The organism is Flavobacteriales bacterium (assembly GCA_016124845.1).
In the GTDB taxonomy this organism is placed as follows: Bacteria; Bacteroidota; Bacteroidia; order UBA10329; family UBA10329; genus UBA10329.
On record WGMW01000004.1, the window covers coordinates 57,059 to 105,249 of the forward strand.

At 48.0% G+C, this 48,191-nt stretch carries 40 protein-coding genes and 2 tRNA genes (1 of these 42 cut by a window edge); 41 read left to right on the forward strand and 1 reads right to left on the reverse strand.

Features of this window, described 5'->3' with window-relative positions; translation table 11 throughout:
• From GC178_01530 to GC178_01585, 12 genes are all read left to right on the forward strand, one after another.
• Positions 1 to 704 carry the 3' portion of a slipin family protein gene (locus tag GC178_01530; protein ID MBI1286235.1) on the forward strand. It extends 388 nt beyond the left edge of the window, so 704 of the gene's 1,092 nt are visible here — the last part of the coding sequence; its start codon lies off the left edge, out of view; it ends in the stop codon at positions 702 to 704.
• A 13-nt stretch (positions 705 to 717) separates the two neighbouring features.
• Positions 718 to 794, forward strand: a tRNA-Asp gene (locus tag GC178_01535).
• A gap of 2 nt (positions 795 to 796) precedes the next feature.
• Positions 797 to 869, forward strand: a tRNA-Lys gene (locus tag GC178_01540).
• Positions 870 to 954: 85 nt separating this feature from the next.
• A complete protein-coding gene (locus GC178_01545; protein ID MBI1286236.1) occupies positions 955 to 1,662 on the forward strand; it encodes a hypothetical protein in 708 nt (235 codons plus the stop codon).
• A 21-nt stretch (positions 1,663 to 1,683) separates the two neighbouring features.
• Positions 1,684 to 2,499 (forward strand): hypothetical protein, encoded by an 816-nt coding sequence (locus tag GC178_01550; GenBank protein ID MBI1286237.1) that lies wholly within the window; start codon positions 1,684 to 1,686, stop codon positions 2,497 to 2,499.
• Entirely contained in the window at positions 2,496 to 3,869 is a 1,374-nt protein-coding gene (locus GC178_01555) for a hypothetical protein (GenBank protein ID MBI1286238.1), read from the forward strand. The genes GC178_01550 and GC178_01555 overlap by 4 nt, the downstream gene beginning before the upstream one ends.
• Positions 3,870 to 3,987: 118 nt before the next feature.
• Positions 3,988 to 5,358 carry a hypothetical protein gene (locus GC178_01560; protein ID MBI1286239.1) on the forward strand — a complete coding sequence of 457 codons (1,371 nt, stop codon included), beginning with the start codon at positions 3,988 to 3,990 and terminating at the stop codon, positions 5,356 to 5,358.
• A gap of 18 nt (positions 5,359 to 5,376) precedes the next feature.
• A complete protein-coding gene (locus tag GC178_01565; GenBank protein ID MBI1286240.1) occupies positions 5,377 to 6,468 on the forward strand; it encodes a hypothetical protein in 1,092 nt (363 codons plus the stop codon).
• Positions 6,468 to 8,429, forward strand: coding sequence for an AAA family ATPase (locus tag GC178_01570; protein ID MBI1286241.1), 1,962 nt, complete (start codon positions 6,468 to 6,470; stop codon positions 8,427 to 8,429). The genes GC178_01565 and GC178_01570 overlap by 1 nt, the downstream gene beginning before the upstream one ends.
• On the forward strand, positions 8,422 to 9,690 hold the full coding sequence (locus GC178_01575; protein ID MBI1286242.1) for a hypothetical protein: 1,269 nt from the start codon (positions 8,422 to 8,424) through the stop codon (positions 9,688 to 9,690). The genes GC178_01570 and GC178_01575 overlap by 8 nt, the downstream gene beginning before the upstream one ends.
• Positions 9,690 to 10,214 carry a hypothetical protein gene (locus tag GC178_01580; GenBank protein ID MBI1286243.1) on the forward strand — a complete coding sequence of 175 codons (525 nt, stop codon included), beginning with the start codon at positions 9,690 to 9,692 and terminating at the stop codon, positions 10,212 to 10,214. The genes GC178_01575 and GC178_01580 overlap by 1 nt, the downstream gene beginning before the upstream one ends.
• On the forward strand, positions 10,207 to 11,802 hold the full coding sequence (locus tag GC178_01585) for a hypothetical protein (protein ID MBI1286244.1): 1,596 nt from the start codon (positions 10,207 to 10,209) through the stop codon (positions 11,800 to 11,802). The genes GC178_01580 and GC178_01585 overlap by 8 nt, the downstream gene beginning before the upstream one ends.
• 18 nt (positions 11,803 to 11,820) lie before the next feature.
• Here the strand turns inward: GC178_01585 and GC178_01590 are convergent, their stop codons facing one another.
• Complete coding sequence (locus GC178_01590) at positions 11,821 to 12,519, reverse strand: NUDIX domain-containing protein (GenBank protein ID MBI1286245.1); 699 nt, start codon at positions 12,517 to 12,519, stop codon at positions 11,821 to 11,823.
• 154 nt (positions 12,520 to 12,673) lie between these two features.
• Here GC178_01590 and prs point away from each other — a divergent pair, with 154 nt between their 5' ends.
• From prs to GC178_01735, 29 genes are all read left to right on the forward strand, one after another.
• Complete coding sequence (gene prs / locus GC178_01595; GenBank protein ID MBI1286246.1) at positions 12,674 to 13,516, forward strand: ribose-phosphate diphosphokinase; 843 nt, start codon at positions 12,674 to 12,676, stop codon at positions 13,514 to 13,516.
• 3 nt (positions 13,517 to 13,519) lie between these two features.
• The gene (locus GC178_01600) at positions 13,520 to 15,013 is read left to right on the forward strand and encodes a nicotinate phosphoribosyltransferase (protein ID MBI1286247.1); all 1,494 of its coding nucleotides are present in this window, start codon (positions 13,520 to 13,522) and stop codon (positions 15,011 to 15,013) included.
• 9 nt (positions 15,014 to 15,022) lie between these two features.
• Positions 15,023 to 15,550: an O-acetyl-ADP-ribose deacetylase gene (locus tag GC178_01605; protein MBI1286248.1), complete on the forward strand. Its 528-nt coding sequence runs from the start codon at positions 15,023 to 15,025 to the stop codon at positions 15,548 to 15,550.
• A 14-nt stretch (positions 15,551 to 15,564) separates the two neighbouring features.
• Entirely contained in the window at positions 15,565 to 16,143 is a 579-nt protein-coding gene (locus GC178_01610; protein ID MBI1286249.1) for a hypothetical protein, read from the forward strand.
• A gap of 70 nt (positions 16,144 to 16,213) precedes the next feature.
• A complete protein-coding gene (locus tag GC178_01615) occupies positions 16,214 to 16,924 on the forward strand; it encodes a hypothetical protein (GenBank protein ID MBI1286250.1) in 711 nt (236 codons plus the stop codon).
• A 9-nt stretch (positions 16,925 to 16,933) separates the two neighbouring features.
• On the forward strand, positions 16,934 to 17,791 hold the full coding sequence (locus tag GC178_01620) for a hypothetical protein (protein ID MBI1286251.1): 858 nt from the start codon (positions 16,934 to 16,936) through the stop codon (positions 17,789 to 17,791).
• Between the two features lie 45 nt (positions 17,792 to 17,836).
• On the forward strand, positions 17,837 to 18,709 hold the full coding sequence (locus GC178_01625; GenBank protein ID MBI1286252.1) for an RNAse Z: 873 nt from the start codon (positions 17,837 to 17,839) through the stop codon (positions 18,707 to 18,709).
• Positions 18,709 to 19,254 (forward strand): RNA 2'-phosphotransferase, encoded by a 546-nt coding sequence (locus tag GC178_01630; protein ID MBI1286253.1) that lies wholly within the window; start codon positions 18,709 to 18,711, stop codon positions 19,252 to 19,254. Before GC178_01625 ends, GC178_01630 begins: the two co-directional genes overlap by 1 nt.
• Positions 19,255 to 19,354: 100 nt before the next feature.
• Positions 19,355 to 19,912 carry an exosortase K gene (gene xrtK, locus GC178_01635; GenBank protein ID MBI1286254.1) on the forward strand — a complete coding sequence of 186 codons (558 nt, stop codon included), beginning with the start codon at positions 19,355 to 19,357 and terminating at the stop codon, positions 19,910 to 19,912.
• Complete coding sequence (locus GC178_01640) at positions 19,900 to 22,674, forward strand: MSEP-CTERM sorting domain-containing protein (protein MBI1286255.1); 2,775 nt, start codon at positions 19,900 to 19,902, stop codon at positions 22,672 to 22,674. Before xrtK ends, GC178_01640 begins: the two co-directional genes overlap by 13 nt.
• A gap of 171 nt (positions 22,675 to 22,845) precedes the next feature.
• Entirely contained in the window at positions 22,846 to 23,448 is a 603-nt protein-coding gene (locus tag GC178_01645) for a hypothetical protein (protein MBI1286256.1), read from the forward strand.
• Entirely contained in the window at positions 23,441 to 24,574 is a 1,134-nt protein-coding gene (locus GC178_01650; GenBank protein MBI1286257.1) for an AAA domain-containing protein, read from the forward strand. The genes GC178_01645 and GC178_01650 overlap by 8 nt, the downstream gene beginning before the upstream one ends.
• Positions 24,547 to 25,290, forward strand: a complete 744-nt coding sequence (locus tag GC178_01655) for a hypothetical protein (protein ID MBI1286258.1) — start codon at positions 24,547 to 24,549, stop codon at positions 25,288 to 25,290. Before GC178_01650 ends, GC178_01655 begins: the two co-directional genes overlap by 28 nt.
• Complete coding sequence (locus GC178_01660) at positions 25,287 to 27,791, forward strand: hypothetical protein (GenBank protein ID MBI1286259.1); 2,505 nt, start codon at positions 25,287 to 25,289, stop codon at positions 27,789 to 27,791. The genes GC178_01655 and GC178_01660 overlap by 4 nt, the downstream gene beginning before the upstream one ends.
• Positions 27,781 to 29,514, forward strand: coding sequence for a hypothetical protein (locus GC178_01665; GenBank protein ID MBI1286260.1), 1,734 nt, complete (start codon positions 27,781 to 27,783; stop codon positions 29,512 to 29,514). Before GC178_01660 ends, GC178_01665 begins: the two co-directional genes overlap by 11 nt.
• 89 nt (positions 29,515 to 29,603) lie before the next feature.
• Positions 29,604 to 30,764: an RtcB family protein gene (locus GC178_01670; protein MBI1286261.1), complete on the forward strand. Its 1,161-nt coding sequence runs from the start codon at positions 29,604 to 29,606 to the stop codon at positions 30,762 to 30,764.
• An 82-nt stretch (positions 30,765 to 30,846) separates the two neighbouring features.
• Positions 30,847 to 31,521, forward strand: coding sequence for a response regulator (locus GC178_01675; GenBank protein MBI1286262.1), 675 nt, complete (start codon positions 30,847 to 30,849; stop codon positions 31,519 to 31,521).
• Positions 31,509 to 32,804 (forward strand): sensor histidine kinase, encoded by a 1,296-nt coding sequence (locus GC178_01680; protein ID MBI1286263.1) that lies wholly within the window; start codon positions 31,509 to 31,511, stop codon positions 32,802 to 32,804. Before GC178_01675 ends, GC178_01680 begins: the two co-directional genes overlap by 13 nt.
• Positions 32,805 to 32,840: 36 nt before the next feature.
• Positions 32,841 to 33,311 (forward strand): hypothetical protein, encoded by a 471-nt coding sequence (locus tag GC178_01685; GenBank protein MBI1286264.1) that lies wholly within the window; start codon positions 32,841 to 32,843, stop codon positions 33,309 to 33,311.
• 90 nt (positions 33,312 to 33,401) lie between these two features.
• Entirely contained in the window at positions 33,402 to 33,893 is a 492-nt protein-coding gene (locus GC178_01690) for a hypothetical protein (GenBank protein ID MBI1286265.1), read from the forward strand.
• 69 nt (positions 33,894 to 33,962) lie between these two features.
• A complete protein-coding gene (locus GC178_01695) occupies positions 33,963 to 34,715 on the forward strand; it encodes a hypothetical protein (GenBank protein ID MBI1286266.1) in 753 nt (250 codons plus the stop codon).
• Between the two features lie 139 nt (positions 34,716 to 34,854).
• Positions 34,855 to 35,334 carry a hypothetical protein gene (locus GC178_01700; GenBank protein MBI1286267.1) on the forward strand — a complete coding sequence of 160 codons (480 nt, stop codon included), beginning with the start codon at positions 34,855 to 34,857 and terminating at the stop codon, positions 35,332 to 35,334.
• A 90-nt stretch (positions 35,335 to 35,424) separates the two neighbouring features.
• Positions 35,425 to 39,777, forward strand: coding sequence for a CusA/CzcA family heavy metal efflux RND transporter (locus GC178_01705; protein MBI1286268.1), 4,353 nt, complete (start codon positions 35,425 to 35,427; stop codon positions 39,775 to 39,777).
• 24 nt (positions 39,778 to 39,801) lie between these two features.
• Entirely contained in the window at positions 39,802 to 41,016 is a 1,215-nt protein-coding gene (locus tag GC178_01710) for an efflux RND transporter periplasmic adaptor subunit (protein ID MBI1286269.1), read from the forward strand.
• 133 nt (positions 41,017 to 41,149) lie between these two features.
• Entirely contained in the window at positions 41,150 to 41,983 is an 834-nt protein-coding gene (locus tag GC178_01715; protein MBI1286270.1) for a T9SS type A sorting domain-containing protein, read from the forward strand.
• Positions 41,984 to 42,108: 125 nt separating this feature from the next.
• Positions 42,109 to 42,777 carry a response regulator gene (locus tag GC178_01720; protein MBI1286271.1) on the forward strand — a complete coding sequence of 223 codons (669 nt, stop codon included), beginning with the start codon at positions 42,109 to 42,111 and terminating at the stop codon, positions 42,775 to 42,777.
• The gene (locus GC178_01725) at positions 42,774 to 44,147 is read left to right on the forward strand and encodes a HAMP domain-containing protein (GenBank protein MBI1286272.1); all 1,374 of its coding nucleotides are present in this window, start codon (positions 42,774 to 42,776) and stop codon (positions 44,145 to 44,147) included. Before GC178_01720 ends, GC178_01725 begins: the two co-directional genes overlap by 4 nt.
• 132 nt (positions 44,148 to 44,279) lie before the next feature.
• Positions 44,280 to 46,724 (forward strand): TonB-dependent receptor, encoded by a 2,445-nt coding sequence (locus tag GC178_01730; GenBank protein ID MBI1286273.1) that lies wholly within the window; start codon positions 44,280 to 44,282, stop codon positions 46,722 to 46,724.
• A gap of 147 nt (positions 46,725 to 46,871) precedes the next feature.
• Complete coding sequence (locus GC178_01735; GenBank protein ID MBI1286274.1) at positions 46,872 to 48,035, forward strand: GHKL domain-containing protein; 1,164 nt, start codon at positions 46,872 to 46,874, stop codon at positions 48,033 to 48,035.
• Positions 48,036 to 48,191: the final 156 nt, after the last annotated feature.

Here is a 48,191-nt window from a genome sequence, read left to right on the forward strand (position 1 = left end):
GTTACGTGAGGGTTTTTGTGGTCGAGTCGTTTGAGAAAGGTCTGATGTTCGTGAATGGTGAGTTCAAGAAAGAAATGAAGGCGGGTGTGTACTACTTCTGGAAGAACACCGATGCCATCAGCTTTCAGAAAGTTGATCTGCGACAGCAGCAAATGGAGATCCCAGGTCAGGAAATTCTGACCAAGGACAAGGCTGCCTTGCGAGTGAACTTCAACGTGAAGTACAAGGTGACCGATGCACAGAAGGCGCTTGTTGAGAACAAGGACTTCGAGAAGCAACTGTACGTAGCCGTGCAAATGGCATTGCGTGAATTTGTTGGAGGCCTGGATCTGGACGAGCTGCTTGAACGCAAGGAATCCGTGAGCGACTTCGTGCTGAAAGAGGTGAAAGCCCGAGCGGTGGTGCTTGGTATCGAGATCGCAGATTGCGGTATCAAGGACATCATCCTGCCTGGCGAAGTGAAGGACATTATGAACCGTGTTCTCATTGCGCAGAAACAGGCACAGGCCAACATCATCACCCGAAGGGAAGAAACAGCCTCTACCAGAAGCTTGCTGAACACCGCCAAGCTGATGGAAGACAACGAGATGCTGTACAAGCTGAAGGAGATGGAATACGTTGAGAAGATCGCGGATAAGATCAATAGTATCACCCTCTCTGGAGGTGGTCAGGTTGTCAACCAACTGAAGGAGATCTTTACCTGATCTCCTTCACCATGGTGCCGTAGCTCAATTGGCCAGAGCACCCGACTGTCTCTCGGGCGGTTGAGGGTTCGAGTCCCTTCGGCACCGCCAATCAATCCATAGGTTCAATCGGTAGACTATCCGACTTTTAATCGGAGGGTGCAGGTTCGAATCCTGCTGGGTTGACAAAAGCCGTAATCCTGCCGTATCGACCAAATTGGTTGAATCCTACATGAATCGCATAAGATTGAGACTATTTACTTTGCGGTCGATGAGCGCAGCGGTTCAACTTGATGCAGAAAAGATCATTGCAACGATCGATCGGCTTGAAAAGCGGATAGCAGACCGATTTCCTGATTCGGGTCTGAGGAAGATCTGTGGGGAATTTCTGGAGATTGCCAGTCACAGCAAACAGAATATCGAATGGATAGGTGCTCCGAATATTCCGCTTCGCCTGTTTTCTGCCATGGCCATTCTCATTGGCCTGAGCGGATTGATCTACAGCATCACTTATATCGACCTGCGAATTGACAACACCACCTTGGGGAACATGGTAACGATCTCTGAGGCCGTATTCAACGACCTTGTTCTTATCGGTGCGGCCGTCTTCTTCGTTGTGAGTATCGAGTCGCGGGTCAAACGCAACCGCGCACTCAAATCGTTGAATGAACTGCGTGTGATCGCCCATGTGATCGACATGCTTCAGCTGACAAAGGACCCGAACCATTCCATGACCGGACGCGAAGACACGGTCAATTCACCGAAACGCACATTGTCGAAAGTGGAGCTGCAACGCTATCTCGATTATTGCTCTGAGGCAACTGCGCTCATTGCCAAGGTGGCCGCTCTGTATTCGCAGAGTTTGCCGGATGAAGTGGTGGTTGGCGCGGTCAATGAGATCGAGGTGCTCAGCACAGGATTGAGCCGTAAGATCTGGCAGAAGATCATCATTCTGAACACACGCCAGACCGAAGTGTGAGAATCATTTTATATTGAGCGCATGAAAGCATACGAGAACAATCTGGATGTTTTCGCTTCCGTTTTCAAGCGATCGCTGAAACATCATTTCAGGTTTGAGGGATTGAAACTGAATAAAATGATGGTGGTGGCAGATGAAAAGCAATTGGATCAATTGGACGCATTTGCCGAAACGTATTGCGATGCGCGACCACAGTTCGTTTATGATGAACAATTCGATTGGAACCGGCTGAAAAACTTCATCGGTCAGGAGAAACCAGATGTCATTCTTATTCAGCGTTTTCTCGGAATCCATGCGGAAGGATTGCGGTTCAGTATCGGCCCGATACTGGAAAGCATTACGCAGGAACTGAACATTCCTGTGCTGATTCTTCCCAAGGACCGTTCGGAGTTCAGGATCCGGACCATCGGCATTGGCTTCGACCACCAGATAGACAACAGCAATTTGGTGAACAGGGCCTTGCTGATGAGCAAATTTGCCACCGCGCTGCAACTCATTCACATCGAAGATGAAAGCATCTTCAACTATTACATGGATGCCATTGCCAAAATACCGGGCATCAACACGGAGTATGCTTCCAAGAATATCAGAGAGACCATTCTTGACCTTTCTGGCGATTTCTTTTCGGATGTGAAGGAAAAGTTGGCAACCGAAAACCTGCAGGTCACCGCCCGCTGCTCTTTCGGAAATGTGGCCGCAACGTATGATCGGTTGGTGTCTGAGAACAACATCGACCTGCTTGTTTTTGAGGCCGAGGACGATTCGAAACTTGCCATGCACAGCTTGGGACAGTCACTTACCATTCAATTTCCAGAAAAAGCCGTACTGCTGGTATGATGCTGAGTGCTGAAATAACCCACGTTTCTACAGGTGTTACCTTGATCTTCCTCGGTCTTCTGGTCCTGATGATCCTTGCGTTGGCCTTGGAAACCAAACTGCATGCACACAAATCGGTGATAACGGGTGTTACCGCTGGCATTGCGTTGCTGTTGGGCCAGTCGCTCGGAATCTTTGACGGGGTTGAAGCGCATAGCGGTCACATGAAATTCTATGTGGAGTTCATCGATTGGGGCGTGATCGCCATCATTCTCGGTTCAAGCATCTTCATCGATATCACTTCAAAAAGCGGCATCTTCTCGTGGTTGGCCATCAAACTCACCAAAATGACCAAGGGCGACCCGTTCCGATTATTGGTCTATTATTCTTTTCTCACGGTGGTGTTTTCAGCTTTGCTGAACAACGTAACGGCCATGCTCATTATCGGTTCGCTTACCGTGGTATCGCTTACCAACCTGAGGCGAAAGGACCTACTTCTCGGTTTTTTGCTTTGCGAAGGACTTCTGACCAACGTTGGAGGACTGCTTACGCTTATCAGTTCGGTTCCCAACATTATTGTGGGGAACACCGCTGGCATTTCGTTCGTCACATTTTTCATGATCTCTGCACCGTATGTGCTGTTGGCAACGGTTGCCACCATTCTTTTGGCCAGTAGACTTTTCGGTATCAACCGCCTAAAAACGGAAAAGGAGAAGAATGAAGCTGAGAAGCTGATCAACGATTTTGACGAGAAGGAAGGCGTTGATTCGGAATCGTTTTTCATTATCGGCTGGATCGCATTCCTGTCGTTCATCCTCGTGCTTGCCACTACCGATATCATTCCCTACATCAACCAGCTTGGAATCGGTTTCGTGGCCATGGCCTTTGGAGTGATGATGTTGCTGAAGGTGAAGAACCGAACGGAGGCCACATATCAGGTTTTGGACTGGGACCTGCTGTTCTTCTTTGCATTTCTGTTCGTGGTCATTGGTGCCATGGAACACGCACAGGTTCTTGGACTTATCGGTGGCTTTGTGGTGAAACTGATGTCGCTGGGAGATGTGGGAGGCCCACTTGCGTTGCTTTGGGCAAGCGCGCTTGCAAGTTCGGTCACCGATAATATTCCGCTTGCGGCCATGCTGGCCAAAACCATGTCATCGCTACCCGAATTTGCGCAGGGTTTCTGGTGGTCGGTGATCTACGGTGCAAATCTTGGCGGAAATATCACACCTATAGGTAGTGCATCAACCGTGGTGGCGGTCACCATCATCCAAAAAAACAACTTGAACCTTTCTTTTGTGGGCTTCATAGTAAAGGCCGTTCCATTTGCGCTGGTGCAACTTTTTCTTGCCAGCGTTTACGTCTATCTTATTGGAATTCAGGTGGGATAGAGGTGTTACAACAAAGCAAACGGAAATAATAACCGTATTGTCACAGACCTATCGTACCACTTTACCTCCAATCCATTAGATTTGGACAACAAACAATCGCAAAATCAAAACATAGGACATGTCCGACTCATTCGATCTTTTAGACCAGCTTGGAGATTCTAAGAAAGTGGAGAACCTCAAGGCCAAAATTCAAAAGCAAAAAACATCAGACGTAGTATCAAAACTCGATCAGATTGAATCTCAGATAGACCGCGCGGTCTCGGAACAGCGCGACCCGGAAGAGATCGTTTCCGGCATCATCGAATCGAATTTCGAAACCCTGAACGGAGATGTGAATCAGACCGAACAGGACTTGCAGGAACTGATGCTTCATTTGCGTGGCATGTTGGATTCATGCGGTGGCGAATTCTCCAAACTTCAGGAATTGAACCCAGAGGAACTCGGATGGATAGAACAGGCCAAAAAGAAGCTGGCCGATGCCGAAAATGAGCTTGCGGGTGCCAAAGGAATGAGCAACGCTTGGAATATCCTTTTCGGCTACAAGAACAGCCAGATCTCTAAAAAGGAGCAGGAACTGACACAGAGCCAGACCAACCTGAAGGATACGGAAGCACGCGCCAACAAAAGCTACCGCGACCGTTTGAAGAATGCAGACATTGGTGAGTCGTTGAACCGGGTGATCAGCCAAGTTCAAGGAATGGTGGGCATTATTGAGGATATGATCCTTGATGTTGAGAAGCAGATCGATGCGCTTAAAAACCGCAAGGAGCTTGCTTTTGAAACAAAGGAGAAAGCTGCGGTGGTGATGCGTGATAAGAAAAAGGAGCTCGAAGACATTGAGGCGCAACTGAAAAATGCCGAAAATGAACTTACAGAACTGCCTAACAACAGCCCTGAATACACCGAGCAGGAGAAAAAGATCGCTGATCTGCGCGAGAAGCGCGCAACGGCCAAAGGCAGTTACAATATCGCTTTGGGCATCTTTCAAAGTAAGGAGCGTTTCGTAGATCAGATCGTGATCCATTTGGAAGCGCAGACCACTACCAAAAACAACCTGAAGCAGTTGATCGGTCAGTTGAAGAGTGATACGGAAGAACGTGTCACCACCTACGAATCCGGTCTTCAGCTGATTCAAACAGCCACCGCGCAAGAGGCCGCCTCGCTCTACGAAGAAGCAGGTGTGAAGACGGATCAGAAAATAACCGAGATAGCAGCGAAGGTGCTGGTAGGTTCAGAAAAAGACCGCGTGGAACGCGTGAAGAAACACCCGGAGCGTATGACCGAGCTGCATAAAGTGCTTGTGGCCATGGCTGAAGCAACTGCCAAGTACAAGCAGGAAGATGCCAAGATCATGGAGCAGCACAGCAAGAAATTCGGTATCGATGTAAAGGAAACGTTCTCGCACCGTTACGAAAAGTCGGCCGATGCGCCTGCAGCGGCTCCCTCAGAGCCAAGCAAGGACAAATCTGTGAACGACCTCATGGAGTGATCGGCCTGACCGTATTTCATGAAAACCTCTGAAGTAGCCGAACATTTTACACCCCTCGATAGAAGCGTGCTCGAAGGTGAGCACCCTTACTACGAGTACTTCAAGTACCTGAAATTTGCGTTGGAGCAGTTCATCAACTCGGTTGACAACTACCAAGGAGATGAACCCTACGAGGCCGCGATCATCAAAGATTTCTCACAGAAGTTCCTGAATTCCATCGAGGTGCTTTCGCTGAAGTACGCATTCAATGAAACACACCCGATGTTGATCGACCTGACGGAATCAGGGTTTCCGAATCACATGGAGTTCAAGCGGCTGGAGGACGACCTGCAGCGCAAAGCGGATGAGCTGAAAGAAGGACCATCGGTGGAAACACTCAAAACGTTGATCCTGGATCAGATGATCCGAAGCAAGACCGAGCCCGTACGGTTGTTGAAACAGATCAGCAAGCGTTCGTATTTTGAGATGATCGATGGACGGAAACTTTTCAAGGAATTCGTTTCGGGGCCGTTGAAGCTCATCTCGAAGGGAAATGACTTCAACTGGCGCTATCTGTACAGTTGGGGTTCGTTCGATAGTGTCACCAATCGGCCGTACATCTACATTCTCGTGTTCGACCATCATCGCGAAGATGCAGAAGCGGAAAAAGCCCTCCACAGCTTCGGTTTTGTGGACAGCATCCGGAAGACCACGCACAACACCGCACCGCTAAAGGTGATGATCTCGGATATTGACGCATTGAGCGAACTCATTATGCCCAAGGTGCTGAAGCGCATTGCCATTGGCCCGATCTACGGAGCCTATGCACAGGATGAGCATCCGTTCACAACCATGCTCAAAAAGCGGTTCGATTACAAGGATTTCATCTTCCGCTACGATGCGGAGGTCATTTTCTCCATCGGTCAATCTCGCAAAGAGAGTTTTCTCTCCAAAGGGGAACTGCGGCAGATATTCTATATCGATGAATCGAACAAGGAGTGCATGGAAAAGATGATCTCTCGCCTCAACAAATACAGCATTACCAGCCATGCGGTGTGGCAACATCTGAGCGAATATCATCCCGAAGCACTGAATGAACTGGTAGTGCAGCCATACATATATCATCATTGATGGAGAAAACAGACTCATCCTTACTGATCATTAAAGAAGAATACCTTGAAGAGTTCAAGGAGGAAGTAACCGGTTATTTGAAAACCGTTGGTTGGGTGGCCGATGTCAATAAGACCAAAAGCGATATCGATCTTTCCTTTCTCATTCAGGCTGGTAAAGCTCTGAACCTGAACGAGACGGATGAACTTTCCATCATCCGCAACGCGGTTCGCATCAGCAACGACCGCGTCATTCTTTCCACTACGTCAAGCGTCATCCTCAATGCCCTGAAAAAGGGCTATTGTCTTGGAAAATATGTGGGCGATCAGTACAGCCGTGCCTGTGGTTTGGAACTTCTCATCCAAAAGAACAAGGACGGAAGTTTGCATCAGTCCGAACTGCCCGAATTTCACGATAAGTCGCAGACACAGGCGGCCGTGGTGTTGATGGTCGCTTCGAGTTACGTGCAATTTGCGCTTCGCGATCATCTGGCCGATGAAACGTCTTCCATCAACATCGATTTCAACGGAATTCCGGAAGTGAACCTGAACCGTCCGTCAAAGGCCATTCAGTGTTCGTTGTATTACTACGCGGCCTACCTCGAACGTTCGGGTGTGGTGAACGGTGATCTGGACTTCCTCAAGATCACCGAACTCTATTTCCAGCGATTGAGCGAAGAGGTGAAACTTCGCAAAGACGGCTTCAAATACGTGGAGCCGTTCATAGAGAACCATTACAAATTGGAAAAGACCGATTTTGTGGTTCAAGGCTTCGAAACCATGTCAACAAGTGTGACGGTCGGCATGAGTTTCAACCCCACGCGGATGGAAGACATTGTGGCCAACAAGCAGGCCAAGCACCTTTTTCAGCGTTATGCCGAACGTCTTCTCTGCTACGATCTGGAAACCAAGCGGAATCCGTTGAACGAGTTGGGCGGACTGCCGAATGTGACCATGGCAGACGGTAAACCCGGAACGGGAAAAAGTATGCTTATTGCAGCCACCGCAACGTTGCTCAAGGAACGCTGCGACCTGCTCGGGTACGACTTCCTTTTCTGGCCGCTGCCAGAGAATATCGTTTCCACTTACCAAGGCGGAACGGCCGAGCGGGCCATGGAGTGGTTCAAACCCATTCAAGACCCAACCAAGATCATTTTTGCGCCCATTGATGATGCGGAGAACAACTTGGAGGAACGTACCCGCCAAGGCGTTTCGGCCGGGGTCCGTGAGTTCATTGGCGTGTTCCTGAGAAATACCGAAGGAGCTTATGCGGTGAACTATGGCAACCGTCTCATCAGCCTGTTCACCAACATTCCCGATCAGATTGATAAAGCGGTGCTTTCCCGCATTCAGATGCGTGTAAAAATGGATGGTGCCGGAACAGACAGAGACTTTATTGATCAGGATTACCTGTGGTGGCGGAAGTACGAGAAACTTGAACAAGGCTTCGTCAACTCGCCTCCGCCAAAAGGCTACGAATACATGGCCGCTCAGAAGCGACCTGAATCGCTGAATGAACTGCTGCATCACAATTATGAGTTTACCAATGAGGATGTAAAGGCCATTTTTGATGAGACGATGGCCAACGCAGGTTCCACTTCGCACGATTTCTTCGGTGATCTCTATGCCGCCATCCAACGGAAATATCCATTCTTCTCATCTCGCGATCTACGAAACATTCAGAAAGCCGTGGATGCGCGTGTGATCGATTTCGATCTTCCCGAAATATGGTGGGAGAAACCGGAGGATTTCTTCCTGAAGGATTACGACACCAAGGTGGAAATGCTAAAGGTGCTGATGAAGGAAAACCTGAAGGGCTCCAATTTCTCGCAACTTCGGTTGTACGAGGCGTTGAATTACATCGAAACATCCATCCGCATCAACGAAACGGGCATCAACCGTGAGATAAAGGAAGCGGCCAAGCGACTGTACATACAGGGCGAGGCGCGCGAAATGGCAAGCAAAGGTCAGATCCATGATTAGACTGATCGAGTCGAAGCTGTTTGGCGACCGCCTTTTTTACATCGACAGTGCGTTGATGCAGAAGCGCTACAACCGATGTTTGGAGGACATTGGAATTGAACCCACCAAGCTCAAGAATTTCCACGTGGACGGTTGGGGCTGGAGCCCCGAAATAGCCAAGGAGAAGGACGATCGATTCTACCTGTCTCACGGACTCGCCAATCCGTTTGCCATTATCGTTTCTCCCGATCAGAAAGACTGCCCCGTGTACATGCCTTACCACACGTTTGATTGGGAGATACACAGACGTGTTTTCGAAAACTATGCGTTGCAGATAGAGGACATCACCTCGCTTAATGCCATTTGGTTCGAATTGGATCAGAACATCAGCTCCTACCGATCGCCACAGGATCTGTTGATGATGGAGGTGGTGAATCTGAAATTTAATGTGGCCGGGGATCTTGCAACTGCTGCAGCCGAACAGAAAAAACTGGTCGGCACATACCTCACCGAACCCCGTAGTTGGATGAACGCTGAACTTCGCGAACAGATCATTGCAAGTAGCAAGAAACACGGAGATCTACGCTACCGCAATCTCGATATGCCAGATTTCCCATTTTCAAATCTGTCTTCTTATTACACCTTGGCGTTCAACGGCATGTTCGTGTTCAAAAAGACCGCGGGCGGCAAACCCATCCTGATCTTCGAAGACAACTCGTCTGAGATGAGCGGGAACGGCAATCACTTGCACATTGAGTTCAATTTGGAGGACAAGAGCTTCATCCCCTACCTCTACAATTTGGATCTTTTGGACAGCGAAACGGATTGTTTTCTGGATCATATTGAGTTGCTTGAGTTGCAGTTGGAACACATGATCGTTTCTGCGGCCATGCAATTGGACGAAACCATTCCGGTGGACAAGATGACGCGCACGCAGCGAAAAGGACTGATCGGAAAATTGGAGAGCGCGTCCTTGCTGGATGAAAACTATTTCGAACTCGAAATGGTGATCAATAAACTGGTAAATGGCCCGGATAAAGTTCGGATATCGGAAAAGCTGAACCAGTACATGCTGCAACCACACGTTACAACCACTCCCGAACAGAAAACCGTACTCTGGCACCTGATCTCCAAGGTGCAGAAAAACAACCCGGTGCTACAATTTGCTTTCGATAAGACCTCGTTCTATCAAGAATACCAAACATGGAAGCCCCCAATGCAGGAATGGGCGATCGGTTGTATATTGAGAAACCGAGGCATTTACGCTAAACTCATCAAATAATGGATACGCTCCTTGCATTTTTCATTGGTCTTGCCGCTGGCATCGCCTACTATTTTCTGGATTATAAAAGTCTGACCAACAGCTATCGAAGTTGGTACAAACTGACGCACAAAGACCCGTTGCCAAATGATGTGGAGCAAGGGTTTGTGTATGCGCAGCCTTTCTCCGGCAAGCTCTATAGTGCCGTTTTCATTGCCATGATCATCACAGTAATCATCATTCTGACAGGAAGCGCAAATATTCTCATCCAGTTGCTTTATGGTGTTTTCATCATGGTCGGACTGATGGTGTCGTTTTACCTCGCTCCGCTCATTTTCCGACATGCGCCTTCCAATGTCTCCAAGCTGAAAAAGCACTTGGATAGAATTGATGAGATGGAAGCGGACCTCAAGACCGATAAATTGGAAGAGAAACCTCAGCCGGTCGAACCTGCAAAACCAGAATTGGAGGAAGGGAAAAAACCGGGTGAAGACAAGAAGGATGACGACTGGCGCAAGGGCATTAAAGATTATTTGAATGGCTGAGCAGACTCAAACGCCCGAAGAGGACAAGAACCGTATCTACTGGTTCTTCCATAACCTCAGAACCCGTATTGGCGGTGCCATTAAAGGTTGGATGAAACGACATCCGATCTGGGTTGTCATCCTTTTTCTCATTGCTCTCTATACGCTTTTTGTCGACCGAGGGAGTGTTCAACCGCTTGTACTCTTGGTACGACAATATTTGGCATTGGTGATCCTGATCTTGTTGGTATTCGGCCTGTTCGCACTTTTCATCCGAAAACGGACCTGGAAACAGGCCATTGTTCCTTCAATTCTCTTTTTGGCATTTTTGGTGTTGAGCTGGTTTGTGGGCCCATACGTTCACAATTACTTCAGTCTTTACATTCATTACGCAAAGTTGAACAAGGTGGAGCTGGCCGAAATGCCCATCTCGGGTCACGAACGGATTCAACCTGTCAATTCCATTCGCACGTTGATCAACCAAGAGGCATTGAGTGAAACAGAGGATGCCACAAACCCGCGCTTCACCAAAGGAGCAGACGGAAACTACTACTTCACAGCAGCTGTTGGGCCCGCCACTCATTATTGGATCCAACGGTTCAGCAAGCACATGTACGAAGTGCTGAATGTTCCGGCAAATCTGCCGTCACCGGTTTTTGACAGTAAGCATCGCTCCAAGGTCAATTTCGAGATCGGGGAGCAACTTCTTTTCAGCCATAAGACCGAAAATGCGGTCATCAAACGTTTCGGTATCGATGCTTTTCTGAACTGCGAACCGGCTGAACCGCTCTACCTTCGCGATGATTCTGGCAATTGGGTACAGGTGGTTCCGATCGTTCGTTGGACGGGTTTCTTTTTTCCGCGACCCGTGTTCGGTGGTGTATACATCATTCAGCAGGAGGGGGGCGATGACAATTACTTTAAACGCGTTCTTTTAGGAAAGGGAGACTTCATTTCGCCAGAGGAAATTGCACAGCACAGCTATCTTTCTGGCCAGAACCTGCAACCGACCAAAGCGTTGTACTACACGGCCAACAGCTTCAAGTTTGCCAACGGATTTTTGGCTCCGATGCCGGGTTATCACGAAGGTGATGTGCGCATTCCGGAGGTGACGAATGACCAGAACCCGATGCCTTTCATCACCTACTTTACCATTGATGGAGAAGGAAAACTCTACAACTACTTCGGTCTGGAACCTTACGAGGAGAACAAGAAAGGACTGAGTCTCAGTCTTTTCGTTCCCGGAGATAACGACCACACTGTTTATTTCATCAACCACCGGAGTGAGAAGTTCATCGGAAGCGGTGCCATCTCTGCCAAGATCGTGGAGAGCAAGAAGAACTACGATTGGTCGGTGAATTATCCGGCAGAATCGAGGCCTTTTGTCCGAAAGATCGATGGCAAGACACGGTTCTTCTGGTTGAGCACTATCGTTTCCAGAGCAGGAAGTCAGCAAGGCGAATATATCGGTGGCAGCATTCCGGAGATATGCCTGACGGATGCTGTTTATGGCAAGGTCACATGGATCCCACAGGATTCGCTGATGGATTCACAGTCTTGGGTTCGCGAAGCTCAAAGGCAAATGAAGGACTACTGGGGTGGGGAGTGACACTCAGTCGTTCTTGGTTTAAAAAGCCCGGATTTCCAAGTGCGCACCTTCCTTTAGCAAACGGTCGTAATGCTGTTTGTTGAATGCGTAGAGATTAGCAGGTCGGCCAGAGCCGGTTTGTTCTGCTTTCTCATTCAGTTCATCTAATATTTGAAGGTTCATGAATTTCTTCTTGAAGTTCCTTCGATCAATGGCACGGTCGAGAACAGAAGCGTAGAGATGTTCGAGGTCCGAGAATGGAAATTTCTTGTCTAGCAATTCGAAACCGATTGGCTGGTAGGTCACTTTAGCTCGTAATCGCTCAACGGCCGTTTCCAAAATTGTTTGATGATCGAAAGCAAGTTCTGGCAGTTCCTTGATGCTGAACCATTGGGCATCAGCGGCATCGGTGGCAGCAGCAAGTTTTCGAAACTCAGATGATTTCACCAAACAGTAATACGCCACCGAAACGATGCGTCTGCGCGGGTCACGCTCGGGTTTGCCAAACGTGTAAAGCTGCTCCAAGTACTGAACACTGATGCCCGTTTCTTCCAGCAATTCGCGCTTTACTGCGTCCTCCAGCGACTCGTCCTCGTTCACAAATCCACCTGGAATGGCCCACATTCCCTGAAAGGGTTCATACTTCCGTTTTATTAGTAGTACCGAAATGCCAGACTCCCGACTGTAGCCGAAAACCACCGCATCAACCGCCAACTCTATATTTTGCGTCTTTATCACGCAATAAAATTAGACAACGGTTCTTTCCCACAACTACTGAAATTAATCATACTGATTATCAACCAGTTAAATATATTTGCGTAAATATTACGCTTATTTGTTTGGGTGGTCACCACATTATACTGTATGTTTGTGTAACAATTACGCATTTATCATGAAAAAGCATCTGAATCTCGACAGCCAATTCGCTCCTCTGGGAAGCTCCATTTCATTCGAGCATTTCACGTTCAGCGGAGGCGAGCCGCACATTCGCATCACCGAAGATCTAGCAGCTACAGAAACAGTAGTAATCACTACTAGAATCCGCAGTTTCAACGATATGGGGCTGTTGCTTTTGGCTACGGATGCGTTGAAAAGAATGGGAATCCGTCAACTGGAACTGGTGTTGCCTTACTTCTCCGGGGCACGTCAAGATCGCGCCATGAATACAGGCGAAGCGCTTTCCGTGAAAGTATATGCCGAACTCATTAATCAACAACATTATCAAAAGGTCACTATCCTCGACCCACATAGCGAGGTAACTCCTGCCCTGTTGGAGAATGTTCAAGTTGTGAGTAATGAGTCATTCGTAAAGCAAGCTTTGGCTGAACTTACTGACTTTGTAATTGTAAGCCCTGATGGTGGAGCGTTGAAGAAGATATACAACATGGCCAAGGCTTTGGGTGGTGTTGAAGTGATCGAATGCAGCAAGAAACGCAACGTGGCAACTGGTCAACTCACGGGTTTCAAAGTTTACGCGGATGATCTGAGAGGTCAGACCTGCGTTATTATCGATGACATCTGCGATGGCGGTGGAACCTTCCTCGGCCTGGCCGAGCAGCTACGCAACCACAATGCAGGGAAATTGATTCTGGTGGTTACTCACGGCATCTTTTCTAATGGAACTGAAAAACTGAAAGAGCACTTCTCTCAGATCATCTGCACCGATTCTTTCCGAACGATAGAAGACGAAAATATCACCCAGATAAAACTTGATACAACAACCTTAAATAACTGAGCCATGAACAGCTTGAATATGACAGACGGCTACAAGGTGGATCACCGAAGCCAATACCCAACAGGTACCGAGCTTGTTTACAGCAACTGGACCCCACGCGGAACACGCATGCCAGGCGTAGAAAAGGTGGCGCTTTTCGGTCTTCAGTACTTCATCAAGAAATACCTGATCGAGGATTTCAATGAGAACTTCTTCGCGAAGCCGAAGGAAGAAGTGGTGGCAAGCTACCGCAGACGCATAACCAGCTACCTCGGACCAGATGCGATAACGTACGAACATGTGGAACAGCTCCATGACCTCGGCTACCTTCCGATTGAAATTAAGGCACTGCCCGAAGGAACAACCGTTCCACTGCGTACGGCCATGTTCACGGTTCAGAATACGATTCCAGAATTCTTTTGGGTGACGAACTTCTTGGAAACGATCATCAGCTGCATTGTCTGGCTGCCTTGCACAAGTGCCACCATCAGCTTGGAATACCGGAAAATGTTGAACCGATTTGCACAGGAAACCGGAGGCGACCTCGAATTCGTCCCATTTCAGGCACACGATTTCAGCTTCCGCGGAATGGCCGGGATGGAAGCGGCATTGATGAGTGGTGCGGCCCATCTACTCAACTTCGCTGGTACAGACACCATTCCTGCCATCGATTTTCTGGAGAAATACTACCGTGCAGATGTGGACAGGGAGCTGGTCGGAGTAAGCGTTCCAGCAACGGAGCACAGCGTTATGTGCATGGGAACGCAGGTGGATGAAATCGGAACTTTCCAGCGACTGATCACGGAAGTCTACCCGAAAGGAATTGTGAGTATTGTAAGCGACACTTGGGATTTCTGGAAGGTGCTGACCGACTACCTGCCAACGCTGAAAACCGAGATTCTGAACCGCGATGGCAAGGTGGTCATCCGACCTGATAGCGGAGATCCGGTGAAAATTGTTTGTGGCGACCCCGATGCGCCTGTAGGCACACCCGAACACAAAGGAGCGGTCGAGGTGCTGTATGAAATTTTCGGTGGAACAATTACCGAGACAGGACACAAACTACTGAATGAGCACATTGGACTGATCTACGGAGACAGCATTACTTTGGAACGTTGCAAAGCCATTTGCGAGCAACTGAAAGCCAAAGGATTTGCAAGCACGAATGTGGTTTTCGGAGTAGGCAGTTTCACCTATCAATACGTAACGAGAGACACCTTCGGGTTTGCCATGAAAGCCACTTACGGAAAGGTAAATGGCGAGGCGCGCGAGATATACAAGGATCCAAAAACCGATGATGGCACCAAGCGTAGCGCACGAGGACTTCTGGCCATTCACAAGAACGAGCTTGGAGAATTGGAAATGAAAGACCGTCTTGATCCACAGGAAGAACTCCTTGGCGAACTGAAACCCGTTTTCCGAAACGGCCAATTGTTGATTGAACTGACCTTGGAAGAAATTCGCCAGAATATGCTTCGAGAGAGCATGGTGAATACTGAAGTCAAGGCAGTACAGTAACTTCGAAAAATGAGAATCCGACTTATAAAAGGTGATATCACGAAAGTCGAAGCTGGCGCCATTGTAAATGCGGCCAACACCTCCCTGCTTGGCGGTGGCGGGGTTGATGGAGCAATTCACAGAGCAGGCGGGCCTAAAATTCTGGAGGCTTGCAGAGAGATCAGAAACCGACAAGGAGGTTGTGCTGTAGGCAAGGCCGTTTACACTCCAGCTGGTGATTTAAACGCACAAGTTGTAATCCACACCGTAGGTCCAAAATGGAACAACGACTCTTCCAACGAAGCCGAAAAGTTAGCCAGTTGCTATAGGAATTCGTTGGAATTGGCCGATTCTCTAGAGTCACGGACCATTGCGTTTCCGAACATCAGCACGGGCATTTATAGATACCCGAAGATCAAAGCTGCGGTAATTGCGGTGGAAACAATATCTGAGTTCGCCCCAATCCATCTTACAGAAGTAGTTTTTGTATGCTTCGATGATGAGAATTATCGCATCTACGAAAGCCTTTTGGCGGATTCACCTAACTTTCTGCGATAAGATTCCGCAATCTCATGACTCCTTGGCTCGAATCCTTTCAAAAACTGACCAAACTCTCTGACGAAGAGTTGATGGCCGTGGTGCAGATGGCACGTTCCGTCAGTGTCAAGCAAGGAGCGTTTTTCAGTTCGCCAGATACCACATGTACGCAGATCGCGGTGCTGCAAACAGGCATCGGAAGGGTCTACCATTTGCATGACGGAAAAGAGATCACCGACTACTTCAATACAACCACCAGAAATCCGCTGGTTTCATCATTTGTCAGTTTTCTGAAACAGAAGCCATCGCGCGAATATGTTCAGTTCCTTACCGATGCGGAGGTGCTTGTGATCAATTACAGCCAACTACAGGAACTTTATAATCGCTTCCCAAGTTTTGAGCGATTAGGTCGTTTAATGGCCGAGCAGAATTACCTGTTGGCACTCGAACGGATTGAATCGCTGCAATACCATAACGCCACACAGCGCTACGAATCATTCCTCAAACTTTACCCAGGGTTGATGAACCAGATCCCGCATCATTATGTGGCATCTTATCTGGGCGTAACGCCAGAATCTTTGAGCAGAATTCGGAAGAATTTCGCCTCCGGCTGATTTCTTACCATACATCAATGCAGGCGGTTTTTAGCCCCGATAGCTTTGAATCAAACAAAAAGCTATTGACATGGACCGCATCGAAAAAACATGGTTTCAGCTTACCAAAAGCTACAATTCCGACCCGAGATCAGCTCAAAAATGGTTCGATAAAATTGTCGGAGATCTCACTGCACCCGACCGCCATTACCACAATCTAAGTCACGTAGAACATCTGCTTTTGCTGATTGAAAAGCATGAAGCGGAGATCAGCAATCAGGAAGCTTTGCAACTGGCAGCTTTCTTTCATGATCTGATCTACATAGCAGGTAGCAGCAGCAACGAGCGCCACAGTGCCGACCAAGCAATCTTGGCCATGGCGGAATTGGGAATTCCAAAGGAAACACGCGCATCGGTTGTGCGAATGATCCTTGCTACAAAATTGCACAAGGTTGAGGCAAAGGACGAAAGTCCCGACCTTCTCCTTTTCCTTGACATGGACCTGGCTGTTCTTGGTTCAGCTGGGAGTCAATATGACGCTTACTGCAAGGCGGTGGAACTCGAATTTCAATCGTGTCCCAAATTCATGTACAAACGAGGCCGAGAGCGGTTTCTGAAAGCCACGCTCAGCCAACCGTTCATCTACCGAACAGCAACATTCCGAACTGAATTGGAAGTGGCCGCCAGAACCAATCTGAGTAGGGAATTAGCGACAATCGGTAGCATTCCATCACTGTTGGACTATCGGTCCATCATGCACAGCTGTGTCAAGCGTCATTCAAAAAATGAACTGACCTATTAAATCTTAGCCATGAAGACGTTGAGAAAGTTGACGATGAAATTGTGGTTGGAATATCAAACCACCAGTTCCGAAACCATTTGGCGATACGTATATGTATTTGGATGCTTTGCGGCCTCAATGGGCTGCATAGTATTGATTCTCTCAGAAGGTTTTTCAGCTGTGGCGTTGATAGGAATTCTGTTTTTCGCATTGGCCGGTTTTATGGGGCTGTTCCAAGAGAGGCTGGAGGAATTAAGCCAAAGGGCCGACACAGAACCGAGAAAGCCTATTGGCAACAATATCAAAAACCCATTCGACTTTATTGGAAACATTGAGTTTGGACAGCGAACCTACATCTTCGGCTTTTCATGGAAATTCGGAATGTTGTTCTATTCCATGATTGCCACGTTCGTTCATCCAATTCTGGTTCTCATTGTGTTTCGGATACTGGACGAACCTTTCGAGGAGCCGTACTCGTTTTTCGGTCTTTATTCCATTGTAATCTTGGCCGTCAGCCTGTTTATTTCTTGCACGGCAATCGGCTATAGAATTGTCGTAGGGCCTAGATCGTTCAAACTTCATTATACGCTCTTCTTCATTCCGATTACTGGGTTTAGCTGCGCCTTGGAAAAAGTGTATATGAAAGAATTCGTGGGTTATAAGGAACTAGAATATGCCGAAGAAAAAGGCCGAGTTATTATTCACAAAGACGATGACCCTTGGGCCGAAATGGGATTTGAATATTGGGTAGCAATCAACCACAAAGGCGAAAGGCACGACATCGGAGACAACGGAAATTACGAGGTGTTATACACTAAGGTCAGGAAGGCCGTTGAAAAGCATAAGCTCCGCAAAGACATAACCAACGCCCGATGGTCTTTGGTTTAACTCGGACTTTGCCGCAACCGGAACAAGCCGTTCTTTTGTGGCGAAATGGAATTCACCATCACAGGATATTCAACCGCACTTTTCTCCACATGGTATTTTGTGGAGGAACTGGGTATCCTGTTTGACGGAGGAGATGGTATTGTGAGTTCCTTATTGCACAAAGCGCGAAAAGTGAAACACGTGTTCATTTCGCATGCCGACCGTGATCATTTAACGGGACTGGGGCAGTTTTTGCAACTCAACGCTCGGGAAGGTTTTCCGATCATCTACTATCCCGCTGACTGCGGTTCTTTCCCTGCCATGGAGGAGTTCTTTTCCAAATTCGACCCACATGTAGCCAATGCTATTTGGAAACCATTGCGCAATGGTGATGAAGTTGTCATCGGGAAGGACAAACTGGTGCGAGCGGTGCGAAACGGACACGTTCCAGTAACCGGAGACATGGACAAAAGCCTCAGTTACAAAGTGATTGCACAGAAGAAAAAACTGAAGCAAGAATTTGCAGAAATGCCGCGCAACGAGTTGAATAAACTGATAGCAACAGAAGGCCGAGATCACATAACCGAGACGATTGAAACCGAAGTTTTCGGCTTTTCTGGCGATACGCCTGTAGAAGACCCGAACCGCTGGACAAACACAGAAGTACTGATCCATGAGGCGACATTTTTGGTTGGTGATGATGGCAATTCGGTGAAACGACACGGCAACAAGCACAGCACGTTGGATGATGTTTTGGAAATGGTGGCTTCGAGCAACATTCAAAAGTTGGTGCTTGGTCATTTTTCCTCGCGCTATTCTGATGAGATGATTCTGCAACAGGTAGCTGAACTCAAGCACAAACTTGGAATTCAAATCCCTATCTATTGCGTTCTGCCGGGCAGAACGTTCAGAAACATCCTTGAACAAGAACCTATCTGATGAACGAGAAACAGGTTGTAAGTGCGAGCAAATTCCTGAGTTTGATACTGAGACACAAGCCAGAAACCGTTGGCATTGAGTTGGATGAAAACGGCTGGGCAAATGTGGATACGCTTCTATCTAAAATGGCGGAACACGGAAAACCGATAACCATGGATGAACTCGGTTTTGTGGTTGAAACAAACGACAAGCAACGGTTTGCGTTTTCGGCCGATCGAACAAGTATAAGAGCCAACCAAGGGCATTCTATCGATGTGAACTTGGAGCTACAAGAACTCACTCCACCAGAATTTCTGTATCACGGAACGGCTACCCGAAACTTGGATTCCATCAAAGAATTTGGGCTGACCAAACAGCAACGCCATCATGTACATCTTTCGGAAGACCAAGCAGTGGCACATTCGGTTGGGCAACGCTATGGAAAACCAATAGTACTCGTTATCCAAGCTCTGGAAATGCAGCAGCAAGGCCACACATTTTACCGCTCAAACAATGGAGTTTGGTTAACGGATCAGGTTCCGGTCCAACACATCACAAACCTTTAAAAGAGGCTTGTTATTCCCAATAAATCCAAAAATTCGCGAGGTTACACAATTAACTCGCCACATTCATGTTTAGCTTGCCATCGAATGAGAGAGGCCGTACATGAGTATCATTGAACGTTCTGAACGTGCGAAACCCACAAACTGGTTTGGCAATACCACACTACTGGTGTTGCTGACCTATCTGGGTGTAGCGGGAGCCATTAATCGTGGACTTTCCAATGACCAACTTCAGTTTCTTCTCTACCCGATACAACTTCTTGTTGGGCATTTCCAAAACAGCCAGTTTCAATACTTCCCAGCCTTTGGTTACGTGCAGACCACCGGTGCAATCAGTATCAATGCTTCATGTTCTGGGTTCTTGTTTTTCAATGTATTGAATGCAATAGGTCTATTCCTTATCTGGAAGATGACAGGGCCACTTTGGCGATTCAGTTCTGCGGTCAAAACTTCAGTTGTGATCCTCATGGCCTATATATCGACCATTCTTGTCAATGCCTCGCGCATACTGCTGAGCCTCGATCTGCTTAAAGTATCGCAAACCCTCAGTTGGTTTCCTGATAGGTTCGCCCATGAGGCATTCGGCATTTTCTCGTTCCTGATCTTTTCAATCCTCTACTACATCACCATTAACCAAATTCTGAAACAATGGACAAACTGAAATCGCCTATTTGGCTTATTCTCAGTACGGCACTTCCGTATGCACTTTTGATTCTTTTCTTCTATGAAACGTATGACGTTATTAATTCTCTTTTAAATGAGGAGCAAAAGCAGATCTGGTTCAACTACGGAGTTTACTTTGGTGCTCTTGCTTTCATCGTTCTGAGCTATTCGGTTGTGCTCATGTTCAGACGCGGTTCTGTTGGCCTTTGGGTCTCATGGCTGCTCCTTTTTCTGAGCATTTTCAATCTCACCCTGTTTTTTGCATTCATAGATGAGGTTCTTCCTTTCAATATTCCGAGTTGGATGTTCACCTCTTCCGATCTGTCGATCTACCCATACACATTCATTATTCCAAGTGCGCTGCATGCGCTCATTCTCTTGGTGTTGCAGTACACTCCTCAACCAAGATCGAACAATGCTTGGGTAAACTTGGGACCGATAGTTCTTATTCCTGCCATTGTTTCGGCAGCCGCATTCCTCATGGGTTCTTTCGGCACCCGATCAACAGACCTGTGGATACTCAAGTATCTGCCCACCTACATCCTGGTGTTCTTTACGTGCCTACTGGTAGCATTCGTTATTCGTTTTCTATACATCCTCTCGGTAAAGAGCAAAAAGCGCGATACTTTGACCCTTATACTGAAGGTTCTTTTCACCATTGTGTTTCCTGTTGCCGGCTTGGTGTTCAACCATGTTGTATTCGGATTTACGGAAGGGCTATTCGGAGATTTCAGTCACCCGCTTTACTACATCCTTGCCGTTCTCAACGGAATTGTGGTCAGCCTACCGAATCCTTCAACCGTTAGACTGAGGTGGTTGCTCTTTATAGCGCGTTCCATACTCTTTTCATTCATTCTCTACTTTGGGGCTGTTTTCTTGCCTTATCTACCGCTTTCCATTCTCGCAATACTTGCAGTCGGACTCGGTTTTCTGATGCTTTCGCCTTTGGTGGTCTTTGTACTACAGGTAACCACCCTTCGCCAAGACATGGAATTCCTGTCCTATACAACACCGAAGATTGTGGTTCGGTCAGTATTTATTATTTGCCTGATGGTTCTGCCCGCAATGCTTACCATCAACTACAAACTCGACAGGCATCAGCTTGATATGGTTTTCAGTTTTCTGTATGAACGAAGTTTCGAAGATGAAAGCCGACCTGAGTTCAATACTGAAAGACTGACGCGACTGTTGGATCACATTGATGACGCCAAGTTGAGAAACAGTAGTCATACCCCGTTTTTGGACTCCTATTACAACTGGATCGTTCTGGATAACCTGATGTTATCGGATAAGAAGTTGGACGATATTTCTTCCGTTTTCATGGGCAAGCCCTACGAGGAGTCAAGACATTGGAGAAACTGGTGGTCTTTGCCCACGCGCAATGCCACTTTGGATACGGTAATCGTTGAATCTTCCTACAACGGAGAGTTCTGGACAAGTTACGCACATTTGAAGGTCAGCACCGGTTCGAATGACCTCACCGAGTTCAGAACATACATTGAGGTTCCGCCAGATTGCCATGTTTCCAACTACTACTTGGATATTGAAGGCAAACGCGAGTATGGCATCCTTGCTGAAAAACGCACGGCCAATTGGGTTTACAACAATATTGTGAATACAAGGCGGGATCCGGGAATTTTGGATGAAATTGCTGAGAATCGGTATCGCTTAAAGGTCTTTCCAGTTACTGGAAGTGAACCACGTACAACGGGAGTGGAATTCATACACAAGCAACCGATCAGAGTAACTATTGGTGGCAGGGTCATTCCTTTGGGTGAAGAACATGGCCAACAGGAGACTGCAACTGCGTTTGAGATCATGGACGGCCAAGCGCTTTTCATTCCTGAAAAAGCAAAAAAAGAGCTGAATCGAACGGTAAGATCACCGGAATACCATATCATCATTGATAGGTCGAACACCTCATCTTGGGACGAAGCCTCGCTTGATGAGGTAATGGATAAGTTGAATCAATCTCTCGGAGACAATGGCACGGTACGATACTGGGCCGGCAATTACAATTTCGAAGAATTGGATGGGGAAACTTGGGAAAAAGACGCCATGTCGGTAGAGAAAGAAGGCGGTTTTTATCCGGAATTTCTGATGAAGAGGGAATTGAGAAAGAACTGGAAAAACCATGGAGGTTCATGTCCGGTCTTCGTCATGCTTGTTTCAAATTTCACCAAAGTATCCATTCTCGAAGGCTTCAGCGATTTCATGTTCACGTCACCTGACATGAACTGCTTTTTCACCGCAGGCCCTGACGGAAACATCCAAAAGTTTGACCTGGAGTCTGCCGAAATCGCAACTGAATTCACATCCTCTTTGATTGCACCGGAACCCACACATCAATTGAATTGGAACGGGTCTAATTGGTTTTTGAATACCGATGATGAAGCTGAGATCCTATTCGATTCTCTCGCCTCAGAGCCACACAACAAATGGGAATTGGCATTGGCCCTGCAATCTGACCTTAGAACCTTGGCTCTTTATCCTCAGCGAGAGAACGGCTGGTTGAACGCGGTAAGATCCAGCATTTCATCCGGAATTCTGACCCCGCTCACTTCCTACATCAGCTTGGAAAATGAGGCTCAGAAAAAGGCACTTCTTCACAAGCAGAAAGAGGTTCTCAATAGCGATGCGAACTTCGATCTGGAAGAGACCGAACCAATGTCTGAACCAAGTATTGTCTGGTATCTGGCAATTGTATTTTTTCTTTGGCTCTGGAGCTATAGAAGAAAGTTGAATCAAATTTCCGGTTAGGTACTGGCACGTTCAAATTCTTCATTTTTTGAATATAAATCGATCTACGCAAAAAGACTGCGCAGTAGTGCAAAACCTTTGCATCAGCAATTATCTTTTAACATTGCATCGAACTTTTACCTCATTGCAGATTGAATGAGTACCTCCTCGGTTATAAAAATGGTGAAGTCATTGAGAGAATCAGAAGAAGTTATCCTATATGATAACATTCTGTTTGTAACTGAGTCTGACCGAACGGAACTGGGAATTTACCTCAAAGAACAGTATGCATTTGAGCAGGTGGAATACCCATCCAACGCACCATCGTTCAATGCCAATGCGGCCATTTGGGCCGCTGAAGTTGTGTATGTATCAGCGCAGCTACTGTTACATAGAAAACATCAAGATGGAGAATTGGAAGATCTACTACCCAATTGGGAGAACGATATTGACGCAAGTGCCATCTTATCGGCCGATCTTTGCTTGCGATTTCTTCCTGCGTTAGGCAAACATTTATCGGTTATTGAGCCAGAGGACAAACTCATTCCAATAATCGAAACAATACTTAACACTTGGCATTACTCAGGAATTCCATCCATAAAGGACGTTTCTGACCTGAATTTTGAGCGCATTTTGGCCGATAGCTGTGTCTTACAGCTTTACGTAGATAGAGTCATTGAGTACCAAAGGCAAGACCTTGCAAGACTATATGTATTACAGCCCTGGGTGAAGGCAAGTTTGGGCATTCACAGCAACCACTATTGGAGCACTTTTACAGAATTAGAAAATGAATGACGAAATAGTAAAACTCAATGCTGTTCTACAGCACATCAAAGACTCCTTTGTAGGAAAAGATGAGATAATTGACCTGCTCGGAATCAGTCTTGTTGCCAATGAGAACGCGTTCCTGCTTGGCCCTCCTGGAACCGCAAAAAGTGCCATTGTAAGAGCATTATCTGACAGTGTAGAGAATGGGAGAAACTTCGAGTATCTACTTACCCGCTTTACAGAGCCCAACGAGATTTTCGGCCCATTCGATATTCGGAGGTTGAAAGAAGGTGATCTGGTTACAAATACAGAAGGCATGTTGCCAGAAGCCTCACTCATTTTTCTAGATGAGATATTCAACGCAAACAGCGCTATACTCAACAGCTTGCTACTGTCTTTGAATGAGAAAATATTCAGGAGAGGACGCGAGACCAGAAAACTACCAGCACTCATGTTTGTGGGGGCCAGCAATGTGCTACCCGAAGACGAGACCCTCAACGCTCTTCTTGACCGCTTTCTGATAAGGATACAATGCGATTACGTTGACCCCGACCTTTTGGATCAGGTACTATTGGCTGGACGAAAGTTGGGACAGACCAACGAAGTGGTAAGGCCTACGGTAACTCCTGAGGATATTAAAACGCTACAGAGTGCCACCAAAGAAGTAGATCTCAGTCCGATATTGGAACCTTACGTCAATCTGGTACATAACCTACGAAATACGGGAATTGCCATTTCTGACCGTAGAGCGGTGAAGATTCAAAATCTGATTGCTGCAAGTGCCATAATCAGCGGCAGAAAACAGGCCATACTTAGCGACCTCTGGGTGCTCAAATACATTTGGGACACCGAGGAACAGGTAGAAATATTGGCCGGTGTAGTAGATAACGTTATCGATCAGGATCAAAATCAACAGGCACATCCGCAAGCCAAATTCAATAAGGTTCCAGACCCAGAGGAATTGATGAAAGACGTAACCATCCTAAAAGACAAATGGGAACATGGCGGATTGAGTTTCGAAGAACAGAACGTGATCAAGGATAAACTTCGGTTTTTACAAACCCGTTGTGCGTGGATAAAAGAAGCCGTTAAGCGTGATCATATAACACAAGAAATTGAATCGTTGTGGGAAGAAATGCTGAAAGCGGTCTGAACTACTACCTAGTAATTGATGGTGGGGATGATGAGGCGCTCCGAGGCCTTATGTCTTATCAGCACCTAAAGGTTGCCCGAGATGGTACCAAAACCTGGGTTACGGGATTCTGCGAGGCGTTGATCAACGCTACCGTTGTACTTGTCATACCAAACAAATCAACCTACTACGAGCGTTGTGGCAACCTGTTTCCTACGGGAAGTTTGCTTCCAGCCATGAAAATGCCAACATCGTTACTATGGACGCCCATCAATCGTGCGGTTGATGTGACACTGGGCTCATTGAATCATAACTTTTTTGGCATTGACCAGCAATGGGATGTGCAATTGGTTGAGTCAAACATTGAGCACGAACCGAACGTACTCAGAGTCAAACTGCAAACACTCGAAACATACACCTCTGCAGCTCCGACTATTCGTTTAAAAGGGCTTTCGTGGGTTCGGTTGAACGAAAACGAGGCGTTGGTGTTCGGACGACCACTTTTACCCCTCAACGGTAAAGCATATTACCAACAAGGTCAGGCCATTGTTCCTATCGGATCTGAATTTGAACTCTACATCCTTGCCGAACAAATGCACCTAAGAATGGATGCCGAAAGAACCAACCTGTTTGTTTGGAGTGAGGATGCCAGATTCTTTACGGTTCCAAAAGAGAATGTTGTACCACTTTCGCGCAGTTCTGTCCGTTTATCCGCTAATCAAACAGAACTTCCGTGAAGTCTCGATTTCTACAGCCATACACCAACTATTTCTGGATGTGGGAGGACGCCTCCGTTATTGCCATACCCAATGGCAACACGATTGCCTATACAGAACTACTCAAGGAATGTCTTGGACCACTACGCAGCAATGGTTTCCCCCCGTTCGGAACATTTTTGCTGGCAATTGTAGCTACCGATTCCAACGGTAAGGCCAACCTAGAAAAGATCGAGGCCATCATTGAGAAAATCGACCTGGAGCCTCATGTTCAAAGCATGTGCAGGGCCGGATTTGCATTCCTACATGATCTGAACAAGCTACATTACTGGTATGCTGATCGGCACAAACGAATTGTTCTATTGGAATCTGTGTTCAGAAATTGCCACAACATCGGTTCGGTAAAACAGGCTCTGGAAGATTTCAAATGGCTGGAAACCTTCGCACTACGAGATTTTGAAGAGATCATGGTTGTTTCCGGCAATGTGGTAAAGCAGGAGTTTGAACCGCTTTCAATACTTCATTTCAAGTTCCAGGATTCAGACTCTTTGGCCAACGCCATGTTCGGAACGCAACCAATCACAGATGTGGTTGATCCTGCCGTATCTGCGCCCGAAAAACCCAAAGACCTTGTTGATGAATTACTGGGCACCAAAAGCACCGAACGGGTTGGTGCTTTGGTTAAAACGCTTTGGGCAGGTCTGAACCTTCCTTTTCACAGCCATGCAACCGCGCAACAGGCCAACGGAGGTGTCGCTGACATTGCGAACAAGGGCAATTTCGACCGGCTACTCATTTCAGAATTTGCAAACGATGACCTTCTGTTCCTTACACGTCTTGCCAATAATGAGTCGCTTTACCTCAATCAGGAATCGCCACCGGACGCAAACAACCTGAAACGAACCATCCTTATTGATGCATCAGTTAAGAATTGGGGAACCCCAAAAACACTGGCGTTCTCTTTGGCAATAGCCATTACCAACCACCCCAAGACCGATATGGTGTGCGAGACCATTGTTGTTGGAGATGACTTTGAGCCGGTAAAGGTCGACTCGGTTGAAGGACTGATTGACGCATTGGAAAAGGTAAAACCATCTTTATCTGCCGCTAAGGGTTTGGACAGATACTTTGAGGAACCGAAACCCACTCAAGGAGAGACCTTTCTTATTACCGAAAAGACTACGGATAGTGATTCTTCGATGCAGCGGGTACGATTGGAAAATGCAGAAGCAATCACTTACCTCATTCGTACAGACGCCTTTGGCGCCATAGATATTTACAAAAGACAAGGAAAAGGGCTGAAGCATAATCAGCGGATTGACCTTCCATTGCAAGATCTTTGGTCAAGGAGTTTGGCCAGAGATAATGCCGAAGAGTCTATTGAAGGGCACATTCCAATACTTTTCCGCAATGCCCAAGGTCATCTTGGAATCCGACCGAACGTTGCAGGCGACCTGTTTAAAATTGATAAAGAATATGCGCTTTTCCGACTTCACGTTAACAATGGAAAAGTGCATGAGATAGGTTGGGAGATGATCATCCAGAAGTTGCCTTTCAAATGCAGCTTCTTTGAGGTGGTTCTTGCTCCAGATGGTGTTAACCATGTTTTCCTGTTCAAACAAGACACCAGAGAGTTCTGCATTGTGAACGTAGAGACCCAGGAACAAGTGTCAGGTAAGTTCGAACACTGGAAAAATGCCAGGGGTCTCCAGTTTGTATATGCTGGTAATGGCTTCCATCATTACAATGGCAAAGGCTCATGGATGATTGACCTATCAGGGAATGTTCATCAATCCGATTTTACCCTAATTGAGCCACATGATCTGCGTACGGTTCGAGATAAGGAGATAGCTGAAGTGAACGGCTATCTCTATCACGGAGATAGCATTCTAAAGAAGCTAGAAAAAGTGGTCATTAATCAAGATGGAAACTTGCAGTTCAATAAGCATCAGTTCCATCTTAACCATAGCCATCACTTTAAACTGAAACTGAATGATCCGGGCATTTACAGGGCCGAAGCAGAGCCTCTTGGAAATGGCGTTTTCGTTTTTCCAGATGGCAGCAAAGTGCATATGGTTCGTTCTGGAATGATTGTGCTTGAAAGTTCCTCGCCATCAATTCCTTCAATCTTTATTCCATCGGCTTTGGAACTATCATTAGGTGTTGCCACAAACACATCATTCTCTGGCAATACCTTTTACCAGCGTAAGCCGCAGTTTCATGTTCATCTCAAATCGATTGATGATACACCTTTGGCCGTCATAAAATCCATTCGTTCCAACACCGAACTTTCTTTGAAAACCGCCAAAGAACTAATAGACAATAGGCCTTGCACCATTCCGTGCTATTTGAATGAGGTTAAGGTTAAAGCCTTCATAGAGCAACTGAAAGAACTCGGGGCTCGCGCAGATTACTTCCCAACAGATGAGGCAATGATGTTGCAAGTAATCGTAACACCTGACTTCTTCTGCCAAGAATATGTTGACCCATTTATTTCCCAGATACTAGCTCATGGAACTTAAGCTCAAGACATCTGACAATAATGGGTTTCCGCTGTTCGGTTTCATCATTCGCTCCGGCAGCGTTAAGCAGTGGGTGTTGGAATTACAGTCATTAGGAATGAATCTGAATACGGTTCAACTCTATCCTATTCCAGGTTTAAAAGCCAACAGCATTTGGGGTTGCTTTGTAGAACGTTCAGAAGAGCTGAACCCAAGGTCAATTGGAAAAAATGAACTCTGTCAGCGCATTCGTCCGAATGTATTCATTGCAGAACGCACCCAACTTACCCCGGTCTTAGACGACAGCCACTACGATCGGATTTTCGGTTCCAATAAGTTTCTTTTCCACCCTGTTGTTGGAACCGTTGAATTCGGAGAACCCCTTTCCCTGGTGGATTATCTATCCATGCCAACGGAAGTTTCCATTTTTGCTGTCAGGCCGAAGAGCGGTGTGGTCATTCCCTCGCAGATCCGAAGCTTTCAGGTAATCCCTCCAGACGAAGAAAGTTCTCTCAAGAATTTGGAGGAAAATGTTTTTCCAAAACGGCAGAAGCTGAAAGACAAACCGTTGAACCTATGGGAAAAACTCCGATTGGCAGCCTACGGTGCTCTCTTCAAATCGAGCCAAAAGGGAGAAAAAAATGTTACGGGCACCGATACTTCCAAAACCGCTACAGGTTCGTTACTGGACAAGGCCTTAGACTTGGTTTTCGGCAGCAAAGGCTCCAAGCTGGCAGAACAAATGATGCAAGACTTTGAAGGTCTGGAGGAGCGGAATCAGAAGGAGCTCAAAAAATTGCTGAACATGTTTGAGAAAGATCCTTTTGAGGCGTTGAAGTATGCCATTCCGCTGGATGAGGCAGGAACCTCGCGTGGACATCAACCTGGGGAATTACGTCTTTCAAAACTGTGGGGAACCTTGTCGCTTTTCGGAGACTCAACAAGCAGTTCTGGTGGTGGTACCATTATAGGAAGCGATGAATACGGCACTTTACGGACCACTTATCTGCAAACTGCTACGCAATTGCGTAATAACGGTGAATACGAAAAAGCCGCTTTCGTGTATCTCAAATTATTGAAGCTTCCATTAATGGCTGCCGAATGTCTTGAAGAAGGAGGGCTGTACCCGGAGGCTGCTGCGCTCTACCTGAAATCGCACCACAAGGATAAGGCCGCAAAGTGCTATGAGACCGGTAAAATGACCCAAGAGGCCATAAAGCTCTACAAAGAGCTAAAAAAGCACGAAAAGGTTGGTGACCTCTACAGGGAAATCGGCAATCGCAATGAAGCCAACAAGAGTTATTTGCGTGCGATTGAATCGAACATTGCTGGCAAGCGATATGTGCTGGCATCAGACATTCACCTACACAAAATCGGAGATTTCAATGCGGCTCAGAAACTGTTAATTGATGGGTGGGTAAACAAAATTGAACAGCAGCAGTGTCTATCGCAATTCTTAAAAAACCAGCCAGACGAAGACAGTCTCAGGTCGAGTATCATTGAGACATATGAAAACCACCTGAATCCCGAGGATTCGGACATGTTCCTACGTGTTTCCCTGAAACATATCCAGCAAGATAAAGCCACCGATTATTTACGGGAAATGGCATATGACATTATTGCCGATCGGATGGAGAAAGCTCCTCAAATAACTGAACATCTGAAAAATTTGAACCCGACCGATCGTGAAATTCATAAAGACCGCACTCGATTCATGCTGAATCAAAAGAAGTCTCGCTACTGAATTTCAATCCGAAATTGAGAAATTTCTCCCTACGCAAAAAGACTGCGCAGTAGTGCAAAACCTTTGGTCTCGAATTAAGAAAATAAGAGATGAAAAAAGTAGTTAGCACAGAACGTTTGCCAATCAAAATGTGGTTGGACGACCTTGAAGAAGGAGCTTTGGAACAAGCCAAAAACTTGGCAAATCTTCCATTTGCCTTCAAACATATTCCGCTGATGCCAGATAGTCATCAAGGCTACGGAATGCCTATCGGTTCCATCCTCGCCACAAAGGGAGTTATTGTTCCAAATGCGGTTGGCGTTGATATCGGTTGCGGTATGTGCGCCATGAAAACCAGCATCGAACATTTGGATCAAGACCAATTGAAAGCAACGTTGGGCGTTGCCCGAAAATTGATTCCGCTTGGATTCAACTGGCATGATGAGCCTCAGGATGAATCGTTGATGCCAAAAGGCCACGAAGACTTGGAGATCGTGAGCCGTCAATATGTGAAAGCAACCAAGCAGATCGGTTCTTTGGGTGGTGGAAATCACTTCATCGAAATTCAGAAAGGAAATGACGGTTTTGTGTGGGTTATGATCCACTCCGGAAGCCGAAACCTTGGCCATAGCGTAGCAAGTTGGTACAATCAGGCTGCTAAAACGTTGAATGAGCGCTACCATTCTTCGGTAACTCCAAACATGGATCTGGCATTCCTGCCAATTGAAACTCCTGAAGCGAAAAACTACTTCGCTGAAATGGAGTACTGCGTGGAGTTTGCGTACGCCAACCGAAAGCTGATGATGACCCGAATGATGGAAGCGTTAACTGAGGTTGCTGGCGAGTTCGGAACAGGTGAGATGATCAACGAGTCGCACAACTTTGCTGCTTGGGAGAACCATTTCGGAAGTAATGTCCTTGTACACCGAAAAGGGGCTACACGTGCCCGAAAAGGCGAATTGGGTATGATTCCAGGTTCGCAGGGAACCAACTCCTACATCGTTCGCGGATTGGGTCATCCAGAAAGTTTCGAATCCTGTTCGCACGGAGCGGGTCGAAAGCTTGGTAGAAAGCAAGCACAGCGCGAGCTAAACTTGGAAGAGGAAATTGCTCACCTTGATAAGATAGGCGTGGTTCATTCCATCCGTAATACGAAAGATCTGGACGAGGCAACCTCAGCTTACAAGGACATCAATATGGTTATGAATAACCAAAGAGACCTTGCCGAAATCTTGGTAGAACTAACTCCGCTTGCGGTTCTGAAGGGTTGAGGTTCATCAAGTTTAACTTTTCTCAAACCGTAGCTACTCCAAATTCCAAATCTCTTCAGAATTTGCCCGTTACATTCGTTGTGTGAAAATCCTGATCATAGAGGACGAACGCGAACTGGCTGCCGACATGGTGAAGTACCTTTCGGGAGAACAGTACCGTTGCGAAGTGGCTCCCGACAAGGACAGCGCCATGGAACGCATCGGCATGTACGATTACGATTGCATTCTCTTGGATCTGATGCTGCCTGATGGAAGTGGCCTCAGTATTTTGGAAGCATTGCGCGAACAGGGAAAACAGGAAGCGGTGATCATCATCTCGGCCAAAAATTCCATTGAAGATAAGGTGGCAGGGCTGAAGATCGGGGCGGACGACTACCTCGCAAAACCGTTCCATCTGGCCGAACTTTCAGCACGCATCTTCTCCGTTATCCGCAGAAAACAGTTCGATACTGCAAATGTGTTGCAACAGAACGAACTGAAAGTGGATGTTCCCGCCCGCGCGGTAACGGTGCATGATGTGCCTGTTATGCTTACGCGGAAGGAGTTCGACCTCTTACTGTTGTTCTTGGGCAACCGCAACAAGGTCATTTCAAAAAGTGCGTTGGCCGAACACCTTTCGGGCGATCTGGCCGATATGATGGACAGCCACGACTTTGTGTATGCACATGTCAAGAACCTGAAAAAGAAACTCACCGAGGCCAATTACGGCAACTACCTGACCACCGTTTACGGAGCGGGCTACAAATGGAAGGCATGAGCAAACTGCTAAACAGACCGCTGCGTTATTTTGCGCTGTATGCCCTGCTGCTGCTGGCCTGTAGCGTTCCTGTGTATTACGTGGTGGTAGACCGGATCTGGCTCAGCGAACTGGATGAACACAACCAGATCATCAAGCAGCGCATTGAGAACAAATTGACGGGCACAGCGCTTGATCCGCAGGAACTGGAACGCATGCTGGCACTTTGGAAAGTGTTGGAACCGGGCACCACGCTGGAACCGATGCCAAAGACCGTTGGCCCGAAGGACAGCCTCTACACCGTTACGCGTACCACCGATTTCGGCAACGAACTGGAGACCGACCGTTTCCGTGGGCTGCAATCGTACATCAATGTGAACGGAAGGACGTATCGGCTGCGAACGGAAACCAACGTGGAAGAGGCCGATGAGACCCTAAGCGCCATTGCTGCGGTCACGGTGCTGTTCTTCGTGCTGCTGCTGCTCGGGTTCATCATCCTCAACAGGCAGATCTCCAAGCACGTGTGGAAACCATTCTACGCTACGCTGGAAAAACTGACCGCATTCGACCTGAACAGAAACCCGAACATCCACTTCGAAAAAAGCGACATTGAGGAATTCGATCAGCTGAACCGCACCGTGGAGCAACTGATCCTGCGCAGCGTTTCCACGTACAATCAGCAGAAGGAGTTCATTGAAAATGCTTCGCATGAACTACAGACACCGTTGGCGGTGCTGCGTTCCAAATTGGAGCTGCTGCTACAGCACGAATCGCTGCAAGAAGAACAGGCCGAGCTGATCGCAGGCATCTCGGTGCCGCTTTCGCGCGTTTCGCGCATCAACAAGAACCTGCTGCTGTTGGCCAAGATCGAGAACCAACAGTTCGGTGATGTGGAAAAGGTCTCCGTTTCAGAAACCATCAACGAAAGCCTCGAACTGCTGGAAGATCACATCACCGAAAAAAAGCTTTCGGTAGAACGTGTAACGCTTGAAGACACCGTTGTGGAGTGCAACCGAACGCTGCTGGAAATGCTGGTCAATAATCTGCTGGTCAACGCCATAACGCACAGCCAGGCGGGCGCCACCATCATCATCGAACTGGAGAAAAACGACTTTTCCATTGCCAATTCGGGAAATGGAAAATTGGATGAGGCCAAACTGTTTGAGCGGTTCTCGCACTCATCCGAAAACAGCCAGAGCAGCGGCCTCGGACTGGCCATTGCAAAGGAGATCTGCGGGCGTTACCGTTGGAACATTTCTTACGCTTTCGAAAACGGAATGCATGCATTCTCCATCAAAACTTGAAAATCTAATTCAACAACTTTCATAGCCTCATTTATCATGAAAAGATCATTCCCCGTACTATTATCTGTTCTGGTGCTTGCTTCGGCCTGCGGCCACAGCGAAAAGGAAGCTGAAAACACTCCGAAAGAAGTGGAGACCGCTTTCAACCAGAAATTCCCTGATGCACAGAAAGTGAAATGGGAAAAAGAAAACGCCAACGAATGGGAAGCGGAATTTGAACTGAACGGAAAGGAATATTCGGCCAATTTTCTGAAGGATGGAACGTGGAAGGAAACCGAATATGAGATCTCGCTTGCTGAGGTTCCAGAAGATGTAATGCATACGATAGACACCCAATTTCCAGACCATGAGGTGCAAGAAACCGAACTGTCTGAGCGCGCATTGGGAAACGTATATGCGTTTGAACTGGAAAATGCTGATGAGAAAGTGGAAGTGGAGATCACCGCAGACGGTTCTTCAATGAAAAAGACCTACAAGAGCGAGGAGAACGAAGACAGCGAGGAGTGAAATATACTTCTCCAGATACTGGAAGATTCAGAATTTCTACCAATTCGTGCATGAGCTTTGACCATAGATTTAAACTAAAAGTCAGACACTATGAAAAAGTCAATGCTCATTGCGCTCTCTGTTGCGCTTCTCGCAACCGCTGCCTGCGGACAGAAAAGTGAAACCGCCCCGAAAGCTGTGGAGGCAGCTTTCCACAAGAAATTCCCTGATGCCCAAAATGCCAAGTGGGACAAGGAAAATGACAAAGAATGGGAAGCCGAATTCAAAATGAACGGCAAGGAATATTCTGCCAATTTCCTGAACGATGGCACTTGGCAGGAGACGGAATATGAGATCAAACGGTCGGAGATTCCTGCCAGTGTTCAAAAAACGTTGGACACCGAATTTGCCGGCTACGACATTGAAGAGGCCGAGATCTCTGAGAAGAACGAAGGCACCTTCTACGAATTCGAACTGGAGAAAGGAGAGTCAGACATAGAAGTGGCCATGGATGCAAATGGCAAAGTGGTGAAAAAGGAAGTGAAGGAGGAAGATGAACATGGAGATTCGGAAGACGATGAACATGACGAGGATGATGATTGATCAGAATTAATAGGAAGGCCGCAAATTCAAATGCGGCCTTTCTTTTTTCCGTCTACAAACACAATTTACATGAAAACGAAAGACCCAGCACTGAATAAGGTCGCTTCCATTACGCTTGCCTTCTGGATAATGAAGGTGTTGGCCACCACTTTGGGAGAAACCACAGGCGACCTCTTGGCCATGACGCTCAACATCGGCTACAGCGTCAGCCTCATCATCACCTCCATCGCGTTTCTGATATTCCTGTTCCTTCAATTGCGAGCCGATAAATTCCATACGGTGCTTTATTGGTTGGTTATTGTGGGAACAACCACGGTAGGCACGGAGATATCCGATTTCATGGACCGCACGTTGGGTCTGGGCTACACGTGGGGCTCCATCATTCTGCTTTCATCTCTTTTGGCCGTGCTGTTCTTCTGGCACAAGCGGGAAGCTGGCATCCGCGTCTTCCCAGTTACCGACAGGCGCGTGGAGCTTTATTACTGGTTGGCCATTCTCATCTCCAACAGTTTGGGTACCGCCTTTGGCGATTATCTGAGTGATGACATTGGACTGAGCTACGTGAACGGTGCGCTGGTCACGGCAGGCATCATCGGTGTGGTGGCCGTGTTGCATTATTTCACCAAATTGAATGAAGTGCTGCTGTTCTGGATCGCCTTCATCTTTACCCGTCCGTTCGGGGCCACCTTTGGCGACCTGCTGACCAAACCGCTCGATAGCGGAGGACTGGATCTTGGAACCATTCCTGCCACACTTGTTACCGCATTATTGTTATCGGCATTGGTGGCTTATACGCACAGGCGCCATGTGGCTGGCACGTAGCTGATAATCTGCTTTTAAGCCAATTTTAAGTGCCAACCAAGACCAGAGAGCAATTGACATCGTATCTTTGCATCGTCAGATCGGAACAAATAAGTTTGAACGACAGTTACACTTTGCGTGTTGAATACTTTTGCAAACCATGCCGCTCTTTAAGCAAATAGGGTCTCTTTTTCTGCTACTGGTCTATTCGGTGGGAATTGTGCATGGCGCCATTCCACACATGCATTACGCGAATGAATTGAACATTCCTGTGTATGAACATGGAATGGAACACGGCAATCATCACCAGCATCACTTTCACGATGCCGATTACAGCGGAGACCATACGCATGTGCAGCATGAAGGTCATTTCGATAATGGCATAATGGACATGCTCATTTGTATTCTCAGCGAATCGGATCACACGGACGTTGCCGAACTTTTTCTCTGTTCCAGGGCCAACGAGCTTTCCTTGGACGAGGCCAAGTTGCAACTGGCAGCTGTTCTGGTATCATTCGTTCCAACAAACCTTGAAGAAACTTCATCTAAAACGATTGCCTACACTCCGTGGGTTGATGGTCCTTACAACTGCTCGCACATAAGTGCCGCCTCAAGACGAGGCCCTCCTTCCGTTTCCTGATCCAGCGACCATTTCGCATGGTTGCGCCTTTGGCTTTTCCGCACTCGGAAGGGGCATTGAACCATTCATCCATCAGGAAATATTATTGAAATGAACAGTATCATCCGTTTCTCTATTGAGAACAAACTTATTATCGGCCTTGCCATACTGGGTCTCATCGCTTGGGGCGGTTATTCGCTCTCGCAGCTTCCCATCGATGCGGTGCCCGACATTACCAACAATCAGGTGCAGGTGATCACCGTAACACCTTCGTTGGCCGCACAGGAGATCGAGCGGCTTATCACCTTTCCGGTAGAGCTTACCATGGCCACCATTCCAGGCATTGAAGAGGTGCGCTCCTTTTCCCGCTTCGGGTTATCGGTGGTCACCATCGTATTTGAAGAAGATGTGGACGTGTATTGGGCGCGGCAGCAGGTGAACGAACGGCTGACCGAGGCCAAAGCGCAGATTCCGCAAGGAATTGGAAGTCCTGAGATGGCACCGCTTACCACAGGTTTGGGCGAAATATACCAGTATGTGGTGCACGCGGCAGAAGGCTACGAGGATCAGTATTCTGAGGTGGACCTTCGAACAATTCAGGATTGGATCATCAAACGGCAATTGCTGGGTACGCCCGGTGTGGCCGATGTGAGCAGTTTCGGAGGCGCGCTCAAGCAGTACGAGATCGCCATCGACCCAGAGAAGCTGCGCAGCATGAATGTGAGCATTTCCGAGGTCTTCTCGGCTTTGGAGAAGAACAACCAGAACACAGGAGGCGCTTACATCGATAAGCAGCCGAACGCCTACTTTATTCGGAGTGAAGGCCTCGTTGGCAGCCTGGAAGACATTCGAAGCATTGTGATCAAGGGCAATCCTGCGGGCATTCCCATTCTGATCCGCGATGTGGCCGAGGTGAAGTTCGGAACCGCGCTGCGCTACGGTGCTTCTACCCGAAATGGCGAAGGCGAGGTGGTAAGTGCGTTGGTGATGATGTTGAAGGGCGAGAACTCGGCCAAGGTCATCGCCAATGTCAAAGAGCGCATGGAGCAGATCAAAAAAACGCTTCCCGAAGGTGTGGTCGTAGAGCCATTTCTTGACCGTACGCGCTTGGTGAACCGAGCCATCGGAACCGTGGAAAAGAACCTTGTGGAAGGAGCGCTCATCGTCATATTCATTCTCATTCTACTTCTCGGAAACATCCGCGCAGGGCTGGTCGTGGCCTCGGTCATTCCGCTGGCCATGCTTTTTGCCTTGGGCATGATGAATCTCTTTGGTGTATCGGGCAACCTGATGAGCCTTGGGGCCATCGACTTTGGGCTGATCGTGGATGGCGCGGTGATCATTGTAGAGAGCATTGTTCACAGCATCATGCACGGAAAGCTTTCGGGCAAGCTGACGCGGAAACAGATGGATGAACAGGTGTTCAACGCCACCACCAAGATCAGAAGTTCTGCCGCGTTCGGAGAGATCATCATCCTGATCGTTTACCTGCCCATTCTGGCACTTGTGGGTGTGGAAGGCAAAATGTTCCGCCCCATGGCGCAGACCGTATCGTTCGCTATTCTCGGGGCCTTCATTCTGAGTTTGACCTACGTGCCAATGATGTCTGCGCTGTTCCTCAGCCGCAAAATGGAACAGAAAGAAAACATCTCCGACAGGATCATGCACTTCTTCCAGCGCATGTATTCGCCTGTCATAAACACGGGACTGAAACAGAAGAAAACCGTCATCGCAACGGCTGTGCTGCTGTTCGCGTTCAGCCTCTACACCTTCATGAACATGGGTGGAGAGTTTATTCCCACGTTGGATGAGGGCGATTTTGCCGTGGAAACACGTGTAATGACAGGCAGTTCGCTCACCGAAACCATTGATGCGGCCACCAAGGCCGAAAAGCTCATTCTGGAGCGATTCCCCGAAGTGGAACAAGTGGTCGGTAAGATCGGTTCGGGTGAAATTCCTACCGACCCCATGCCCATTGAAGCGTGCGATATGATGATCATTCTGAAAGACAAAGAAGAATGGGTGAGCGCGGACAGCCGTGAAGAACTGGCCAACAAGATGAGCGAGGCACTAGCAGATATTCCTGGCGTCACATTCGGGTTCCTGCAACCTATTCAGATGCGGTTCAACGAACTGATGACAGGCGCACGTCAAGATGTGGTCATCAAGATCTATGGCGAAGACCTGGACGTACTTTCAGACTACGCGAACCAAGTGGGAAAACTGGTCAAAACCGTGGATGGCGCTCAGGATCTGTACGTGGAACAGGTTACGGGATTGCCCCAGATCCAGATCGACTTCAACCGTGCGGAACTGGCCAAATATGGTCTGAACATTCAAGACGTGAATGCCGCCATTGAAACCGCATTTGCTGGCAAAAGCGCGGGCAAGGTCTACGAAGGTGAACGCAGATTCGACCTCGTTGTCCGACTGGATGACGAGCATCGTCACGACCTGGAAGATGTGAGAAATCTCTTCATCAATACACCGGGCGGCCATCAGATCCCGTTGAACCAAGTGGCGGACATCAATTTCAAAGACGGTCCATCGCAGATACAACGCGATGACACGAAACGAAGGATCATCATCGGTTTCAACGTGCGTAACCGCGATGTGGAAAGCATTGTGGCCGAGATCAAAGAGAAGGTCGATCGGAACATCGATTTCCCAACGGGATATTACCCAACGTATGGTGGGCAGTTCGAAAACCTGGTGGAAGCGCGCCAACGGTTGTCCATTGCGGTACCTGTAGCGTTGCTACTGATCTTCGTCCTGCTTTTCTTCACGTTCCGTTCCATCAAACAGTCGCTGCTCATCTTCACAGCCATTCCGCTGTCGGCCATCGGAGGCATCTTTGCGCTGTATCTGCGCGATATGCCGTTCAGCATCTCGGCAGGTGTCGGATTCATTGCGCTGTTCGGTGTGGCAGTTCTCAACGGAATTGTCCTCATCGGTGAGTTCAACCGCTTGAAAGAACAAGGCGTGACCGACCTGCACGAACGCGTGCTGAAAGGAACCAGAGTGCGTCTGCGCCCCGTAATGATGACCGCGTTGGTGGCCTCGTTCGGCTTTCTGCCGATGGCACTATCAACCTCCTCAGGTGCGGAAGTGCAACGCCCGCTGGCAACCGTGGTTATCGGGGGGCTCATCTCTGCTACGCTACTGACGCTGCTGGTACTTCCTGTGCTTTACATCTATTTCGAAAAAGGATTCGGCCGTTCGGCCAAGATGGCTGCCAATGCGTTGATCATCGGTATGATGCTGCTTCCATCGCTATCACAGGCACAGAATGGCCTAACGCTGGAAACGGCCATTGAACAGGCATTGCAGAACAATCCGACCATGCGCTCCGCAAAGCTGGATGTGGAAAGGAACATGCAGCTCAAGAAAACGGCCTCCGACATCGGTAAAACGCAGGTCAGTTGGCAGCACGGGCAATACAACAGCATCTACAGCAACGACAATTACATCGGGGTTTCACAGAACTTCGCTTTCCCCACGGTGTATGCCAAGAATGCGGGGCTGGCCAATGCCAACATCGAAAGCAGCCGCTTGCAACAGCAAATGACGGAGAATGAACTGGCAACACGCGTAAAATCGGCTTGGTATCAGTTGATGAACGCACAGGCCAAACGGCAACTCTATCATCGGCTGGACAGCCTTTTCGCTGATTTTGCGAATGCTGCGCAGATCCGTTACGCAACGGGTGAGAGCAGTCTGCTGGAAAAGACCACGGCCGAAACGCAACTGATGGAAGTACGCAACCAACTGCAAATGGCAGAAGCAGACGTGGAAATCGCCACTTCGCAACTTCAAACGCTACTCAATTCAGATCAACCGCTTGCTGACATCCAAACAAATCCAACCAAGCGAGAACTGGAAACCGCGTTGGACAGTTCGGGTGTCTCGAAAAACCCCGCTCTTGCCTTTTCGCAACAGCAGATAAAGGTTTGGGAGAAGACGCAATCTCTCGAAAAGGCCAAGTTGCTGCCCGACATCAGCATTGGATATTTCAACCAATCGCTGATCGGTGACCAGACCGTGAACGGGGTCGATCAGTTCTTCGGGCCAAGCAAGCGGTTTCAGGGATTTCAGGTCGGTGTGGCCATTCCGTTGTGGCTCCGACCGCACGTGGCGAAGGTGCAGGCGGCTGGCACCAAAGCCAAAATGGCCGAGGCGGACCATGAGAACTATCAGAACAACTTGGAAGGCGAGTACGCACAGGCCGTGCAGCAGTATCTGAAGTATAAAAGCAGCTTGGAGTATTACGAGAACACGGCTCTGAAACAATCGGACCTGATGCTGGAAAACGCGCAAAGTGCTTTCCGAAATGGGGCCATCGGCTACGTGGAATATGTGCAGGCCATCCATCAATCCATGACCATTAAAAATGCGTGGCTCGATGCGCTGAACGGCTACAATCAGGCGGTCGTCCACATCGAATACCTCGCAGGAATCAAATAAATCCATTCAGAAGAAATTTCAATCATGAACACGATCACATCAACATACAGAACACTCACCAGAGCGATTTTCCTCACGCTCATTTCAAGCGTTATCTTTTTATCATCCTGCAAGCAGGAAGCAGAGAAACCTGCCGAAGAACCAACGGTGCAGGAAGACCATCCACAACACGAAAACCTTGTTCAATTCACCGAAGCGCAATACAACATGGCGGGAATTGAAATTGGCAAGATCGAGCAGCGAATCCTCAGCAATGTGCTGAAGGTGAATGGCGTTCTGAGCGCTCCGCCTCAGAATCTCATCAGCGTTTCGGCCCCGATGGGCGGATTTGTGAAAAACACCGATCTGCTGCAAGGCATGCGCGTCAGCAAAGGACAGGTGTTGGCCGTTCTGGAGCATCCCGATTACGTGCAGTTGCAGGAGGATTACCTGAACAAGAAAAGCAAGCTGCAATACTTGGAACAGGAATTCAAACGGCAGGAAAAGCTGCGCGAGGAGAATGTGAACGCGGCCAAAGTTTACGAACAGACCAAGGCCGATTACCACAGCATGGCAGCACAGGTGAAGGGATTGAAGGAAAAGCTCGCCATCATTGGTATTGAAGCAGATGAACTGACGGAAGAGAATCTGTCACGAAAGATCAACATCTACTCGCCTATTTCGGGCTACGTTTCTGAAGTGAATGTGAACATCGGCAAATATGTGAACCCATTGGATGTGATGTTCGAGATCGTGGATACCGAGCATCTTCATGCCGAACTTACGGTGTACGAGAAAGACGTGGTGAAACTGCGCATCGGTCAGAACATCCGTTTCACGCTTCCGAACCAAAGCGAGAAAGAACGGTTGGCGTCTGTTTACCTGATTGGTAGAAAGATCGATGCGGACCGTTCTGTTCGTGTTCATGCCCACTTGGAGAAGGAAGATACCGACCTACTGCCTGGCATGTACATCAATGCGCAAATTGAACTGAGCGACAATAAGGTGAATGCCGTACCAGATGAAGCCATCGTCATGTCGGGTGGCAAGAACTACGTTTACATTGTGGAAAATACGCAGAATGAGGGTGATTACACGTTTCACATGACAGAAGTTCAGAAAGGCGCTGTGGAAGATGGGTATACAGAGATCTCGTTCTTGGAAAACATGGACACGAAGGACGTGCAACTGGTAACCAAAGGCGCGTTCTCAGTTCTTGCCAAAATGAAGAATACCGAGGAGGAAGACGGTGGGCATTGAGTGCAGGGATCGTCTCTTAAAATCATCTTAAAAAACATGGCCCTGGGTAGATTTCTTCTGAGAACATCGAATCTTTACTGAACTGTTTCGGTCGCTATCCGAGATGATGATGTTTAATTATCAATCTTAATTCATGAAGAAGAAAATTACCCTTGTCCTATCTGTTCTGTTAATGGCAGGACTGGTCTATGATGCCAACTTCCGTATGGCACATACAAATCCGAACGCTGCCCCAGCAGGAAATACAGGTTCGCCAGGAGACAACGGACACACTTGTGCCAGAAGCGGATGCCATTCGGGCGGACCATCTCCTACCAATCAGACCGTTACCCTGACAGGAATCCCATCGAACGGATATGTTGGCGGACAGACCTACAATATGACCATTACCATGTCCAATGGTGGATCGGTATTCGGGTTTTCGCTTTCTCCACAGACCCAACAAGGAGCTTTGGTGGGATCATTGACCGCCTCTGGCGCTGGAACAACGCTGAACGGAGGTTCCAAATATCTGACACAGACCTTCAATGGCATCTTCGGTTCGGGAGGTTCCAAAACATATACATTCGATTGGACGGCCCCAACGGCTGGAACAGGAAGCGTGACCTTTTACGGTTCGTTCAATTTTGCCAACGGCAATGGAGGAACCAGCGGTGACGTGATATTGCCTCAAACATTCACATTCAATGAAATGTCGAGCGTTGGAATTACGGAAAGCAATATCAAGTCTCTAACCGTTTACCCGAATCCTGTGGTTGATGAACTTCATATTGCAGCACGAGACGTGGATGATGAGATTCTGGTGACCATGTTTGATGTGCAAGGAAGAAAAGTGATCGAGGAGAAACACAATGGCAAGGCAGACATCAAGATCGATGTCCGTTCGAAAAGCCTGAACACGGGAGTTTACTTCGTTAAACTTGAAACAGGAGGAAAATCCACCATCAAGAAATTGCTGGTGAACTGAGAACCAAAATCCACTACCATGAAAAGGTGCTTTGCGGCACCTTTTCTTTTTTACTGGACGGCCTCTGATGGCATCCATCGTATATTCGATCAGCATTTTGATGATCCAAATCAACACCTTCCGATATGAGAATTCTGGTTGTCGAAGATGAAGTAGGTATTTGCAATTTTCTGAAACAAGGTCTGGAAGAAGAAGGCTTTGATGTTGATGTGGCCACAGATGGTAAAGAAGGGTTGATATTGGCACTTTCTGGCGACTATGACCTGCTGCTGTTGGATTGGATGGTACCTAAAATGAGCGGTGTGGAGCTTTGCCGAAAATTCAGGGAAGAATTTAAAATCACGCCTGTCATTTTCCTCACAGCAAAGGACACGGTGGATGAGACCATCTCTGGACTTCAGGCAGGAGGCAACGATTACATCAAGAAACCTTTTCACTTTGCCGAACTTCTGGAACGCATTCGCGTGCAGCTACGTAGCGGTCAAGTAGAACACGAACAACTCTACCTCGGCCCTATCAGGTTGGACACTTCAAGTCATCAGGCATTCAAGAACAATAAGGAGGTTCATCTTACGCAAAAAGAGTTCGGTCTGCTTGAGTTTCTATTGAGAAACAAGGGTGTGGTCTGCAATCGCACGCAGATTTTGGAAAACGTGTGGGACATTCATTTTGAGTACAATTCTGGGGTCATTGATGTGTACATCAACGCACTTCGTAGGAAGTTGGAACTGGGAGAGGACGAAAATTACATTCAAACGGTGCGAGGAATCGGTTACATTGCCAAAGAACCATGAGCCTGAGCTTCAAAGACAGGATCGCTTTCAATTACATGATCGCTACTGCGCTGGTCATTGCCGTGGTCTTTGCATCAGTATTTTTCATCGTTCGTGCCACAGTTTTAAACAACGTGGACAACGACCTGACCAAAGAGGCCAGCAGACATTTAATGGAGATACAGGTGGTAAAAGGCCGCGTGCAGTTTGCGGATGAGGAAGAATGGGAAGAACTGGAGCATCATGAGATATCGGTCAATCCCATGTTCATTCAGGTAATGGACACAAAAGGCAACATCGTTGACCATTCTCCCAACCTCAACGGACAGAAACTCGACTTCGACCCCTCCATTCCAACCCGTAAACACTTTACAGTTGGCGTGAACGGTAGAAATCTGCGCGAGGTACGCTTGCCTATTATCAGAAAAGACAAAATATACGGTTACCTCATTGCCGCGGTCTCCCTCGGCCCTTCGTTGATGGTCATTGATAAACTGCGAAATGTGCTGCTCATCTCCTACCCCATCATTCTGTTCGGTCTGTTCTTCGTTTCGCGCTATTTGGCAGGAAGAAGCATTGTTCCTGTGAGTACCATACGCGACACGACCGACCGCATTACCCGATATAATCTTAACGAGCGGATTCCACTGCCCTCCAATCAGGATGAGCTTCATGGGCTTTCCACCTCCATTAACGAATTATTGCAGCGCATTGAGGACGCCATGCAACGCGAGCGCCAGTTCACTTCTGATGCATCGCACGAACTGCGCACACCACTTTCTGTTTTGCGGGGAACATTGGAGGTGCTTATCCGAAAACCCCGAACGCATGAGGAATACGAAGCAAAGGTGAAGGAGAGTCTGGCGGAGATAGACCGACTGACCGAAACCATGGAACAACTGCTCTCCTTGGCCCGATCGGAAGACAGCTTGAAACTCAGCCAACAGATAAACCTTTCGGATGCCGTTCAGAGTATTCTGGTTCTTCAGGCCAAAGAGGCCAAGAAGAAAGGCATCCAGACCCAATTCACCAACGAACTGAAGCAAGAGGTTAAGGTACCTCAGGAAAACATTCAGCTTATCGTTGGTAATCTGGTCGGCAATGCCATCAAGTACTCAGAGCCAAATACGACTGTCAGTATTTCGGTAAGAACAGAAAATGGAAGACCCATTTTTGAGGTGAAAGATGAAGGAATCGGCATCAAGGAGGAGGATCTGAAAAACATCTTCAACCCGTTCTTCCGATCGGGAACGATGGAACACCGCCACATAGCTGGCAACGGTCTTGGGTTGGCCATTGCGCAGCGCGCTGCAAATGCGATGCACGCAGATATTACGGTTTCGAGTAAACTTGGTAAAGGCTCAACCTTTACTTTGATCTTAAACTCGTGAAATTTGTCAAGGGGTAAGCCTCAATTGTTTACCCAAAATTTCGACCAACAACGTTGAACAACTGGTCAAATACGCTGTTCTGCGTATTCTATTCTTAACGAAAAACCGATTTTTGCGCCTTCAACCTCGCAGATGAGTAGACTTTTCGCTCAGCTTTTCCTGTTGTTCATCCCCGTGTTCGCGCTTGCGCAGACGCAAACCATCCGTGGCGTTGTTACCGATCAGGAAAGTAAAATGCCCATCATTGGGGCGGCTGTGGTGGTGCTCGGCTCAGACCCTATCATTGGAACCACCACCGACATTGACGGGAAGTTCCATCTGCCCAAGATGAAGGTTGGGCGTATCGATCTGCAGATCTCCTATCTCGGTTACGAGCCACGCACACTTTCGGGCGTGCAGCTGGTAAGCGGGAAAGAACTTGTGCTGAACGTTGAAATGGTGGAGCAGGTGCTGAAGAAAGATGAAGTGGTGGTGAAAGCCTCGCGCAGCAAAGAGGAGGTGATCAACACAATGGCTACGGTTTCGGCACGGGTATTCTCCACCGAAGAGGCATCCCGCTATGCGGGAACACGGAATGACGTTTCGCGGATGGCCACCAACTTTGCGGGTGTGCGCGGTGCGAATGATGCTACCAACGACATTGTGATCCGCGGAAACTCGCCCACGGGATTGCTTTGGCGATTGGAAGACATCGACATCCCCAACCCGAACCATTTCGGAAGCCTTGGTTCCACGGGCGGCCCCGTGAGCATGCTGAACAGCAACGTATTGGCAAATTCCGACTTCCTCACAGGCGCATTCCCATCTGAATATGGAAACGGTATTTCGGGCGTGTTCGACCTGAAAATGCGTTCGGGAAACAACGAGAAGCACGAGTTTCTGGGGCAGATCGGTTTCAATGGCGTGGAACTCGGTGCAGAGGGTCCGTTCTCAAGAAAAAGTGGCGCATCGTACCTCATCAATTTCCGTTACTCCACCTTGGCATTGTTCAAATTGGGAGGCGTGAATTTTGGTACGGGAGATGCGGTGCCGAAATACTCGGATGTCAGTTTCAAGGTGCGCATTCCTACCAAACATGCGGGTATTTTCGAGATGTTCGGGATGGGCGGCATCAGCAGCATCGACTTCCTGGCCAGCCAATCGAAGGACAATTCCACCAACTTCTACTCGCAAGGCGGGTTGGATATTTACAACCGCACCAAAACGGGCGTTGTCGGAGTTTCCAACACGTTTCTTTTCAAGAATGCGAGCTATCTGAAGACCACTTTTGCGGCCAGCACCTTGCTGAAGCAGGATGTGGTCGATAGTGTGGATGTGACCAAGAACCCGTTCGATTGGTACAAGCAGAACTTCCAGGACCATCGGTTCCAAGCATCCATTTTCTACAAGATAAAATTCAATGCAAAACATAACCTGAAGGTTGGCACGCGCTACACGGTTTTCTATTCCATTTTGCAGGACAGTGCCTTTATTCCAAGCTGGAACAGTTACCAAACGCTGACAAATTTTGATGGCGTGACCGCACTCATTCAACCTTACGCACAATGGCAATGGCGCTGGAGCAATTCGTGGACAATGAACACAGGACTGCACGGCCAAGTGCTGACGCTGAACGGTGCCTACACCGTGGAACCTCGCTGGGGCTTACAATGGAAGGTGAATCCACGCCACAAACTTTCATTGGCGTACGGGCTTCACAGCCAGATGGTAACGCTGGACAAGTATTTCCTGGTGATGGAAGATTCTACAGGAAAGAAGGAAATGCCTAACAAGAACCTCGATTTCGTGAAGAGCCATCACGTGGTTTTGGGTTACGATTGGAGCCTTCCGTGGGATATGCGCATCAAAGTGGAGGCGTATTACCAATACATCTATGATGCGGTTATCGGTGCCGACACCAATTCGTATTCCTCCCTGAACGTTGGCAGTTTTACGCAAAGCGGACCTGACAACCTTGTGAATGGTGGAACGGGAACCAACTACGGAGTGGAGATCACGTTCGAGAAATTCCTGACAAAAGGTTATTACTGGCTGCTCACGGCATCGTTCTACGACTCGAAATACGTGGCCAGCGATGGTATTGTGCGCAACACGGTTTTCAACGGAAATTATGTGGTGAACGTGCTTGGCGGTTACGAGCTGCGACTGAACCGCAAAAACCCCCGCGAGCGATTGCCAAAACCAACTTTCAGCGAACGCAAACTGAAGCGATGGACCAAGAAGCAGGATCTGCGAAAGGCCACCAAACATTCGTTGAAATTCGATGTGAAGTTCACCATTGCGGGAGGTTCGCGTTACACGCCTATCGACCTTCAGGCATCTGCCTTGGCCAAGAAGGCTGTATATGTGGATGAGGCAGCCTATTCGCAGCAGTTCCAGCCGTACTACCGATTGGACCTTGGACTGACCTACCGCATGAGCCGCCCGAAGCTTACGCAGGAGTTTTCGGCATCTTGCCAAAATGTGACGGACAAGCAGAATCCGTTGTACAATCAGTACAACCCCGACCTGAACAAATTGGTGAATGTGAACCAGTTGGGCATCTACCCGCTTTTGCAGTACAAGATCCTTTTCTGATCCTGTCCCAGTACGTACATGCAATTTTTGTCGACAGACAACATTGCATTTCCAGCAACAGTTGTGTACCTTAGAAGGTGAATTTGGAACTGTCCGCGTTGATCGGCTCGCGGAACTGTCCTGTTGTTAACCATCACACATTGAACAATGGAGCAGGTGATCGACTTCTTTCGAAGATTGTTGGAATCGGATCAATTTATGCCACGTTGGGTCTGTGGCAAATGGACATCCTTCCACGGCTGGATATATATCGTATCAGACTTCACGATCTTTCTGGCCTACATGGCCATTCCCATTGCCATGATCTACTTTGTGCGGAAACGCTGGGGGGATCTTCCTTTCCGTGAAGTTTTCTGGCTTTTCATTGCATTCATCTCGCTTTGCGGAACTACGCATTTGATAGACGCCATCATCTTCTGGCTTCCTATCTATCGAGTGAACGCCATTGTGTTGGCTGCAACTGCTATCGTTTCTATTGTTACGGTTGTGGCCATGGTGAAAGCGATCCCTAAAGCCCTCTCTTACAAAAGCCCTGTTGAACTTCAGGCTGCGGTTGACTCGAAAACAGCCGAATTGGAGCAGCGCGTTTCCGAACTGAAACTTCTTTCTTCCAGAATTTCACGTAAGAAGCAACAAGTGGAAAATTTCGCTTACATCACCTCACACAATCTGCGCGCGCCCTCTGCCAATCTGGTGGCGCTGGTGCGCGAACTGGATGAGGCAGATGCTGAACGCAGGGAACAGATCATGCCGTTGCTGGTAAAAAGCGGCAATCAACTGATGCGGACGCTGGACGATATTTCGCACGTGCTTACGCAAAGCAATCCGCTGCACGAGGCACGCATCCTCAAATTCGTTGATCTGGTGGATGAGATCAAACTGGAACTCAGCTCAGAGATCAACGAGTCGGGAGCGGTCATTCTCGAAAACTTCGGTGAATGCACGGAGATCCTCTATGCGCCCGATCACCTCAAAAGTGTGATGCTGAACCTGATATCCAACGCCATCCGCTACCGCCACCCCGACCGCAAACCTGTGATAGAACTGAAAACATGGCGTTACGAAGGCCGCGTTTTCTTAGAGTGCAAGGACAACGGACAGGGCATCGACCTTCAGAAACACGGAGAAAGCCTGTTCAGACTTTACAAGACCTTCCATCGGAACCCCGAAGCCCACGGAGTAGGGCTTTTTCTGGTGCGGCATCAACTGGAATCTTTGGACGGTTCCATTGACGTTGGAAGCGTGGAGGGAAAAGGAACCACGTTCGTGGTAAAATTCGGAGACCCCGAACATATTGTAGATGAGCATTGAGAGAATAATTAATCATAATGATTATCCGCAATCCGACCCCGTAAATTGGTTACGGTGCATGGTTCTTGGTTTGTGTCAAAACTAAGAACATGATGACATTCAAGGATTTTTTCGAGCGGTTCGCTGACGAACAGAGCTGTCTGGAACATTTTGTGC

Excerpts from the sequence above, each read along its gene's own strand:
- GC178_01545 (MBI1286236.1), top strand. The coding sequence starts at position 955 with ATGAGCGCAGCGGTTCAACTTGATGCAGAAAAGATCATTGCAACGATC.
- GC178_01550 (MBI1286237.1), top strand. The coding sequence starts at position 1,684 with ATGAAAGCATACGAGAACAATCTGGATGTTTTCGCTTCCGTTTTCAAG.
- GC178_01555 (MBI1286238.1), top strand. The coding sequence starts at position 2,496 with ATGATGCTGAGTGCTGAAATAACCCACGTTTCTACAGGTGTTACCTTG.
- GC178_01560 (MBI1286239.1), top strand. The coding sequence starts at position 3,988 with ATGTCCGACTCATTCGATCTTTTAGACCAGCTTGGAGATTCTAAGAAA.
- GC178_01565 (MBI1286240.1), top strand. The coding sequence starts at position 5,377 with ATGAAAACCTCTGAAGTAGCCGAACATTTTACACCCCTCGATAGAAGC.
- GC178_01570 (MBI1286241.1), top strand. The coding sequence starts at position 6,468 with ATGGAGAAAACAGACTCATCCTTACTGATCATTAAAGAAGAATACCTT.
- GC178_01575 (MBI1286242.1), top strand. The coding sequence starts at position 8,422 with ATGATTAGACTGATCGAGTCGAAGCTGTTTGGCGACCGCCTTTTTTAC.
- GC178_01580 (MBI1286243.1), top strand. The coding sequence starts at position 9,690 with ATGGATACGCTCCTTGCATTTTTCATTGGTCTTGCCGCTGGCATCGCC.
- GC178_01585 (MBI1286244.1), top strand. The coding sequence starts at position 10,207 with ATGGCTGAGCAGACTCAAACGCCCGAAGAGGACAAGAACCGTATCTAC.
- prs (MBI1286246.1), top strand. The coding sequence starts at position 12,674 with ATGAAAAAGCATCTGAATCTCGACAGCCAATTCGCTCCTCTGGGAAGC.
- GC178_01600 (MBI1286247.1), top strand. The coding sequence starts at position 13,520 with ATGAACAGCTTGAATATGACAGACGGCTACAAGGTGGATCACCGAAGC.
- GC178_01605 (MBI1286248.1), top strand. The coding sequence starts at position 15,023 with ATGAGAATCCGACTTATAAAAGGTGATATCACGAAAGTCGAAGCTGGC.
- GC178_01610 (MBI1286249.1), top strand. The coding sequence starts at position 15,565 with ATGACTCCTTGGCTCGAATCCTTTCAAAAACTGACCAAACTCTCTGAC.
- GC178_01615 (MBI1286250.1), top strand. The coding sequence starts at position 16,214 with ATGGACCGCATCGAAAAAACATGGTTTCAGCTTACCAAAAGCTACAAT.
- GC178_01620 (MBI1286251.1), top strand. The coding sequence starts at position 16,934 with ATGAAGACGTTGAGAAAGTTGACGATGAAATTGTGGTTGGAATATCAA.
- GC178_01625 (MBI1286252.1), top strand. The coding sequence starts at position 17,837 with ATGGAATTCACCATCACAGGATATTCAACCGCACTTTTCTCCACATGG.
- GC178_01630 (MBI1286253.1), top strand. The coding sequence starts at position 18,709 with ATGAACGAGAAACAGGTTGTAAGTGCGAGCAAATTCCTGAGTTTGATA.
- xrtK (MBI1286254.1), top strand. The coding sequence starts at position 19,355 with ATGAGTATCATTGAACGTTCTGAACGTGCGAAACCCACAAACTGGTTT.
- GC178_01640 (MBI1286255.1), top strand. The coding sequence starts at position 19,900 with ATGGACAAACTGAAATCGCCTATTTGGCTTATTCTCAGTACGGCACTT.
- GC178_01650 (MBI1286257.1), top strand. The coding sequence starts at position 23,441 with ATGAATGACGAAATAGTAAAACTCAATGCTGTTCTACAGCACATCAAA.
- GC178_01665 (MBI1286260.1), top strand. The coding sequence starts at position 27,781 with ATGGAACTTAAGCTCAAGACATCTGACAATAATGGGTTTCCGCTGTTC.
- GC178_01670 (MBI1286261.1), top strand. The coding sequence starts at position 29,604 with ATGAAAAAAGTAGTTAGCACAGAACGTTTGCCAATCAAAATGTGGTTG.
- GC178_01680 (MBI1286263.1), top strand. The coding sequence starts at position 31,509 with ATGGAAGGCATGAGCAAACTGCTAAACAGACCGCTGCGTTATTTTGCG.
- GC178_01685 (MBI1286264.1), top strand. The coding sequence starts at position 32,841 with ATGAAAAGATCATTCCCCGTACTATTATCTGTTCTGGTGCTTGCTTCG.
- GC178_01690 (MBI1286265.1), top strand. The coding sequence starts at position 33,402 with ATGAAAAAGTCAATGCTCATTGCGCTCTCTGTTGCGCTTCTCGCAACC.
- GC178_01695 (MBI1286266.1), top strand. The coding sequence starts at position 33,963 with ATGAAAACGAAAGACCCAGCACTGAATAAGGTCGCTTCCATTACGCTT.
- GC178_01700 (MBI1286267.1), top strand. The coding sequence starts at position 34,855 with ATGCCGCTCTTTAAGCAAATAGGGTCTCTTTTTCTGCTACTGGTCTAT.
- GC178_01705 (MBI1286268.1), top strand. The coding sequence starts at position 35,425 with ATGAACAGTATCATCCGTTTCTCTATTGAGAACAAACTTATTATCGGC.
- GC178_01710 (MBI1286269.1), top strand. The coding sequence starts at position 39,802 with ATGAACACGATCACATCAACATACAGAACACTCACCAGAGCGATTTTC.
- GC178_01715 (MBI1286270.1), top strand. The coding sequence starts at position 41,150 with ATGAAGAAGAAAATTACCCTTGTCCTATCTGTTCTGTTAATGGCAGGA.
- GC178_01720 (MBI1286271.1), top strand. The coding sequence starts at position 42,109 with ATGAGAATTCTGGTTGTCGAAGATGAAGTAGGTATTTGCAATTTTCTG.
- GC178_01725 (MBI1286272.1), top strand. The coding sequence starts at position 42,774 with ATGAGCCTGAGCTTCAAAGACAGGATCGCTTTCAATTACATGATCGCT.
- GC178_01730 (MBI1286273.1), top strand. The coding sequence starts at position 44,280 with ATGAGTAGACTTTTCGCTCAGCTTTTCCTGTTGTTCATCCCCGTGTTC.
- GC178_01735 (MBI1286274.1), top strand. The coding sequence starts at position 46,872 with ATGGAGCAGGTGATCGACTTCTTTCGAAGATTGTTGGAATCGGATCAA.